The 48,020-nt window shown below is 65.5% G+C and carries 41 protein-coding genes; 21 read left to right on the top strand and 20 right to left on the bottom strand.

The window, feature by feature from the left end; genetic code table 11:
- Positions 1–256 precede the first annotated feature (256 nt).
- Positions 257–703, top strand: coding sequence for a cupin domain-containing protein (locus tag AC3WJD_RS13790; RefSeq protein ID WP_492747254.1), 447 nt, complete (start codon positions 257–259; stop codon positions 701–703).
- A gap of 56 nt (positions 704–759) precedes the next feature.
- Here the strand turns inward: AC3WJD_RS13790 and AC3WJD_RS13785 are convergent, their stop codons facing one another.
- The 5 genes from AC3WJD_RS13785 to AC3WJD_RS13765 all read right to left on the bottom strand — a co-directional run bounded on the left by AC3WJD_RS13785 (position 760) and on the right by AC3WJD_RS13765 (position 6,760).
- Complete coding sequence (locus tag AC3WJD_RS13785) at positions 760–1,512, bottom strand: class I SAM-dependent methyltransferase (RefSeq protein ID WP_492747253.1); 753 nt, start codon at positions 1,510–1,512, stop codon at positions 760–762.
- 79 nt (positions 1,513–1,591) lie between these two features.
- A complete protein-coding gene (locus AC3WJD_RS13780; protein WP_492747252.1) occupies positions 1,592–2,446 on the bottom strand; it encodes a bestrophin-like domain in 855 nt (284 codons plus the stop codon).
- 84 nt (positions 2,447–2,530) lie between these two features.
- Positions 2,531–3,409 carry a hypothetical protein gene (locus AC3WJD_RS13775; protein WP_492747251.1) on the bottom strand — a complete coding sequence of 293 codons (879 nt, stop codon included), beginning with the start codon at positions 3,407–3,409 and terminating at the stop codon, positions 2,531–2,533.
- 92 nt (positions 3,410–3,501) lie between these two features.
- Entirely contained in the window at positions 3,502–5,874 is a 2,373-nt protein-coding gene (locus AC3WJD_RS13770) for an arylsulfatase (protein WP_492747250.1), read from the bottom strand.
- Between the two features lie 166 nt (positions 5,875–6,040).
- Complete coding sequence (locus AC3WJD_RS13765; RefSeq protein ID WP_492747249.1) at positions 6,041–6,760, bottom strand: SDR family oxidoreductase; 720 nt, start codon at positions 6,758–6,760, stop codon at positions 6,041–6,043.
- Between the two features lie 183 nt (positions 6,761–6,943).
- Here AC3WJD_RS13765 and AC3WJD_RS13760 point away from each other — a divergent pair, with 183 nt between their 5' ends.
- Positions 6,944–7,228, top strand: coding sequence for a hypothetical protein (locus AC3WJD_RS13760; protein ID WP_492747248.1), 285 nt, complete (start codon positions 6,944–6,946; stop codon positions 7,226–7,228).
- An 84-nt stretch (positions 7,229–7,312) separates the two neighbouring features.
- A complete protein-coding gene (uvrC, locus tag AC3WJD_RS13755) occupies positions 7,313–9,232 on the top strand; it encodes an excinuclease ABC subunit UvrC (RefSeq protein WP_492747246.1) in 1,920 nt (639 codons plus the stop codon).
- A 21-nt stretch (positions 9,233–9,253) separates the two neighbouring features.
- Here the strand turns inward: uvrC and AC3WJD_RS13750 are convergent, their stop codons facing one another.
- From AC3WJD_RS13750 to AC3WJD_RS13740, 3 genes are read right to left on the bottom strand one after another with little or no spacing between them, the layout of a single operon-like run.
- Positions 9,254–10,105 (bottom strand): cupin-like domain-containing protein, encoded by an 852-nt coding sequence (locus AC3WJD_RS13750; RefSeq protein ID WP_492747245.1) that lies wholly within the window; start codon positions 10,103–10,105, stop codon positions 9,254–9,256.
- Between the two features lie 4 nt (positions 10,106–10,109).
- A complete protein-coding gene (locus tag AC3WJD_RS13745; RefSeq protein WP_492747244.1) occupies positions 10,110–11,324 on the bottom strand; it encodes a GNAT family N-acetyltransferase in 1,215 nt (404 codons plus the stop codon).
- Positions 11,321–12,307, bottom strand: coding sequence for a polysaccharide deacetylase family protein (locus tag AC3WJD_RS13740; RefSeq protein WP_492747243.1), 987 nt, complete (start codon positions 12,305–12,307; stop codon positions 11,321–11,323). Before AC3WJD_RS13740 ends, AC3WJD_RS13745 begins: the two co-directional genes overlap by 4 nt.
- A gap of 82 nt (positions 12,308–12,389) precedes the next feature.
- Between AC3WJD_RS13740 and recO the strand changes: the two genes are divergently transcribed.
- From recO to AC3WJD_RS13705, 7 genes are read left to right on the top strand one after another with little or no spacing between them, the layout of a single operon-like run.
- Positions 12,390–13,121: a DNA repair protein RecO gene (recO, locus tag AC3WJD_RS13735; RefSeq protein WP_492747242.1), complete on the top strand. Its 732-nt coding sequence runs from the start codon at positions 12,390–12,392 to the stop codon at positions 13,119–13,121.
- 48 nt (positions 13,122–13,169) lie between these two features.
- Complete coding sequence (gene leuB, locus AC3WJD_RS13730; protein ID WP_492747241.1) at positions 13,170–14,216, top strand: 3-isopropylmalate dehydrogenase; 1,047 nt, start codon at positions 13,170–13,172, stop codon at positions 14,214–14,216.
- Between the two features lie 26 nt (positions 14,217–14,242).
- Complete coding sequence (locus AC3WJD_RS13725) at positions 14,243–15,451, top strand: trans-sulfuration enzyme family protein (protein ID WP_492747240.1); 1,209 nt, start codon at positions 14,243–14,245, stop codon at positions 15,449–15,451.
- 10 nt (positions 15,452–15,461) lie between these two features.
- Entirely contained in the window at positions 15,462–15,860 is a 399-nt protein-coding gene (apaG, locus tag AC3WJD_RS13720) for a Co2+/Mg2+ efflux protein ApaG (protein ID WP_492747239.1), read from the top strand.
- A 16-nt stretch (positions 15,861–15,876) separates the two neighbouring features.
- A complete protein-coding gene (locus tag AC3WJD_RS13715) occupies positions 15,877–16,668 on the top strand; it encodes a LysR family transcriptional regulator (RefSeq protein ID WP_492747238.1) in 792 nt (263 codons plus the stop codon).
- The gene (locus tag AC3WJD_RS13710; RefSeq protein WP_492747237.1) at positions 16,668–17,186 is read left to right on the top strand and encodes a GNAT family N-acetyltransferase; all 519 of its coding nucleotides are present in this window, start codon (positions 16,668–16,670) and stop codon (positions 17,184–17,186) included. Before AC3WJD_RS13715 ends, AC3WJD_RS13710 begins: the two co-directional genes overlap by 1 nt.
- On the top strand, positions 17,183–17,437 hold the full coding sequence (locus AC3WJD_RS13705) for a hypothetical protein (RefSeq protein WP_492747236.1): 255 nt from the start codon (positions 17,183–17,185) through the stop codon (positions 17,435–17,437). The genes AC3WJD_RS13710 and AC3WJD_RS13705 overlap by 4 nt, the downstream gene beginning before the upstream one ends.
- Positions 17,438–17,440: 3 nt before the next feature.
- On the opposite strand, the gene AC3WJD_RS13700 is transcribed toward AC3WJD_RS13705, so the two are convergent.
- Both AC3WJD_RS13700 and parE read right to left on the bottom strand, forming a co-directional pair.
- Positions 17,441–17,839, bottom strand: coding sequence for a c-type cytochrome (locus AC3WJD_RS13700; RefSeq protein ID WP_492747235.1), 399 nt, complete (start codon positions 17,837–17,839; stop codon positions 17,441–17,443).
- Positions 17,836–19,812, bottom strand: a complete 1,977-nt coding sequence (gene parE, locus AC3WJD_RS13695; RefSeq protein WP_492747233.1) for a DNA topoisomerase IV subunit B — start codon at positions 19,810–19,812, stop codon at positions 17,836–17,838. The genes AC3WJD_RS13700 and parE overlap by 4 nt, the downstream gene beginning before the upstream one ends.
- A gap of 143 nt (positions 19,813–19,955) precedes the next feature.
- Between parE and AC3WJD_RS13690 the strand changes: the two genes are divergently transcribed.
- Both AC3WJD_RS13690 and AC3WJD_RS13685 read left to right on the top strand, forming a co-directional pair.
- On the top strand, positions 19,956–20,693 hold the full coding sequence (locus tag AC3WJD_RS13690) for a hypothetical protein (protein WP_492747232.1): 738 nt from the start codon (positions 19,956–19,958) through the stop codon (positions 20,691–20,693).
- Positions 20,694–20,704: 11 nt separating this feature from the next.
- Complete coding sequence (locus AC3WJD_RS13685; protein WP_492747231.1) at positions 20,705–21,415, top strand: ComEC/Rec2 family competence protein; 711 nt, start codon at positions 20,705–20,707, stop codon at positions 21,413–21,415.
- 27 nt (positions 21,416–21,442) lie between these two features.
- Here the strand turns inward: AC3WJD_RS13685 and AC3WJD_RS13680 are convergent, their stop codons facing one another.
- On the bottom strand, positions 21,443–22,117 hold the full coding sequence (locus AC3WJD_RS13680; RefSeq protein WP_492747230.1) for a GcrA family cell cycle regulator: 675 nt from the start codon (positions 22,115–22,117) through the stop codon (positions 21,443–21,445).
- Positions 22,118–22,196: 79 nt separating this feature from the next.
- Between AC3WJD_RS13680 and AC3WJD_RS13675 the strand changes: the two genes are divergently transcribed.
- Positions 22,197–23,024, top strand: coding sequence for an ABC transporter permease (locus AC3WJD_RS13675; RefSeq protein WP_492747229.1), 828 nt, complete (start codon positions 22,197–22,199; stop codon positions 23,022–23,024).
- A gap of 99 nt (positions 23,025–23,123) precedes the next feature.
- On the opposite strand, the gene AC3WJD_RS13670 is transcribed toward AC3WJD_RS13675, so the two are convergent.
- Positions 23,124–24,041, bottom strand: a complete 918-nt coding sequence (locus AC3WJD_RS13670; protein ID WP_492747228.1) for a DMT family transporter — start codon at positions 24,039–24,041, stop codon at positions 23,124–23,126.
- A 119-nt stretch (positions 24,042–24,160) separates the two neighbouring features.
- On the opposite strand from AC3WJD_RS13670, the gene proS reads away from it, so the two are divergent.
- Positions 24,161–25,699, top strand: a complete 1,539-nt coding sequence (proS, locus tag AC3WJD_RS13665; RefSeq protein WP_492747227.1) for a proline--tRNA ligase — start codon at positions 24,161–24,163, stop codon at positions 25,697–25,699.
- On the opposite strand, the gene glpD is transcribed toward proS, so the two are convergent.
- Complete coding sequence (glpD, locus tag AC3WJD_RS13660; RefSeq protein ID WP_492747226.1) at positions 25,650–27,140, bottom strand: glycerol-3-phosphate dehydrogenase; 1,491 nt, start codon at positions 27,138–27,140, stop codon at positions 25,650–25,652. The genes proS and glpD overlap by 50 nt on opposite strands.
- A gap of 51 nt (positions 27,141–27,191) precedes the next feature.
- On the opposite strand from glpD, the gene rnr reads away from it, so the two are divergent.
- A complete protein-coding gene (gene rnr, locus AC3WJD_RS13655) occupies positions 27,192–29,489 on the top strand; it encodes a ribonuclease R (RefSeq protein ID WP_492747255.1) in 2,298 nt (765 codons plus the stop codon).
- On the opposite strand, the gene AC3WJD_RS13650 is transcribed toward rnr, so the two are convergent.
- Positions 29,486–30,007, bottom strand: a complete 522-nt coding sequence (locus tag AC3WJD_RS13650; RefSeq protein WP_492747225.1) for a phosphoribosyltransferase — start codon at positions 30,005–30,007, stop codon at positions 29,486–29,488. The genes rnr and AC3WJD_RS13650 overlap by 4 nt on opposite strands.
- A gap of 165 nt (positions 30,008–30,172) precedes the next feature.
- Between AC3WJD_RS13650 and AC3WJD_RS13645 the strand changes: the two genes are divergently transcribed.
- A complete protein-coding gene (locus tag AC3WJD_RS13645; RefSeq protein ID WP_492747224.1) occupies positions 30,173–31,756 on the top strand; it encodes an ABC-F family ATP-binding cassette domain-containing protein in 1,584 nt (527 codons plus the stop codon).
- Here AC3WJD_RS13645 and AC3WJD_RS13640 read toward each other — a convergent pair.
- Positions 31,753–32,757 (bottom strand): LLM class flavin-dependent oxidoreductase, encoded by a 1,005-nt coding sequence (locus AC3WJD_RS13640; RefSeq protein WP_492747223.1) that lies wholly within the window; start codon positions 32,755–32,757, stop codon positions 31,753–31,755. The genes AC3WJD_RS13645 and AC3WJD_RS13640 overlap by 4 nt on opposite strands.
- A gap of 218 nt (positions 32,758–32,975) precedes the next feature.
- Positions 32,976–35,081, bottom strand: coding sequence for a malate synthase G (locus AC3WJD_RS13635; protein ID WP_492747222.1), 2,106 nt, complete (start codon positions 35,079–35,081; stop codon positions 32,976–32,978).
- Positions 35,082–35,177: 96 nt separating this feature from the next.
- Here AC3WJD_RS13635 and AC3WJD_RS13630 point away from each other — a divergent pair, with 96 nt between their 5' ends.
- From AC3WJD_RS13630 to AC3WJD_RS13615, 4 genes are all read left to right on the top strand, one after another.
- Positions 35,178–37,199, top strand: a complete 2,022-nt coding sequence (locus AC3WJD_RS13630; protein WP_492747221.1) for a CoA transferase — start codon at positions 35,178–35,180, stop codon at positions 37,197–37,199.
- A gap of 56 nt (positions 37,200–37,255) precedes the next feature.
- Positions 37,256–38,395, top strand: a complete 1,140-nt coding sequence (locus AC3WJD_RS13625; RefSeq protein WP_492747220.1) for a pyridoxal phosphate-dependent aminotransferase — start codon at positions 37,256–37,258, stop codon at positions 38,393–38,395.
- Positions 38,396–38,551: 156 nt separating this feature from the next.
- Positions 38,552–38,752: a hypothetical protein gene (locus AC3WJD_RS13620; RefSeq protein WP_492747219.1), complete on the top strand. Its 201-nt coding sequence runs from the start codon at positions 38,552–38,554 to the stop codon at positions 38,750–38,752.
- Entirely contained in the window at positions 38,752–40,167 is a 1,416-nt protein-coding gene (locus AC3WJD_RS13615) for an FAD/NAD(P)-binding protein (protein ID WP_492747218.1), read from the top strand. The genes AC3WJD_RS13620 and AC3WJD_RS13615 overlap by 1 nt, the downstream gene beginning before the upstream one ends.
- Before the next feature lie 8 nt (positions 40,168–40,175).
- On the opposite strand, the gene AC3WJD_RS13610 is transcribed toward AC3WJD_RS13615, so the two are convergent.
- On the bottom strand, positions 40,176–40,877 hold the full coding sequence (locus AC3WJD_RS13610) for a glutamine amidotransferase (RefSeq protein WP_492747217.1): 702 nt from the start codon (positions 40,875–40,877) through the stop codon (positions 40,176–40,178).
- Between the two features lie 151 nt (positions 40,878–41,028).
- On the opposite strand from AC3WJD_RS13610, the gene epsC reads away from it, so the two are divergent.
- On the top strand, positions 41,029–41,991 hold the full coding sequence (epsC, locus tag AC3WJD_RS13605; protein WP_492747216.1) for a serine O-acetyltransferase EpsC: 963 nt from the start codon (positions 41,029–41,031) through the stop codon (positions 41,989–41,991).
- Here the strand turns inward: epsC and AC3WJD_RS13600 are convergent.
- The 3 genes from AC3WJD_RS13600 to AC3WJD_RS13590 all read right to left on the bottom strand — a co-directional run bounded on the left by AC3WJD_RS13600 (position 41,988) and on the right by AC3WJD_RS13590 (position 47,583).
- On the bottom strand, positions 41,988–42,965 hold the full coding sequence (locus AC3WJD_RS13600; RefSeq protein ID WP_492747215.1) for an alpha/beta hydrolase: 978 nt from the start codon (positions 42,963–42,965) through the stop codon (positions 41,988–41,990). The genes epsC and AC3WJD_RS13600 overlap by 4 nt on opposite strands.
- Positions 42,962–44,599, bottom strand: a complete 1,638-nt coding sequence (locus AC3WJD_RS13595) for a family 43 glycosylhydrolase (RefSeq protein WP_492747214.1) — start codon at positions 44,597–44,599, stop codon at positions 42,962–42,964. The genes AC3WJD_RS13600 and AC3WJD_RS13595 overlap by 4 nt, the downstream gene beginning before the upstream one ends.
- Before the next feature lie 83 nt (positions 44,600–44,682).
- A complete protein-coding gene (locus tag AC3WJD_RS13590; RefSeq protein WP_492747213.1) occupies positions 44,683–47,583 on the bottom strand; it encodes a TonB-dependent receptor in 2,901 nt (966 codons plus the stop codon).
- Between the last annotated feature and the right edge of the window lie 437 nt (positions 47,584–48,020).

Raw genomic sequence — 48,020 nt, 5'->3', positions numbered from 1 at the left:
GGCTCCCATGGCTCGTGGTCGCTTTGATAGCTTCCACACTTTGGCACCTAGATGCCGGGAGCGGGAGCCATCCACATCATCTGAGATGGAGATCATCGGCGTGCCGGCGCAGGCATCAGGCTAGACCATCGTCCAGGATCGACGATACCATGCGACGCCCCTGACGGGCACTTTGTCTGATCAAATCACGCTCTCCGATTGGACACAACGCAAGCGTGCGAAGTGAACGCTCCCGATTGAACGGAAGGAGAAATCAATGAAGACAGTATTAGGCGCAGCTACGCTCGTCGCGCTGCTGGTCCCGGCGCACGCCAAGGCGCATGACGCCACGCAAGAGCCGGCCACGCAACTCCCTGGCGCCAAAAACGCCAAGGTGACGCAGGTCTACCAGCACGCTTTGCCCGGCGTGCCGGGGAAAAGCATGAAGGGCGTGCTCGTGGAATATGGGCCCGGCGGCTATTCGCCATCCCACAGGCACGCCAAGTCGGCGATCATCTACGCAACCGTCCTGGAGGGCGAGGTCCGCTGCCAGCTCAATAACGGCCCGGTCAAGACATATCGCACCGGCGAGAACTGGACGGAACTGCCCGGCGACCATCATGGGGTGAGCGCAAACGCCAGCGACACTCAGTCCGCCAAGGTCCTTGCGGTTTTCGTTGTCGACGATGCCGACACGGTGCTTACCATTCCCGACGGCAAGTAAACCGGGATGAAGCGGAGCGCGATGACCTTTGCTCTGGTTTCCGTCCGCTTTCGCCCTCACCCCGGCTTGCGGAAGCGATAGACGAACTGGTCGGTCTTGCCCTTGATCGCGGGATCGAAGACGTTTGCGGTGTGCGGGTCAGCCGGGTTGCGCAGCAGATCGAGTTCGCCGTCGAACTTGAAGCCGGCCTTCTCGATTTCGGCGCGTACCGCGGCGGGGTCGATGCGGTGGAGTTTGTCGGGCACCTTGAACTCCGGGTCGGTCGTGGCGACGTGATCGATCACGAGCAGCACACCGCCCGGCTTTAGCGCGGCATGGAGTCGCCTGGCGACGCTCTCGGCGAAGCCGGGAGGGGCATAGGACAGGTGAAGGTCGTGCCAGTTCTGGACGGTCACCACCGCGTCGAGCGGCTCGGGGAAGCTGAAGCTCGCGAGTGAATCGTTGCTCGGCGTGACATTGGCATAGCCCGCCACCGCGGCCTTCTGCTCCTCGGCATAGGCGGGACGAAAGTCGATGAACTGCTTCGCCTGATAGCCATAGACATGGCCCTTTTCGCCAACTGCCTTGGCGAGGATGCGCGTCCAATAGCCGCCGCCCATCAGGAAATCGGCAACCTTGTCGCCCGGCTTGATGTCCGCGAAGGCGAGTATCTCGCCCGGATGGCGCGCCGCATCGCGCGCCTTGTCGGCCGCCGGGCGGTCCTTGTCTGCCAGCGCCGCCTGGATCGTCGGCGGCACGCCCTGCGCGCTCGCGGTGACGGGGTTGGCAAGCGCGAGGGCGGCGATGACGGGAACGATCATGAGCTTCATGGCGAATCCTCCCTGAACTGCGCGCCAAGATAGCCGGCAATGCGGACTTTCCCAAATTCATCTGCGGGCTCATCGGCCACTACCGCCGCTCGGGGGGCGGCACTTCGGAGGCTTTCCGCGCAGCATCTGCATCAAGCGTCGCGACCAGATCCTCCAGTGCGGTCTGCGGCACCCTGATCGTACCGGCTTGCGGCCGGTCGAGATCGAGGATCACGGTGATCACGATCGTGAACAATATGAGCAGCACGGCAGAAGCCTGCCGCCTGCCGCCTTTCCGGCCCTTCAGAAGATAGCCGAGGACCGCCGAGGACACGAGCAGATACACGAGCAGCACATCGAGAATGCGCGTGGGAACATGCGCGCGCCCGGCAAGCTGGCGGCGCGTACCGACATTGAGCGTCTCGTTCATGGCGTCGACGAAATAGGAAGCCAGCTCGGTCTCGCGTACCGGATACACGGCGGCGTGCGTCTCGTCCCAAAGCCGTTTCCGGAGCGCGAGACTGCGCTGCAGCTGCGCATCCATGCGTTCATCCCACAGACCCCCGGGTGCGATACGGCCGCGTGCATATTCGCGAAGCGTCGACTGGAGCCGCGACTTGTACGGCTCGTCGAACAGGCTGGCGCGCAGCCAGGTGGTGCTGATCGCATTGGCCTCCTCCGCCACCCATCCGCGGCGCGCGTCATAGCGGTCGAGCGCGATCGAGAAGGTAAGGCCGACAACGAAGGCGAGCAGACCGAAGATCGCTCCGATGATATGCGATTCAGCGTCCGAATGCTCCTCCGCGGCGTCCTTGGGCCTCCGCGCGGCCATCCGTCGATAGATGTACGACCCCAATTCGCGCGCCAGCAGGCATGCCACGATGATGAGGATGGCGACCAGCCACAACGGAAGCAGATTCAGTATCGGATCCAGCAGGCCCAGTTGACTTAGCATAGCTGCCCCTTTTTCACTTGTGATGCAGTCGCATGGCACCGGCCCGAGGCCGCGCCGGCGTTGATCCGGCTATTCTGTCGGGCATCAGAAACGGTAACTGACCCCGACAATCGGCCCGCCCATGGAGACGTCGTAGATGAAGCCGTCATTCTCGTAATCGATCGCATATTGCCGCCACCCCGCGGACAGCCACCAGCTTTGTCCCAGCTGATACTGGATCGTGCCGAGCAGCTGCCAGGTCAGGTCCGAGCTGACACCGAAGCCGCCGATGTCGCCATAGAGGGCGAGCGCCCATTTCTCGCCGAGCGGGGCGTTGAACCGCGCTCCCACGACCGGGTCCACCCAGGTCTTCGAACTGTCGCCCACGATCGTGCGGTTCGGGCCCGCCAGCTCGAGGCGCGTGTCGCTTGCGGTGATGCGTGCCCCGCCCAGGATGTCAAAGGACATCGCTCCCCGATCGACCGCTCGATAGCCGCCGGCGATGGTCCCACTGAAGGTTTCGACGTCGAGGTCGGCCGCGACGAACTCGGGATCACGAATGCCGATATCCTTGGCGGTGCCGAGGTGGATGTACTCGATATCGGCCAGGGCGACGAACCGGTCCTTCCTTGCCTGAAGCATGACCATTCCGGCAAATTTGAGATTGTCCCATATGTCGCCGAACGACATGTCGACGTCGACGGGCTGGAGTGCCGGAAACACGCCGACATCTCCGTCCAGCCCGCTCGTCCAGAAATAGGGCGTAACGGAAAACTCCCATGACGTGCCGGAAGGTTTTGCACTGGCAGGCGCCGCTGCTTCGGCCGGCGGCTGGGTTGACGCCCCCGCCGCCCCTGGCGCGTTCGTTTCGGCTGCGCCTACAGTATCTGCGGCGGCCGCGGCGGAGGCGCCACCCGCGAACGAGAGAATCGCGGCCAGACCGGAGAGGCTGCAAATAAGGCGGCGTGTGGTTCGCGCATTCATGGGCGTTCTCCGTGGCCATATCCTTGCGACATGGGTGGCCTTTGCCGTGCCAGGAGGGCGCCGCTCCGTGGCGTGCGCCCTCCTGCCGCGCGCTATTGCCGCGCCATCGCGACGCGGAGCGCCTCCTCGGGCTCGACCAGATGGTCCGCTTCCTCGGCAGCCTTGTTGAGCGCGATTTCGACGCCCAGCACCTTGCCGGTGAAGGCATTGCCATGGGGGCCATAGTCCTCGGCCACCGGAGCGCCGGTGTCCCTGCCGACATCGAGCCCGTCATCAGCCGAGAACACCATCGGCGCGGTGGCGTCGACACGGCCCGCGCCGACCTTTTTGCCGTCGACATAGAGGGTGACGTCGCCACCCTTGGCGAGCCCGCCCCCGTCATAGGCGAACTCCATGCGGATCTGATGCTTGCCCTCGGGAAGCGTGCTGTCGGCCTCGGCGTAGAAATACTTCACGCCCAGCAGATTGTAGCAGTATTTGAGCTTGCCGCCCTTCGCGTAAAGCGCCCAGCCGCCGATATTGCCGCCCTGCACGACGATCACGCCCTCGGCGCCAGAGGGGGGGATTTCGAGCTCCGCGGTCACCGCGTGTGACTTGTTCTTGACGTTCAGGACCGAATTCTCGGACAGCCTGCCCATGCTGCCAAACAGGATCTGCCGCTCACCCTTGATCAGGACGGGGCGACCCGCGAGGTCAGAATTGAGCCGCCGGGCAACATCGTCGTCGAGCGGCAGGACATTGTAGCGCATCGCTTCGAGCAGCCAGAGGCGCTGAAGTTCATGCAGTTTCTCGGGCATCTTCTTCGACAGGTCGTTGGCCTGGCTCCAGTCCTTGCTGGTGTCGTAGAGCTCCCAGACGTCATCGTCGAACGCCGGGACGGTTTCACCGACGAGAATCCATGGCGTCTTGTGGCGCGTCACCGCGGTCCAGCCCTTGTGATAGATGCCGCGATTGCCGAACATCTCGAAATACTGCGTTTCGTGCTGATCGGGCGCCTTCGCGTCGTTGAACGAGTAGAGCATGCTGACGCCCTCGATCGGGGACTGTTGCACGCCATCAACCGACATCGGCTCGGGCAATCCCGCCGCCTCCAGGATCGTCGGTGCGATGTCGATCACATGGTGAAACTGGTCGCGGATTCCGCCCTTCTCCTTGATCCCGCCGGGCCAGTGGACGACCGTGCCGTTGCGAGTCCCTCCGAAATGCGAGGCGACCTGTTTGGTCCATTGGTAGGGCGTGTTCATCGCGTGTGCCCAGCCGACGGCATAATGGTTGTAGGATTCGGGTCCACCAAGCTTGTCGAGCCGTTCCATGAGGAATTCGGGAGTCTCCAGCGCGGCCATGCCATTGAAGTTGATCATCTCGTTATAGGTGCCGTTGAGCGTCCCTTCCGCCGATGCGCCATTGTCGCCAAGAATGTAGTAGATCAGCGTGTCGTCGAGGATATTGAGCTTTTCCAGCGTGTCGATCAGCCGCCCGATATGATGGTCGGTATATTCGAAGAAGCCCGCATAGACCTCCATCTGCCGGCGGAGCACGGGCTTCAGATCCTCGGGCATCTCGTCCCAGGCCGGGATTTCCTTGTGGCGCCTGGTCAGTTCGGCATCCGACGGGATCACGCCCAGCTTCTTCTGCCGTTCAAAGGTTTCCTCGCGGAGCTTATCCCAGCCCGCGTCGAACTTGCCCGCATATTTGTCCGCCCATTCCTTGGGCACATGATGCGGGGCGTGCGTCGCCCCGGGCGCGAAGTAGATGAAGAAGGGCTTGTCGGCGGCGAGCGCCTTTTGCTGGCCGATCCAGTCGATCGCCCTGTCGGTCATGTCCTCCATGAAGTGATAGCCCTCCTCGGGGGTCTTCTCCACCTCGATCGGGGTCGTGCCCTCGTAGAGCGAGGGATACCATTGGTGCGCCTCGCCACCGATGAAGCCGTAGAAATGCTCGAATCCCCCGCCGCCCGTCGGCCACTGGTCGAACGGCCCGACGGGGCTCGTCTGCCAGACGGGCACCTCGTGGCACTTGCCGAACTGCGCGGTGGAGTAGCCGTTGAGCTTGAGCGTCTTGGCGAGCGGCGCCGCGGTGTTGCGCAGCACCGAGCAATATCCGGGTGCGCCCGTCGCAATCTCGGTAATTCCCCCCATGCCGACCGAATGATGGTTGCGGCCGGTGAGCAGCGCCTGGCGCGTCGGCGAGCACAAAGCCGTCGTATGGAAGCGGCGATATCTCAGCCCGCTCTTTGCGAGCCGTTCCCCCGTGGGCGTCTGGCACGGGCCGCCAAAGGCGCTGGAAGCCCCGTAACCGACATCATCGATCAGGATGACCAGCACGTTCGGCGCGCCCTTGGGCGGGCGTAGCTGCCTGATCGGAGGGTATTTCGTGTCCGGATCCTTGGCATCGTAAGTGACGAGGCCCGTGCGGGACTTGTCCGGAATCGGAAGTACGGTGCGCGGCTCGGACGTATCGACCATGATGCTCTCCTCGGCGGAAACGAAAGACGCGTGCACTGAACAGCGACGATGTGCGCTGCGTCAGGGGCGGCGAGCATCCTTACGTAAGCGGCCAGGGCGCGCCATCGGGTGAAATCCGGAGGAGCGGGCGATAAAAGCCTGACGTCCGCGAGCCGGACGCGGGGGGTCAGAACCGCAGCATGATCCTGCGCGCGAGTGCGGGTGACATCGAGTGGATGAGCTTCAGCACCTTGGTCTGGCCGATGCAGACTTCTTCCTGCCCGCGCGCGATCGCGGTGACGATCGCCTGTCCGCATTCCTGCGCGCTCATCTTGTTGCCGCCGCGCCCCGCGGTCATCGCGGTGTCGACCAGCGGGGGCAGCGCCTCGATCACGGTCACCCTGCTGTTGCGCATCTGATAGCGCAGCGCCTGGGTGAAGCTCCTCAGGCCCGCCTTGGTCGCGCAATAAAAGGGACCGTCGCCACGCGGGGCGATCGCCAGCCCCGATGTCACGTTGACGATGGTCGCCTCGGGTCGTGCGCGCAGCCCGTCGAGAAGCATCAGGATCAGGTGCACCGGCGCATGCATGTTGAGGAAGAAGGTGCGATCGACCGAGTCGAGATCGACGCCCGTGGCGATGTCGGATACTTCGGATGCGCCGGCATTGTTGACGAGGATGTCGATCGGGCGATCGCCCAGCGCCGTCACCAGCGCCCTGCAGCCCTCGGCCGAGGACAGGTCGGCCTTGATCGCCTCTAGCCCTTCGCCGCGTGCTGCCGCGAGCCTTTCCTCGTTGCGTCCGCAAATGATGACGGTGGCGTCCTTGGCCTTGAGCAATCGCGCGGTCCACAGACCGATCCCGTCGGTGCCTCCCGTCACCAGCGCCGTCTTGCCCCCGATATCCATCCGCCCCTCCTGTTTTTGCAGCAATACTGCGCGGATCGACGAGAATGTCCATCGAAACCGCTTTCTCGGCCGTGCGATTTGGAAAGGGGCAGGATGGAGCGGCACGCAGACCGGAACCCCTCCCGGCTTCGAATGTTGGTCGAATTGCGTCGGCGGACCGGCGTCCATTCACGGAGGTTGCTCATGCGCAAGCTGATCCTGTCGGGGCTGACCATCGCCCCGCTGCTTATCGCCACACCCGTTCTCGCCCAGGCGCAATCCGCGCCGGAGCCTGCGACGCAGGGCGCCGCGCAGCGCCTCTCGCTTGCTGGCGCGCAGCCGCGCAGCGGCGCACGCCTGGCGGCGGCGAGCAATGCGAGCAATGGAAATTGGGGCTGGATCATCGGTGCGGTCGGCCTGATCGGGGGTGTCGCCTATGCCCTGATCGAGGTCGAGGGCGATGATGACGACCTGCCGGCCAGCCCGTGAAATGATGCGCCGGGCGGCGGCAGCCTGACAGCATCGATACCGACACGGCTGGCGCAAGGGCGCGTTCATGCCTAAATCGCGGCCATGTCCACGCCTTCCGCGCCTGACCGTTTCAACGAGGAAAAAGCCACTTTCGCCGTAAAGGGCGCCGACAGGCCCGATCTTGACTCGGGCGTGGCGGCGATCCGCAACGTCCTGAAGACGCTGCCGACGCGCCCGGGTGTTTACCGGATGCAGGATGCCCGCGGCGATGTGCTCTATGTCGGCAAGGCGCGGTCGCTGAGGAATCGCGTTACCAACTATACCCAGGTCAACCGGCTCCCCAAGCGGCTGCAGCGGATGGTCGCGCTCACGCGGTCGATGACGATCGTCACGACCAACAACGAGGCGGAGGCGCTGCTGCTCGAGGCGCAGCTCATCAAGCGCTATCGGCCCGCCTACAATGTGCTGCTGCGCGACGACAAGAGCTTCCCCTTCATCCTGCTGCGCCTCGACCACGAATTTCCGCGGATCCAGAAGCATCGCGGCGCGCGTAAGTTCAAGGGCGACTATTTTGGGCCCTTCGCCAGCGCGGGGGAAGTGGGGCGGACGCTTAACGCGCTGCAGAAACTGTTCCTGCTCAGGAGCTGCACCGACAGCTTCTTCAACAATCGCGACCGGCCGTGCCTGCTCTACCAGATCAAGCGCTGCTCGGCGCCTTGTGTCGACCGCATCAGCGCGGCCGATTATGGCGAGCTCGTCGCCGACGCGAAGGACTTCCTCACGGGCAAATCGACACGCGTCCAGGCCAAGCTCGGCAAGGCGATGGAGCAGGCCAGCGAGAATCTCGATTTCGAGATGGCCGCGGTCTATCGCGACCGGCTCAAGGCGTTGACCTTCATCCAGGGCAGCCAGGCGGTGAATGCCGAAGGCGTGGGCGATGCCGATATCTTCGCGCTCGCCTCAAAGTCCGGCGTGATGTGCATCCAGGCATTTTTCATCCGCGCCGGCCAGAACTGGGGCCATCGCAGCTTCTTCCCCGCGCACACCGCCGAGGTGCCCGAGGATGAGGTGCTGGCGAGCTTCCTGATGCAGTTCTACGAGGAGGTGCCGCCACCCAGGACGATCCTTGTTGATCGCGCCCCTGCAGAGGCGGATCTGCTCGCCGAGGCGCTGACCGAACGCGCAGGGAGCAAGGTGACGCTGTCAGTGCCGCAGCGCGGCGATCGCGTTCGGCTGGTCAAGCAGGCGAAGCGTAATGCCGAGGAAGCGCTCGACCGCCACATGGCCGAGAGCACGACGCAGGCGAAGATCTTCCGCGAGATGGCCGACCTGTTCGAGCTCGACGGGCCGCCCGACCGCATCGAGATCTACGATAACAGCCATATTCAGGGCACCAATGCCGTGGGGGCGATGGTGGTCGCGGGACCCGAAGGTTTCCGCAAGGGTGCCTATCGCAAGTTCAACATTAAGCGCACCGAAACCGTGCCTGGTGACGATTTCGCGATGATGCGCGAGGTGATGGAACGGCGCTTCGGCCGGGTGCAGCGTGAGGACCCCGACCGCGACGGCAAGGAGTGGCCCGACCTCGTGCTGATCGACGGCGGCAGGGGGCAGGTGAGCGCGGTCCGCGAGACGCTCGAGGAAATGGGGATCGAGGACGTCGCATTCATCGGCGTGTCCAAGGGCCCCGATCGCAATGCCGGGCGCGAGATCTTCCACTTTCCCGACGGGCGCGAGATCACGATGTCGCTCAACTCGCCGCTGCTCTTTCACCTCCAGCGGTTGCGCGATGAGGCGCACCGTTTCGCGATTGGCGCGCATCGCCAGAAGCGGGCGAAGGCGATCGGCGTCAGCTCGCTCGACGAGGTGCCGGGCATCGGCCCCGCGCGCAAGAAGGCCCTGCTGATGCACTTCGGCACCGCGCGCGCGGTGAAGAACGCCGCGCTCGAGGATCTGCAAAAGGCGCCCGGCGTCTCGAGGGCGATGGCGCAGAGCATCTACGACTATTTCCACGGCGGCTGACGCGCCGCCGCATCGTCTGCCTCAGGACTTCCCGGTGATCCTGCGGACCGCGCGATAGGTCAGTGACTTGCCATGGTTGAGGTCCGGAAATGGACGGGGACGGGCTGGGTTGATCCCCATCCGGCGCAGCAGCCGGTTCATGCCGTGCGCATCGGCCTCCTGATAGCTCCACAGTGAGCGCCAGGTGATCGAGAAGGAGATCGACAGTCCCGGACCGTTCTGCACCCAGTGCGGCGCCTTGACGGGGACGTAAATCGCCTTGCCCGGGGTGAGGCGGAGGGCTTGGCCCTTGACAGCGAAGCTGTCGTCCCAAGGCAGGTTGCGATGCCCGCCCAGATGGAAGGTTTCGTGCAGCGAACCCGGCGCGACTTGCTCGTCATGTGCCGGGAAGACCGTCATCACCTTCTCGCCGCGGATCTGGAGCAGGATGTTGTGCTCGGGATCGAAGTGGAAGGGCGTCACCGCGCCGGGCGAGGAGACGAAGATGAAGCCTTCCTGCTTGAGCATCGGTCCGGTCGTCGCCGCGACCACGGGCTCGAGTTCGGCGAGCGTTTCTGCGAGCAGCGCCTTGTAGGCGTGATCGCGCTCGACAAACTTGAGCACCATCCACGACCCGTTCTCCTCGATTGAGCGGATCGTTTCCTCAATACCGAGGCCATTGGCGGGCACGGCGGCGGGATCGATCCCGATGGGCAGATCGGCCCGGTTATACTCGACATCCTCCGGGGGCATCCGGCGCGCGAGGTCAACCAGCGCATCGATCCGGAGCAACGGGTGATCGACCAGTCCGTGCGTCAATTTTGCGGGCGCATTGGGATAGGCGCTGCCGAAGGCGGAAAGCGCGGTGGCATCGAAGGCGGTTGTGGCGGTCATGTCTCTACTCGTCATCTGTCTGAGCGGCGGTTGGGACGCTGCGGGGGCTGCGCAGCCAGGCCGAACCACGTTCGGCGGTGCGGCAGACATGGAACAGGGCGCGGCGCTTCCACCCGGCGAGCGGGACGGTGACGCGTACGATCGCGCGGCGTTCCGCCCACAGGCTGTTGATCATCGGGTGGTTCTCGACCGCGCAGCTGTCCATCCAGCGCACGGTCTCGTGCTCGAGGACGCGCAGATTCTCGATCTGGAGCAGCACGCCTGGCGAGAAGCGCGCGAACTCTTCGTCAAAGGCGATCTTGAACGAGAAGGAGCCCGGCGGCGTCATGAAATTGACGAGCTTAGCGATCGGACGGCCGTCGAGATCGAGGCGCAGGAAATCGAGTTTGCCCGCTGAAAAGGCGCCCGCGACCACCTCGCGGAAGAAATGTTCGGTCTCGGGCGTGCAGCCCAGCGCCGATCCCGCGCGGCCCTTCCAGCCCGATGCCTCGAGCGCGAGGAAGGCGTCGCACCAAGGTGCAATCTCGACCGCATCGCGCAGCGTCGCGGTCGAGACCGTGCCCAGTTCGGCCAATCGCGCCGAAAGCCGGTTGATTTCCTTGCGCTTCTTCTTGCGAACCGTTGCCTCGTAATAGGCGCGCGGATCGAGCGGGCTTTCGAGCAGCGCGCGTTCGGCCCTGTGGACGATGTCGCAGCGCCGTCCGGCAAGGCTGGCGGCGGCGCGCAGCCCGCGATGGACCGGGCCGTCGGGGACGAGTCCGTTGATATGCATGAATCCCGGCGCCCAGTCGGCACCGTCGAGCGCGGCGAGTATCGCGCTCCAGAACGCCTGTTCATGCCCCGCGCGGATCAGTGGCGTGCCAAGGAAGCTGTGGAAATGCAGCCAGTTGCGCACATGTCTGATCGGCATCCGCGCATAACGTTGGCCGATCTCGACGGGGAGGAGCCCGATCAGCCGACGCGCACCTTCGTTCTGGCCCCAGACCCCGATCATGCGGGCGGTGCCGGTGGCGGCGAGGTGGCACGCGCCGGCGCGAACGAACCACCGCTCGCCAAAGGCATTGGGTTCGCTGGCAGAGTGCGCAAGCGCGTCCCATTCAGCATCCCAGCTTTCGGGGATATTGCTGAGAGGAACCGTCGTCGCGGTGCATGCCGACACGTCGAAGCATTGCGCCTCGCGTCGCACGACCGCCTGCGCCGGATCCAGTCGCCGTGTCACGGGCGGTCCACCGCGGCCAGTATCTCGTACGGCCGCACCGGCGTGACGCCGTGCCGCTCGAACAGCGCGAACACCGCATCCCACCAGTGCCAGAAAACCTTCAGGTCCGCCTGGTCGCGGACATAGGGCGTATGCCCCGGCACAACGCTCGGCGTGTGGAAGGACAGGCTGAACAGCTGGTGGTCGCTGTCGATCAGAATCCGAATCGCCTCCATCGCGTCTTGGGCGGGCATGCCCTCGGGGGTCAGCGCAATGCGGCTCAACAGTCCAAGGCGCGACATTGGCCCACGCAGTGCTGCGACGCGATCGAGTTGCGGCAGGCCGCGCAACGTGCCCGTCCACGCGGCGGTCAACGGCACTTCGAGCAGGCGGGACCGCAACCACCAGGGCCAGATCGGGTGCGCCGAGAAGTCGGGGCCGTCTTCGGCGCGATAATCGAACAGAGCACGCACCGAGACGTCCATGCTGTAACCGGCCTCGGCGAGCAGTTCGGCGGTATCCGCGCCGATCCCGTAGCGCCCGGCGCGATAGATGGTCGGACGTTGCCCTGTGGCTTCTGCCACCTTGCCGGTCAGCGCAAGGAGCTTGGCGCGCTGGAGCTCGCGCGGCAGGTTGCCCGTAAAGCTGTTATATCCCGAGACCTCTTCATCGAAGGGTGGGTTGACCCAGGGATGAAGTTGCGTGCCGATGTCGCAGGCGCCGCTGTCGAGCATCATACGCATCGTCGCCGCGCTCGCAGGGTTGTTCACCACGGGATAGTCAACAAGATAGGTCGGCACCGCGCCGTGATCGGTGAAGCGGCGATTGGCCTCGGGGAGGCTGGCGATCGCGGTGGTCGAGGTCGCGTCGCGCCTGAGTGGGCGCGTCCAGTCGAACTCTTCCTCCGCATCACCGAAGATGATGAAGCGCCGGCCGAAATCGGGCGCGAAGTGCGCACGAGCCGTCGCTGGCGGGGGACGGTCGAGCCGTCCGGCGAATTCCATTTCAAGCCTCTTAACTAGCACGGGAAATCGGGTGTAGCGCGCTATGGTTGACAAAAGCTGACGCCCGGTGCCCTTGGCGGCGATGCACATTCAGGCGGAAGCGATCATCTGTTCGGTACGCGCGCATGGCGAGCATGGCGCGATCGCGCGCGCGATGACCGCGGAACATGGTCTGCTTGCGGGCTATGTGCGCGGCGGGCATTCGCGGCGGCTGCGGCCGGTCCTGATCCCGGCCAATGTCGTCATGGCGGAGTTCCGTGCGCGCACCGAGGAGCAGCTCGCCGGGCTGACGGTCGAGCTTGTCCACAGCCGCGCGCCGCTGATGGGCGAGGCGCTGGCAGCCGCTGCGCTCGACTGGACGACCGCGCTGACCGCCGCGACGCTGCCCGAGGCGCAGCCTTACCCCCACCTTCATGCAGCGCTCGATGGCGTGCTCGGCGCGATCGAGGCGGCGCCCGCGGCGCGCGGCTGGGCGGTGGCGCTAGTGCGCTACGAACTGCTGCTGCTCGCCGAGATGGGTTTCGGGCTCGATCTCGAACGCTGCGCGGTCACGGACAGCAGCGAGGAACTGATCTGGGTCAGCCCCAAGAGCGGGCGCGCGGTGAGCGCGGTCGCGGGGCAGGACTATGCCGATAAGCTGCTCCGTTTCCCGCGTTTCCTGAGCAAAGGGGGCGAAGCGGACTGGGCCGATATCTTCGACGGACTGAAGCTCACCGGCCATTTTCTGTCGCGCGACGTGTTGATCGATCGCCGCGCCGATGTGGCGGCGGCGCGCGAGCGGCTGGTCGAAAGGCTGAAAAGGGCGGTTGCGTGACTCGTCACCACCGGGCAAGGGCATTTCGTTTCAAGAAAGGGAGACCCAATGCTCGTTGCCTTGCTGCCCGGAGACGGAATCGGTCCTGAAATTATCGCGGCGACCATGCGGGTGCTCGAGGCGGCGGACATTTCGGGGCTCACATTCGAGGAAGCGCCCGTCGGCGGCGCGGCGTACAAGGCGGCGGGCCACCCGCTTCCGCCCGAAACCCTCGATCTCGCCAAGCGCGCCGACGCGATCCTCTTCGGCGCGGTGGGCGATGCGGCCTTCGACACGCTGGAGCGTCATCTGCGCCCCGAACAGGCGATCCTCGGGCTCCGCAAGGAGCTTGCGCTCTTCGCCAATCTGCGTCCCGCAAAATTCTATCCCGCGCTTGCCGGCGCCTCGGCGCTTCGCCCGGAAATCGCCAGCCAGATCGACCTCGTGATCGTCCGCGAAGTGAATGGCGACGTCTATTTCGGGGAGAAGGGCCATCGCAAGACCAGCGACGGACTGCGCGAGGGCTATGACATCATGTCGTACAACGAGGCAGAAGTGACACGCATTGCGCGCGTCGGCTTCGAGACCGCGCGCGCGCGGCGCGGCAAGCTCTGCTCGATCGACAAGGCCAATGTCCTTGAAACCTCGCAGCTCTGGCGCGATGTGGTGATCGAGGTTTCGGCCGATTATCCCGATGTCGCACTCAGCCATATGTATGTCGACAACGCCGCAATGCAGCTCGTGAGCAATCCCGGCCAGTTCGACGTGATCCTGACGGGCAACCTGTTCGGCGATATCCTTTCCGATCAGGCCTCGATGAGCACGGGCTCGATCGGCATGCTGCCCTCGGCGACGCTTAGCGGCTCGGGCAAGGGGCTGTACGAGCCGATCCATGGCAGTGCGCCCGATATAGCCGGGCAGGGCAAGGCCAATCCGCTCGCAACGGTCCTGTCCGCGGCGATGATGCTGCGCTATTCGCTGGACCGCGCGCAGGATGCCGATCGCATCGAGGCGGCGGTGGCAAAGGCACTCGCGAGCGGCGCGCGCAGCCCCGATCTGGGCGGCCGAATGTCCACCGGCGAGATGGCCGACGCCGTCATCGCCGCGCTGAACTGACCCCCGGAATCAAAGAGAAACACGCAATGAAGAAAAAGACCGGCCAGGACCGCTCGATCACCCGGAACTGGCGCCCCGCGACGCAGGCGATCCGCGGCGGCACCGCGCGCTCCGAATATGGCGAGACCTCGGAGGCGATCTTCCTCACCTCGGGCTATGCCTATGACTGCGCGGGTGACGCCGCCGCGCGCTTTGCGGGCGAGCAGCAGGGCATGACCTATAGCCGGCTGCAGAACCCGACGGTCGAGATGCTCGAACAGCGTATCGCGCTGCTCGAGGGCGCCGAGGCGGCGCGCTGCCAGGCGTCGGGCATGGCAGCGATGACCGCGGCCCTGCTCTGTCAGCTGTCGCAGGGCGACCATGTCGTCGCCGGCCGCGCCGCATTCGGTTCGTGCCGCTGGCTGACCGATACGCTGATGCCGCGCTTCGGGATCACCACGACGATCATCGATGCGCGCGAAACCGATGCGTGGAAGGACGCAATCCGGCCCAATACGAAGGTCTTCTTCTTCGAGACGCCCGCCAATCCGACGATGGATATCGTCGACCTCAAGGCGGTGTGCGGCATCGCGAAGAATGCAGGGATCACCAGCGTGGTCGACAATGCCTTCGCCACGCCAGCGCTCCAGCGACCGATGGATTTCGGCGCTGATGTCGTCGCCTATTCGGCGACCAAGATGATGGACGGGCAGGGACGCGTGCTGGCGGGCGCGGTGTGCGGGTCGGAGGATTTCATCAACAACACGCTGCTGCCCTTTACGCGCAACACCGGGCCGACGCTTTCCCCGTTCAACGCTTGGGTAGTGCTCAAGGGGATCGAGACGCTCGACCTGCGCATCCGCCGTCAGAGCGAGAATGCGCTGACGGTCGCGCGCTTCCTCGAACAGCGCGTGCCGCGCGTGCTCTACCCGGCGCTCGAAAGCCATCCGCAGCACAATCTGGCAATGTCCCAGATGGAGGCGGCGGGCCCGATCTTCTCGATCTATCTCGACGGCGGGCGCAAGCAGGCGCATGCTCTGCTCGACGCGCTCGAGCTCGTCGACATATCGAACAATATCGGGGACAGCCGCTCGCTGATGACGCACCCTGCATCCACCACGCACGCCGGACTTTCTGAAGCGGTGCGGCTCGACATGGGCGTTACCGAAGGGATGCTGCGCCTCAATGTCGGGCTCGAGGATTCGCAGGACCTGATCGAGGATTTCGACCAGGCGCTGCGGGCCGCGGGGCTCTAGGCGGCGCGCGATGAAGGGCCTGTTCCCCTATGCCGAGACGACGCGCGACATCACCGTGCGCGTCTCGGTCAGCTATCTGCCCGAACAGTCGGAGCCGGATCGGGGACGCTGGTTCTGGGCCTATCACATCCGCATCGAGAATGGCGGGCCGATGACGATCCAGCTGCTCACGCGCCACTGGGTGATCACCGACGCACGGGGCGCGCGCCACTCGGTCGAAGGCGAGGGCGTGGTCGGTGAACAGCCGATGATCGCGGCGGGCGAGTCCTATGACTATGTCTCGGGCTGCCCACTTTCGACGCCCACCGGGCAGATGCAGGGCAACTATCACATGGTGGGCGAGGACGGCTCGGCATTCGATGTCAAGATCCCGCGCTTCCCGCTGGTCGCGCCCGTCAACGCGCAATGAGGGTAGAGGAACAGGAATGAAGCGTACGCATCTTCCCCTGAATGGCCTGCGTGTGCTCGATGCTGCCGCGCGGCATCTGAGCTTCACCCGCGCGGCTGACGAACTGGCGGTGACGCCCGCCGCGGTCGGCCAGCAGATCCGCGCGCTCGAGGATACGCTGGGCGTCGTGCTCTTCCGCCGCACCGCCAAGGGGCTCGAGCTGACGCCCGAGGGCGAGGCGGGGCTCGACGCGCTGCGTGCGGGCTTCCTGCAGTTCGAGGAATCGGTGCGCGCGATGCAGGCGGGCCAGTCGTCCAAATCGCTGACGATCGCCGCGCCGCGCGACTTCACCGCCAAATGGCTGGCGAACCGGCTTGCTGGCTATGGCCGGACCGATCCCGAAATTCGCTTTACGCTCATTGCGAGCGAGGGCGATCTCGATTTCACCGAGGCCAATCTCGACCTCGCGATCCGGCTCGCCGAAGGGCCGGGCGAGAATGAGGGCGTCAAGCTGGCCGATGGCGCGTTCGTGACCCTCGCCGCGCCCGAGGGCGCCGCGGACACGCGCATCGCCTGGCCCGGCTGCCCTTCGGATGAGGACAGTCCGGCGCTGCGCGTCGCCGATGCGGGGCTCGCGATCGACGCCGCGATCAACGGTTTCGGGCGGACCAGCGTACCTCAGCTGCTTGCCGCCGCCGATGTCGCGAGCGGCCGTGTCGCGATGGTCGGCGAGGCGCGGCCGTCGCCGCTCGCCTATTGGCTGATCGCGCCGCTACCGCAATGGCGTCAGAAAAAGGTCAAGGCGCTCGTCGAAGCGCTGACGCGCTGATGCTGCCGACGCTCAGGACCGACAGGCTCGTCCTGAGACCGCTGGTCGAGGACGATGCCGCGGCGATCCACGTCGCCATGTCGGACGTCGAACTGATGCACTGGTGGTCGAGCGCCCCCCATACATCGCTGGACCAGACACGCGCCTATGTGGCGGGCAACGCCGCGCAGGACCGCTGGCTGAGCTGGGCGATCACCGAGGATGGCGGCGCGGCGCTTGGCTGGGTGGTGCTGGGTGAGAAGCGGGAAGGCGTGCGCGAGATCGGCTATATCCTCAGGCGCGACCGCTGGGGGCGCGGCTATGCGCGCGAGGCCGTGAGCGCGGTGCTCGACCATGGCTTCGGCGCGATGGGGCTTCGCCGCGTCTTCGCCGATGTCGATCCCGAAAACGCAGCGTCGGTGGACCTGCTGAAGCGGCTGGGTTTCCGGCAGGAGGGCCATCTGCGCGGCGAATGGGAAACGCATATCGGCATTCGCGACAGTCTGATCTTCGGATTGCTCAAGGACGAATGGCGATGAACGAACAGGGCCATTTCAAGCTTCACGCCATCGTCGGACGGGCACGCCGGCTGGGGTTTATCCTCGCAATGGCGGGCTTTGCGCTCGCTATCGCCGGCAAGCGCAATCCCGACATGCCAGCGCTCAAATGGGTCGCACTGGGGGTGATTCTGGTCGGGGTTACGTTGCTGCTTGCGGCGCTCACGCACCGCATGGCGTTCCAGAAGCTCGACCTGCTCGCCGAAGAGGAAAAGCGGCGCGACGCAGAATAACGCTCAGCGCAGCTTTTCCAGATAGTCGATTATCTCCGCGCGGCGGGCGGCGTCCTTCACACCGTAGAAATACATGCGGTTGCCTGGAACCACCCGGGCGGGATCCTCGAGCCATGCGTCGAGTCTGGCGCGGTCCCATTTGAACTTCGCCCCGCGCATCGCGCTCGAATAGGCATAGCCGGGGCGGTGGGTGCCAGCCGTGGAGCCGACCACGCCGAACAGGTTCGGTCCGGTCCAGTCGCGCGCGTCCTTCTGATCGCTGTGGCAGACCGCGCATTGCTGGAAGGCGGCGGGGCGGACGGGCGCGGCACTCGCAGTGTCGCCCGCATTGCTTTCGCCGCCCGGACTGTCGCAGCCCGCGAGCAGCGCCAGCGCGGCGAAGGCGGATATGGGACGCATCATGCGTCGATAACTTCCTCGTCGACGCGCGCCGCGTTTTCCTGGATGAACTGGAAGCGGTGCTCGGGATTCTTGCCCATCAGCCGCTCGACAAGATCGCGGACCACCATGCGCTCTTCATATTCCTGCGGCAGGATGATGCGGATCATGCTGCGCGTTTTGGGATCCATCGTCGTTTCGCGTAACTGCTGCGGGTTCATCTCGCCCAGGCCCTTGAAGCGGCTGACCTCGACCTTCTTGCCCTTGAACTCGGTCGCCTCGAGCGCGGCACGGTGCGCGTCGTCGCGGGCATAGGCGCTCTTGCCCCCAGAAACGAGGCGGTAGAGCGGCGGTTGCGCCAGATACAGGTGCCCGCGCCGGACGAGCTCGGGCATCTCCTGAAAGAAGAAGGTCATCAGCAAGGTCGCGATATGCGCGCCGTCGACATCGGCATCGGTCATGATGACGATGCGCTCGTAGCGCAGATTGTCGGGCACGCACTTGTCGCGCGTGCCGCAGCCGATCGCCTGAATCAGGTCCGCGATTTCCTGATTGGCGAGGATCTTCGCACTGTTGGCCGAGGCGACGTTGAGGATCTTGCCGCGGATCGGCAGGATCGCCTGCGTCTTGCGGTCACGCGCCTGCTTGGCGCTGCCGCCCGCGCTGTCGCCCTCGACGATAAAGATCTCGGTACCTGCGGGATCATCCGCCGAACAGTCGGTGAGCTTGCCGGGCAGGCGCAGCTTGCGGCCCGAGGTCGCGGTCTTGCGTTTGACCTCGCGCTCGGCCCTGCGGCGCAGGCGCTCGTCCATGCGGTCGAGCACGAAGCCGAGCAGCGCCTTGCCGCGATCCATATGGTCGGCGAGGAAATGGTCGAAATGGTCCTTGACCGCATTCTCGACGAGCCGCGCCGCCTCCGGGCTGGTCAGCCGATCCTTCGTCTGGCTCTGGAACTGCGGATCGCGGATGAAGACCGAGAGCATCAGCTCCGATCCGGTCATGATGTCTTCGGCCGAGATGTCCTTGGCCTTTTTCTGCCCCACCAGTTCACCGAAGGCGCGAATGCCCCTGACCAGCGCGGTGCGTAACCCTGCCTCGTGCGTGCCGCCATCGGGGGTCGGAATGGTGTTGCAGTAATAGCTGTAGCTGCCCTCGGACCAGAGCGGCCAGCCGACCGCCCACTCGACCGAGCCCTGTCGCTCGGGGAAGTCCTGCCGCCCGGCGAAGAATTCGGCGGTCGCGCATTCGCGCGTGCCAACCTGCTCCTTCAGGTGATCGGCAAGACCCCCCGGGAACTGGAACACGGCCTCGGCGGGCGTGTCGTCGGTGATGAGCTCGGGCGCGCATTTCCAGCGGATCTCCACGCCCGCGAAGAGATAGGCCTTGGAGCGCGCGAGCTTGTAGAGCCGTTGCGGCTTGAAATGCATCTCGCCGAAGATCTCGGTATCGGGCACGAAGCTGACTGTTGTCCCGCGCCGATTCTGCGTCTGGCCCAGCCGTTCAAGCCCCGTCACGGCATGACCGCGGGAGAAGATCTGGCGGAACACTTCCTTGTTGCGCGCGACCTCGACCACGGTTTCCGACGACAGTGCGTTGACCACGCTCACGCCCACGCCATGAAGGCCGCCCGACGTGGCATAGGCCTTGCCAGCGAATTTTCCGCCCGAATGTAGCGTGGTCATGATGACCTCAAGCGCCGATTTGTCGGGGAATTTGGGGTGCGGATCGACGGGGATGCCGCGGCCATTGTCCGTGATCGTAAGCCGGTTGCCCGGCTCCAGCGTCACCTCGATCCGCGTGGCATGCCCTGCAACCGCTTCGTCCATCGCATTGTCGAGCACCTCGGCGGCAAGGTGATGAAAGGCGCGCTCGTCGGTGCCGCCGATATACATGCCGGGCCTGCGCCGGACAGGCTCGAGACCCTCGAGAACCTCGATGGCCGATGCGTCATAGGTGCCGGAAGTCTGGGGCGCGGAAGCGAACAGGTCGTCGGACATTACGAAGCTATAGAGTGCGGTGAGTCAGGGTGACAAGCGGCAAACACCTATTCCGGCCAGCGATATTTATCGATGCGAAGACGTAACAAATCAGCTATAGGAACAGGCCGTCGGCAAGGAGCGCAGCATGATGCAGTATCTTGATGACGACATCGTCGTGCTTCGGCGCGCGGATGGCACGACCCGTCAATATTATTGGGGTGACAAATGCGACGTTCTGGGTACCGGCCGCGAACGGCGTCCACGTCAAGATTCATGGCAAGTTTGGAGTCGTTGACGAGGGCTTGGTCAGCACCGAGACGCAATTCCGCGACACCGGGCTTCTTCGCCTCTCGATGATCGACGTCCAGCAGGGTGACGGGCTGATCCTCGAAACGCCGAGCGAGAAAGTTGTCTTCATCGACGGCGGCGACAACCAGCTCTTCGCACGCCACGCCGCGGCGCGCTTTTCGGGGAGTTCCGAAGGCAATCCGCTCATCGTGGATGCCATCGTCGTCACGCATGGTGACGCTGATCATTTCGATGGTCTGTCCGAACTGCTGGTCTCTGAGACCCATAAGGAGCCGCGCAAGCGCATTTTCGTTGCGCCCAGGCGCGTCTATCACAACGGCATCGTCAAGCGGCCGGAAAAGATTGCGGGCAGCACCAAGAAGCGCAAGGAGACCGAAATGCTCGGTTCCACCACCGACGTTGGCGGCGTGCCCTTCACACCGGGCTGGTGGACGACCCCTCGGCGGTCCCTTCCACCGAACGAAATGGACCGTTCAATCGCTGGGTGGACACGCTGGCAAAATGGGCGCCACGGGTCACAGCCAATACCGGAAAGCCGGTCGAGTTCCGCCGGCTGGACCATCTTGCCGCGAACGCATTTGACTTCCTGAACGAGGACGGCGTGGCCGTCGAGATGCTTGGCCCGATCGTAGCGAACACGGCTGGCGGTCCCAGCCTTCAGTTCCTTCGCAAGCCGCCCGACGATGCCAAGCTGATGCTGGGCACTGCGCCCGCAGGCCACAAGGGATCATTTTCGGCCAGCCACACGATCAACGGCCATTCGCTCAATTTCCGGCTGCGCTTTGGCAATGTGCGCTTGATGTTCACCGGGGACATGAATCAGGAATCGATGCAAAGGCTGCGGACGGCCATGCCGGGCGCCGCGCTCCGCTCGGAAATCCTGAAAGCGCCGCACCACGGCTCGGCGGATTTCGACATGGAGTTCCTGAAGGAGGTCGGCGCCGTCGTCTCGCTGATCTCGTCGGGCGACGAGAGCAGTGCCAAGGAATATATCCATCCGCGCGCGACGCTGATGGCAGCGCTTGGCCGGGCCTCGCGCTCGACGCCGGCGGTGATATTCTGCACCGAACTGACCGCTTTCTTCGCGGTCAAGGGCTATGCCGTCGACCCCAAAAATCCCGCGAGGAAATTCTTCGCCTTTGAGCGGACCAATTTCGGCATCGCGCACATTCGCACCGACGGCAGCCGGGTGCTTGCCTTCACGCATTCGGGCAAGGAAGGAATGAACGAGGCCTATCGCTTCACGGTTTCACCGACAGGCGAAATCGCGTTCGCGCCCGCCGCAATCAAGCGGAGCGCGCCGAAAGCGTGAATCAGGCGCTCTTCAAACGATCGAGGCCTAGCGTACCCGCGGGCCGCCAAAGGGCATCGGCGGGGGCGGGCGCCGGTCGCGGCGCGGCAGCTGCGCCTGATAGGCGTGGCCGCAATGCGCGACGCAATAGGGAAAGCCCGGATTCACCGGATCGCCGCAGAAATGGAAGTCAGGCTCGCCCGGATGGCCAAGCGGCCATTTGCAGATGCGGTCGTTGAGGTCGAGCAGCGTCGTCTTGCCCGCGATCTCCGCGCTGGGCTTTGCGGGCACCAGCCGGCGTGGCGGCGCGGGCGGGATGGGCGCCTGCTGATCGCCGGGGCCCTGACGCAGAAAGCCGCCGGGGCCGATCGAACGCAGCACGGGCTCCGAGGGATCGCGCGGTGCGACCGGGGCCGTTCCCGCCGGGGCGGGGGCAGCCTTGGGCGCGGCCTGCGGCGCGGGCGCGGCGGGCTTGGGCGCGTGCTGCACCGGCGCGGGTGCGGGTTCGGCGCGCTTGGGTGCGGGCGCGGGCTTCTTGGGCGCGGGCGCCTTGCCTTCCTTGTCCTTCACGGGCGACGGGCGCGACTGCAGGCCAAGGCGGTGCGCCTTGCCGATCACGGCGTTGCGGCTGACGCCGCCGAGCTCGTCGGCGATCTGGCTTGCGGTCATGCCTTTTTCCCACATCGTTTTCAGCTGATCGATGCGTTCGTCGGTCCAGGCCATTTAAGCTCCCTTGACTTCAATCTCGTGACGCAAACTCATCGCTTGCGGCTTAAGCCGACAGCCGATAGGCGATCGGGTGATGAACAGCCAGCCTGAATCAGCGATCGTCAACGAACCGGGCGTACCGGTGATCCGCAATGTCAACTGGGGCGGGCTTCGTGCCCTCTATATCAAGGAGGTGCGCCGTTTCTTCAAGGTGCAGCTCCAGACTATCTGGGCGCCCGCGATAACTACCCTGCTTTTCCTCGTGATTTTCACGGTGGCGCTGGGTGGCAGCGGCCGTACGGTGCTTGGGGTGCCCTTTGCGGACTTTATCGCGCCCGGCCTGATCGTAATGGGCATGATGCAGAATGCCTTTGCGAATTCGAGCTTTTCGCTGCTCGTCGGCAAGATCCAGGGCACGATCGTCGACTATCTGATGCCGCCGCTGTCGACCGCCGAGCTTCTCGCGGCGCTCGCGGGCGGTGCAGTGACACGCGCGGTGCTCGTCGGGTGCACCGTCTGGCTGGCGATGGCGCTGTGGCCCGGCGTCCATGTGACGCCCAAACATCCCTGGGCGATCCTCTGGTTCGGGCTGATGGGATCGCTGTTCCTCAGTTTTCTCGGTGTGATGACCTCGATCTGGGCGGAGAAGTTCGATCACGCCGCGGCGGTGACCAACTTCGTCGTTGCGCCGCTGTCGCTGCTGTCGGGTACCTTCTATTCGGTGGACAAGCTCGCGCCGCTCTTCCAGACAATCAGCCACGCCAATCCCTTTTTCTACATCATTTCGGGCTTCCGATACGGCTTTCTGAGTGAGGCCGATTCGCCGATCCTGTTCGGCGCAGTGCTGCTTCTGGCGCTCAATATGGCGCTGGGCAGCGTCTGCTACCTGCTGCTGCGCAAGGGCTGGAAGATCAGGAATTAGAGCATCGCGCGGAAAAGTGGGAACCGGTTTTCCGCATAGAGCGATGCGAAAACAAAAAACTAGAGCGCGCGACGAGCGTCTGGTTTCACGCAGCGCGCTCTAATCAGCCGCCGTCGTCGCGGTATCGGTATTCAGCCGGCTGAGCCGGTGCTCGCGCCAGACGATGTAGAGCCCGCTCGCGACGATGATCGGCGCACCGATCCACGTCGCGGCGGTCGGCAGCGCACCGAAGAGCAGCCAGCCATAGAGCGTCGCCCAGATCAGGCTCGAATAATCCATCGGCACGACGAGCGAGACGGGCCCCCAGCGCAGCGCGCCCGTCAGCGCCATCTGCCCGAGCCCGCCCGCGATCCCGATCCCCGCGAGCAACAGCCAGCCGGTCAGGTCGTGCGGTTGCGCGAAGAAGATATAGACCAGCCCGAGCGGGATACAGGACAGCAACGAGAACCAGAACACCGTTGTCGGCGCAGTTTCAGTGCGCCCGATCTGGCGCAGCAATATGCTGACCACCGCGATCATGAAGGCGGAGGACAGGCCGACAATGGCACCGATCAACGGAAAATGGTCGCTACCCGGCCGGACGACGATCAGCACGCCGATGAAACCCGCGAACACCGCGCTCCAGCGATGGATACCCGCCTTTTCGCCGAGAAAGACGACCGACAAAATGGTCGCGAAGATCGGCACGGTGAAGCCGAGCGTGGTCTGCTCGGCGAGCGGCAGCAGGATGATTGCGCCGAAGGTGGCGACCATGCCCAGCAGTCCCGCCGCGGTGCGCGACACATGCGCGCCGATGCGCTGCGTCCTGAGCGAGGCAAGGCCGGGCCCCGCGATCACCCAGGCGATCACGACGGGCAGCGCGAAGAACTGGCGGAAGAACATCGTCTCGGCGAGGTTGATCCCCCGCGTCGAGGCCAGCTTGATCAGCGCGCTCATGCTCGCGAGGAAGAAAACCGCGGTAAGGCGCAGGCCGAGCGCATAGAGCGGGTGGTGGAGATGCGCTTGCGGTTCGGCCATGCGAAGGGCTCTAGGGCGGGATGCCGCGCAATCAACCGCAAATTCGCGCGTTGTTTCTTGCATCACACGGCGCTTCTCCCCTAAGCGGCACGCTCAACCCGAACAGCGAGATTATCCCCGTGGCCGTCAAACACGCGCTCAATGTCACCCGCGAACAGGACTTCGCCGCCTGGTATCAGGCCGTCATCGCCGAGGGCGACATGGCGGAGGAATCGGGGGTGCGCGGCTGCATGGTGATCCGGCCTTGGGGCTATGGCATCTGGGAGCGCATCCAGAAGCTTCTCGATGCCGAGATCAAGCGGACGGGACACGAGAATTGCTATTTCCCGATCTTCATCCCGCTCAGCTACTTTGCGAAGGAAGCCGAGCATGTCGATGGTTTTGCAAAGGAAATGGCGGTTGTCACGCATCACCGGCTGGTCGCGGACGGCAAGGGCGGGCTGGTCCCCGATCCCGAAGCCAAACTGGAAGAGCCGCTGGTCGTGCGTCCCACCTCCGAGACGGTGATCGGCACCGCCTTCGCGCGCTGGGTGCAGAGCTGGCGCGACCTGCCCGTGCTGATCAACCAGTGGGCGAATGTCGTCCGCTGGGAAATGCGCACGCGCATGTTCCTCCGGACTAGCGAGTTCCTCTGGCAGGAAGGCCATACCGCGCACGCATCGGAGGCCGAGGCGCGCGAGGAAACTCTGAAGATGCTCGAAGTCTATCGCGCCTTTGCGGAGGATTGCGTCGCGATGCCTGTCGTCGCGGGTGAAAAGCCCGAGCATGAGCGCTTCCCGGGCGCGGTCGCGACCTATTCGATCGAGGCGATGATGCAGGACGGCAAGGCGCTCCAGGCGGGCACCAGCCACTTCCTCGGCACCAACTTCTCGGCCGCGCAGAACATCCGCTTCCAGAACAGGGACGGCGAACTCGAGCTGGCGCAGACGACGAGCTGGGGCATGTCGACGCGCATGATCGGCGGGCTGATCATGACGCACGGCGATGACGATGGGCTGCGTGTGCCGCCGCGCGTCGCGCCGCACCAGATCGTGATCGTGCCGATGCTGCGCGACAATGACGAGGACGAGGCGGTACTCGATTACTGCAAGGCCCTGGTGAGGGAACTCAACGCATTGACCGCCTTTGGCGAACCGGCGCGCGCGCTGCTTGACGGACGGTCTCAGAAGGCCTCGAACAAGCGTTGGGCCTGGGTCAAGAAGGGTGCGCCGCTGATCGTCGAGATCGGGCCGCGCGATGTTGCCGCGGGCAATGTCTCGGTGCTGCGCCGCGATCGGCTTTACGACCAGGGCGGCAAGCTGGCGTCCGAGATCCGCCCGCGCGACGAGTTCGTCGGCGCGGCGGCATCGGCGCTCGAGGATATCCAGTCTTCGCTGTTCGCGGAGGCCAAGGCGCGCACTGATGGCAACATCGCACGCGATGTAACTGATTTTGCTGGGCTTAAGGCCTTTTACGAAAAGGCAGGCAAGTTTGCCGGCTGGGTCGAGGTGCAGTGGTGCAAGCCGACGGGCGGTGAACTCGAGGACATCGTCGAAAAGCTCAAGGGGCTGAAGCTTACGATGCGCAACGTCCCCAACGACGCGGCGCCCACCGATGACGCATGCTTCTTTACGGGAGCGCCGGCTGTCGAGCGGATACTGATCGGGCGCGCTTACTGAGCCATTCGGTCACGCGCCGTTCCATTGAGGGGTCGGCGCAGAGCCCCAGCTTGCTGCGCCGCCAGAGCACGTCTTCGGCGGTCTTGGCCCATTCGCGTGTGACCATCCAGCCGAGCTCGATCTCGGTCAGCCCGTGGCCAAGATCGGCGCCCATATCGGCTTCCGAAGCGACGTCGCTCAGCATTGCGCGCAGCAGCGTGCCATAGGCGCGCGCCATGCGCTCGGAGCGCGCCTGGCCGAGGAAAGGCCAGCGTGTGCGGACCTCGGTGAGGAAACCGGCGAAGCTCGGCATGTCCCCGCCCGGAAAGGGCCTGTCGCGGGTCACGGGCCGGACGGCCACGCCCAGCGCGGGGCCCAGCTTGCCCAGCGCCTCTTCCGCCAGATGCCGCGCGGTGGTGATCTTGCCCCCGAAGACGGAGAGCAGCGGTGCGTCGTCGGTATCGAGTTCGAGCACATAGTCGCGCGTCACCGCCTTCGCATCCGACGTGCCGTCGTCATAGAGCGGGCGCACCCCCGCATAGGTCGAGACGATGTCGGCGGGCGTGATCTGCCGCTGGAAATAGCGATTGGCGGCCTCGCAGAGATAGACCTTCTCATCCTCCGTGATGCGCGCCTCTTCGGGCGTCTCCACCGCGATATCGGTGGTGCCGATCAGCGTGTGGCCGCGATAGGGAATCGCGAAGACAATGCGTCGGTCGGGTTGCTGGAGCATATAGGCGTGCTCGCCCGCGAACAGCTGCGGGACGATGATATGGCTGCCGCGGACGAGCTTGACGCGGTTGCGGCGATCGGCACCGATACTGTGGAGCAATTGTTCGACCCAGGGACCGGCGGCGTTGACCAGCGCGCGTGCGTCGACGGTGCGCCCGTCGGACAATGTGGCGCGCCACAGGCCGTCATCGCGTTGCGCCCCCGTCAGCGCGGTGCGCGTGACGATCTCTGCGCCGTTCGCGGCCGCGTCCATCGCATTGAACAGGGTGAAGCGCGCGTCGTCGACCGCGCAATCCCAGTAGAAGAAGTGGTGGCCCAGCGGATTCTTGAGCTGTGCGGTGAGTATCTTGGCGTCGATTGGGCCGTCTCCTCGCGAACGCGGCAAGCTGCTGCGACCGCCGATCGTATCGTAGAGCAGCAGCCCGAGCCGCACGAGCCACCAGGGGCGCACCGCGTGCGCATGGGGCAGCACGAACTGCATGGGTCGAATGATATGCGGCGCAGCGTGGAGCAGAAGCTCGCGCTCTTTCAACGCCTCTCGGACCAGCCTGAACTCGTAATATTCGAGATAGCGCAGGCCGCCATGAATCAGCTTGGTCGACGCCGACGAGGTGTGCGCGGCAAGGTCGTCCTTCTCGACGAGCAGCACCGAAAGGCCGTTGAGCGCCGCCTCGCGGGCGATCGCGGTGCCGTTGATGCCGCCGCCGATGATGAGAAGGTCGTGGACCATTTGCTCCTCTTATCCGTTGGACGGGCGGGCGCGAAAGCCTATGTGAGTGCGATGGCGAAACAAAAGCAACAGGCCGGGCTGCCGAGCCGCCAGCAGATCCTGGACTTCATCACCGAATCCGATCAGCCCGCGGGCAAGCGTGAGATCGCCAAGGCGTTCGGGCTGAAGGGGCAGGAGAAGATCCAGCTCAAGGCGCTGCTCAAGGACATGGCGGATGAGGGCCTGATCGACAGCGCCCCGGGTCGCGCCTTTCACAAGATGGGCGGCATCCCCAAGGTAACGGTACTGCGTGTCACCGATGTCGATGAGGACGGTCAGGCCTGGGCGGTGCCCGAGCGCTGGGAGGCAGAAGGGCCCGAGCCGCGGCTGCGCCTCAAGGAAAAGAGCCGCAAGGGCGCGCTGGGCGTCGGCGACCGCGTGCTCGCGCGCACCGAGGAGGCGGGCAAGGGCTGGATCGCGCATCCGCTCAAGCAACTCGCGCGCGGGTCCGAGCTGATGATGGGTGTGATCCACGACGAAGGCGGCAAATTCTGGCTCAAGGGGCTCGACAAGAAGGAGCGCCGCGACTTCGCCGTCTCTGACCTTGGCGGCGCGGAGGCGGGCGACCTCGTGCTCGCCGAGAAGACCGGGCGCCCGCCGCGGATCACTGCGCGCGTGACGCAGAAGCTCGGCGACCCGTTCGAACCACGCAGCTTCTCGCTGATCGCGATCCACAAGCTCGGTATCCCGCATGTCTTTCCCGAGGAGGTGCTGGAGGAGGCGCAGAAGGTTGCGAAGCTCGATCTCGGCAAGGATCGCGAGGATCTGCGCCACCTGCCGATCGTCGCGATCGATCCCGCCGATGCGCGCGACCATGACGACGCGGTCTGGGCCGCGCCCGATGACGATGCGGGCAACTCCGGCGGCTGGAAGGCGATCGTCGCGATCGCCGATGTGAGCTTCTATGTGCGCCCGGGCTCGGCGCTCGACCGCGAGGCGAAGAAGCGCGGCAACAGCGTCTATTTTCCCGATCGCGTCGTGCCGATGCTGCCCGAGATACTCTCGGCCGATGTCTGCTCGCTGAAGGCGGGGCAGGACCGCGCCGCGATGGCGTGCCATCTGACGATTTCGAAGGATGGCCAGATCAAGGCCTGGCGCTTCACGCGCGCGGTGGTGCGGCTGTCGGGGAACATCGCTTACGAGAATGCGCAGGCCGCGATCGATGCCGCGGGCGAAGCGCGCGTCGATCTGGCGTCCTCGCCCTGCGCGCTGGATCCCGCCGATCTCGCCACCCATGGCGTCGATCCTGCGCTCGTCGAAAATGCGCTCAAGCCGCTATGGGCGTGCTGGCGCGCGCTTTACAAGGCGCGCGAGGCGCGCGAGCCGCTCGACCTCGACCTGCCCGAGCGCCAGATCGCGCTGGACGAGAAGGGGCGCATCCTCTCGGTGGCACCGCGCGAGCGGCTCGATGCACACAAGCTGATCGAGGATTGCATGATCGCCGCCAACGTCGCGGCGGCTAAGGCGCTCGAGGCGAAGAAGGCGCCCGTGATGTACCGCGTCCACGAGCCGCCCGCGCGCGAGAAGCTGGTGGCGCTCAAGGAATATCTCAAGACCTTCGGACTTGAGCTCGCGCTGGGGCAGGTGATCAGCCCCAAGACCTTCAATCGCGTGATCGAGCGTGTCGGCGAGGCCGATCACAAGCCGCAGGTGATGGAGCAGGTGCTGCGGACGCAGACCCAGGCCTATTACGCACCCGAGAATCACGGGCATTTCGGGCTGGCGCTGGGCAGCTACGCACACTTCACCTCGCCGATCCGCCGCTATGCGGACCTTGTCGTCCACCGCGCGCTGACCGCTGCATACAGGCTGGGCGAAGGTGGCCTGACTCCCGACGAAGCCGTATCGATGCCGCGTATCGGCGAAGCGATCAGCCAGCTCGAACGCCGGGCAATGGAGGCCGAGCGCGATACCGTCGACCGCTATGTCGCGGCCTATCTCAGCGAAAAGGTGGGCGAGATACTCGACGTGCGCATCACTGGTGTCCAGAATTTCGGCTTCTTCGCGACGGTCGAGGGGCTGGGCGGCGACGGGCTGGTGCCCGTGCGCGACCTTGGCGGCGAATATTTCCGCTATGATGAGGCCACGCACAGCCTGACGGGCGAGGACAGCGAGACGATCTATACGATCGGGCAACGGCTCCAGCTACGGCTCGCCGAGGCCAATCCCGTCAACGGCGCGCTGCGCTTCGAGCTTCCCGAAGGCCGAGGTGCCGCGCCGCCGCCCCGGAACAGCCGCGACAAGCGCGGGCGCCCGATCATCCGGCGGGGCAGGCCCGCCAATATCCGGCACCAGGGGAAGCGGCGCTAGGCGATCCGCTCCGGAACCTCGGCCGCATCGCGCAACACGCTTTCGCGGTCGGCCACGGCTTCCCAGGGAAAGACGAACCAGTCCTTGGTGACGGTGCGATCGATGCTGCGCGCGCGGTAATCGACGCGTTCGGTCGAGACGATGTTGTCGATCAGCACCGCATAGCGGATATGCCCTGCAACGCCGCCGGCCGCCCGGATCGCATTGCGAATATGGGCGATCGTGCGGCCGCTGTCGTTGATGTCGTCGACCACGAGCAGTTTCATGCCGTCTCTTGTCTTGCCAGCAAGATCGCCAATCAACCGGTCGCCGAAACCGTCAATGCCGGTCGAATGGTCCACCGAGAGCAGCGGGATGTCGCATGCGTGCGACAGATAGGTGGCGGGCACGAGTCCTCCGCGACCTATCCCGACGATGAAGCGGGGCTGCCATTCGCTGGCGGCAAGCGCAGTGGCAAGCGTGCGAACGTCGGCCAGGAATGCGTCATATGTGACGGGCGTGAGGACGGGATCGGCCATGGCGCCCGATGATAACGTCAAGCCGCTTGGCCGCAATCGCGAGGTCATTGAATTGAGATGGCACGCGCTATATCTCCACTGCCCAACAGCAAGCGAAGGAAAGTTCGATGCGGATCCAGCGACTGACAGTCATTCCTGCCAGCCAGATTCGATCGGATTCCGCGCATGTCTTCGTTTGTTACCTTCCGCAATGTGAGCTTTTCGACCGCTGACGGTCGATCGCTTTTCACCGACATAACGACCGGCTTCGGGCGCGAACGCGCGGGGCTGATCGGTCGCAACGGCACGGGCAAGTCGACGCTGCTGCGGCTCGCCGCGGGCGAATGCGCGCCGGGCTCGGGCGAGGTCGTACGGACGGGCGTGGTCGGCACGTTGCGCCAGATAGTGCAGGTTGTGCCGCATGAAAGCGTGGCGGACCTATTCGGCGTACGCGCGGCGCTCGACGCAACCGCGCGGACCGAGGTGGGCACAGGCTCGGCAGAGGATCTGGCGCACGCCGACTGGACGATCACGCCGCGGATCGAGGAAGCACTTGAGCAGGTCGGGCTCGCCGGCGTCACCGTAGACCGGCCGCTCGCCACACTCAGCGGCGGGCAGCGGACGCGCGCCGCGCTGGCCGCGCTCATTTTCGCGGAACCCGACCTGATCCTGCTCGACGAGCCGACCAATAATCTCGATGCCGAGGGACGCACGGCGGTGGCGCGCGTGCTGCGCGACTGGCGCGGCGGCGCGATCGTCGTCAGCCATGATCGCGCGCTGCTCCGCCAAATGGACCGGATCGTCGAACTGACGACGCTCGGGCTGAAATCCTATGGCGGGAGCTGGGATCACTATGCCGCGCAGAAGGCGGAGGAACTCGCGGCCGCCGAGCGCCAGCTCGACAACGCCGAGAAGGAGACGAAGCGCGTCGAGCGCGAAGTGCAGCTCGCGCGCGAACACAAGGCGCGTCGCGATGCTGCGGGCCGGCGGAGCGCCGCCAAGGGCGGCATGCCGAAGATCCTTCTCGGCGCACGCGAGGATCGCGCAGAACAGAGCGGGGGCAGCGCAAACCGGCTCGCCGACCGGCTGCGCGGCGATGCGGCCGAGGCTCTGGCCGATGCGCGCGCGGGCGTGGAGCAATTGCGCGCGCTGCGCTTCGAGATCGCGCCGAGCGGGCTGCCCGCGGTGCGAACGGTACTCGCCTTCGATCATGTGACGGGCGGCCCCGCGCCCGATTGTGCGGTGCTGCACGATCTGAGCTTCGCGATTGTCGGACCCGAGCGCGTGGCGCTGACGGGGCCAAACGGGTCCGGTAAATCGACGTTGCTGCAATTGGCGAGTGGCAGCCTTGCGCCCTTTTCCGGACAGGTACGGCGCGGCCGCGTGGCGCTGCTCGACCAGCAGGTTGCGCTGCTCGATCCGGCCCGGACAGTCGTCGACAATTATCGCGGACTCAATCCCGGCGAGAGCGAGAATGGCTGTCGCGCGGCGCTCGCGCGCTTCCTGTTTCGGGCCGATGCGGCGCTGCGTCGGGTGGGCGAGCTGAGCGGCGGCGAGATGCTGCGCGCAGGGCTAGCCTGTGTGCTGGGTGGAAGCCGGCCGCCCGAACTGCTGATGCTGGACGAGCCGACCAACCATCTCGACATCGCCTCGACGGAGGCGGTGGAGGCGGCGCTCAACGCGTTCGACGGCGCGTTGCTCGTGGTCAGCCACGATGGCGACTTCCTCGACGCGATCGGAATCACACGGCGGATCGCCCTGGCGAGCTAGGCGGCGACGGTGTCCGAGAGCGCGTTGTGGACATCCATCGTGATCGCATAGGAACGCTTGCGGGCCTGATGGTCGAACATCTGGCACGCGATGATCAGCTCGTCCGCCTGTGTGCGTTCGATGAATGTTGCGACCTTGCGGCGGACGGTTTCGAACGATCCGACCGCCGAGGCCTGCAAGACATGATCGAGCATCGCGACTGCATTGGGGGGCAGCGTGTCGCGATAGCGGGGAACGGGCGGGGGCAACTGGCGCGGATTGCCCGTACGCAGCGCGACGAAGGCCTGCTGCATCGAGCTGGCGAGCAGTTCGGCTTCGGCATCGGTGTCGGCCGCGAAGATGTTGTAGCCGGCAATCACATAAGGTCTGTCGAGCTGCGTTGAGGGCTGGAAGCTGCGGCGATAGAGCGCGATCGCCTCGTCCAGGTCGCCCGGCGCGAAATGCGAGGCGAAGGCGTAGGGCAGGCCAAGGATCGCGGCGAGCTGGGCGCCGAACAGGCTGGAGCCGAGGATGTAGAGCGGCACATTCTCGCCCGCGCCCGGCACAGCCATGATGCCCAGCTGCGGATCCCCCGCCAGATAGGCCTGAAGCTCGACGACATCGCGCGGAAACTGATTGGGATCGGTGTCAAGGTTGCGCCGGAGCGCCCGCGCCACCGTCATGTCCGAGCCCGGTGCGCGGCCGAGGCCAAGATCGATGCGTCCGGGATGAAGCGCGTTCAATGTGCCGAACTGCTCGGCGATCACGAGCGGTGAATGGTTGGGCAGCATGATCCCGCCCGCGCCGATACGGATCGTCGAGGTGCCGCCCGCGACATGCGCCAGCGCGACCGATGTCGCGGCGCTCGCGATCCCCGCCATGCCGTGATGCTCGGCCATCCAGAAGCGCTTGTAGCCAAGCGCCTCCGCATGGCGGGCGAGGTCGAGCGAGTTGGCGAGCGCCTGCCCCGCATTGCTGCCTTCGACGATCGAGGAGAGGTCGAGAACCGAGAACGCTGTCATGCGCCCGAATATGGGGCGGTGTTCGGGAAGGGCAATGATCGGATATCTGTTGCTGCAGAGAGCAGAGCTTGTGGCCAAGCCGTAAACCGCATCCTCGTCGTCATCCCGGACTTGATCCGGGTTCCATGAACACGATTCTGATCGTCATTCCCGGAGGTCGGTGTTCATGGATGCTGAAACAAGTTCAGCGTGACGGCTGATGCGTGCGCTGTGCCACACTAACCCTGCGCCTTCACCTCCGCGCGGTAGCGATGGAGTAGCGGCTCAGTATAGCCATTGGGCTGAGACACGCCCTCGAACACCAGCGCATGCGCGGCCTGAAAGGCGAGGCTTTCGTCCTCGCGTCCCGACATCGGTCGGTAGAACGGGTCGCCTTCATTCTGGCCATCGACCTTTTCCGCCATGCGACGCAGTGCCGCCTCGGCCTGATCGGTGGTCGCGACGCCGTGGAGCAGCCAGTTGGCCATGTGCTGCGACGAGATGCGCAGCGTCGCGCGGTCCTCCATCAGCCCGATATCGTTTATGTCGGGCACCTTGGAGCAGCCGACGCCCTGATCGACCCAGCGCACGACATAGCCGAGTATGCCCTGTGCGTTGTTGTCGAGTTCGCGCGTGACCTCCTCCTCGGTCCAGTTGCGGCCGAGCGCGAGCGGGACTGTCAGCAGCGCGTCGAGCGAGGGGACGGGGTCGTTCCTGAGCCTGTCCTGCACCGCAAAGACGTCGACCTGATGGTAATGGAGCGCGTGCAGCGTCGCAGCTGTCGGCGAGGGGACCCAGGCGGTATTGGCCCCGGCCTTCGGGTGCCCGATCTTCTGCTCGACCATGTCGCCCATGCGGTCGGGCGCGGCCCACATGCCCTTGCCGATCTGCGCGCGGCCCGACAGGCCGTGTTTCAACCCGATGCGGACGTTGCGGTCCTCATAGGCCTGGATCCAGGTCGAACTTTTCATCTCGGCTTTCGGGATCATCGGCCCCGCCTGCATCGAGGTATGGATTTCGTCGCCCGTGCGGTCGAGGAAGCCCGTGTTGATGAAGCAAATACGGTCTTTCACCGCATGGATGCACGCGGCGAGATTGGCGGAGGTGCGGCGTTCCTCGTCCATCACGCCGACCTTGAGCGTGTGGCGCGCCATGCCGAGAAGATCCTCGATCGCGTCGAACAGCCGGTTGGTGAAACCCGCCTCGTCGGGGCCGTGCATCTTGGGCTTCACGATATAGACCGCGCCCGCCTTGCTGTTGCGGAAACGGCCTGCGCCTTTCAGGTCGTGGAGCGCGATCAGGCTGGTGACGATGCCATCCAATATGCCCTCGGGGGCTTCGCCGCCATCGGGCAGGCGCAGCGCGGGGCTCGTCATCAAGTGGCCGACATTACGCACGAAGAGCAGGCTGCGTCCGGCCAGCGTGACCGTCGATCCGTCGGGCGCGCTATAACTGCGATCGGCATTGAGCCGCCGCGTCATCATCGCGCCGTTTTTCTCGAACGTGTCTTCGAGGTCGCCCTTCATCAGCCCCAGCCAGTTGGCATAGGCGGCGACCTTGTCCTCGGCATCGACAGCAGCGACCGAGTCCTCGAGGTCGCAGATCGTGGTCAGCGCGGATTCGAGGATGACGTCGGCGATACCCGCAGGGTCGTCGCGGCCGATCGGGTGATCGCGATCTAAGATCACCTCGATATGGAGGCCATTGTGGCGGAACAGCCGGCCCCGTTCGGACTTGCCGACATATTGCCCGGGGTCGCGGATGGCGATGCCCTGTTCGGGGTTGGTAAGGTCGGCCCAGCTTCCCTCCGCCAGCGGCACCGCCTCGTCGAGAAAGGCCCTGGCGCGCGCGATCACCTGCGCGCCGCGCGCGGGATCATAGCCCTTGCCTGCGGGCGTGCCGGGGATCGCATCGGTGCCGTAGAAGGCGTCGTAGAGGCTGCCCCAGCGCGCATTGGCAGCGTTGAGCAGGAAGCGCGCATTGAGGATCGGGACGACGAGTTGCGGGCCCGCGAGCGTCGCTACCTCGGGATCGACATTGGCGGTGCCGATCGCGAAGGGCGCGGGCTCGGGCGCGAGATAGCCGATCTCCTTGAGGAAGGCCTGATAGGCCGTCGCATCGATCGGCTGGCCGAGGCGATCGGCGTGCCACGCGTCGATCTTTGCCTGCAGCGCGTCGCGGTGTGCGAGGAGGGCGCGATTCTCGGGCGCGAAGTTCGCGAAGATGGCGGCGGCGCCCGTCCAGAACGCGTCAGCGGTGATGCCCGTGCCTGGCAGCGCCTGCGCCTCGATGAAGTCGGCGAGGGTCCCGGCAACCTGCAGACCCGCGCGATCGACCATGCTCATAGCGAATCTCCGTAAATGCGTGCGTCCCCACTAGCAGTCGCGCCATTCGATCGGTAGACGATCAAAAGACAAAGCTATTTTAACCAGAGTGAAAAGATGGATCAGGACTATCCGCTCTTCGTCCGCATCGTCGAAAGTGGCAGCATCTCAGCGGCAGCGCGCGCGCTGCGGCTTTCGCCCGCAATGGTCTCGAAGCGGCTTGCCCGGCTCGAGGCGCGGCTCGGCACAAGACTGGCGCACCGGACGACGCGACGGCTGGTGACGACCGAGGCGGGGCAGCGCTTCTATGACGATATCGTCCGCATCCTCGCCGCCGCGAGCGAGGCCGAGGCGCGCGTCGCGGGGCACGGCGCCCCCGCCGGAAGGCTGCGCGTGACCGCTCCGACCTCGTTCGGGCGCCTGCACATCGCGCCCTACATCAAGGCCTTCCTCGACGCGCATCCGCGCATCGCGCTCGAGCTTGAGCTCAGCGACGGCTTCACGGACCTGATCGGCGGCCGCTTCGACATGGCGATCCGGATCGGCGCCGCGACCGAGGGCAATCTGGTCGCGCACCGGCTTGCCGCCAACCGCCGAATCCTGTGCGCTGCGCCCGCCTATCTGGCCGAGGCGGGCACGCCGCTGACGCTTGCCGATCTCGCGCATCACCGCCTGCTCGCGGCGGAAAACCAGCTGCCATGGCGCATCGAGGGCCCCGATGGGCTGAGCGTGATCGGCGGCGACAGCGCCGTGCGCACCAATTCGAGCGAAGTCGTGCGCGAGCTCGCGATCAGCGGGTTTGGCATCGCGCTGCGCTCAACCTGGGACATCGCGGAAGAACTGCGCAGCGGGCGGCTGCTACGCGTGCTCCCCGCGCACGAGGGCGCGAGCGACGTCAGTATCCAGGCGGTCTATCCGCGCGCCGAACTGACCCCCGCACCGGTGCTGCTGTTCGCCCAATGGCTCGAGGGCGTCTTTGCGCCCGTGCCGCCGTGGGAACAGGTGGCATCGAAATCGCTTCAGTCAGGGGAAGGGGCATCGTCCGGGTTTATGGGGAAGCTCTCGGGCATAAAGGTCGTCGACCTGTCGCAGTTCCTGCCGGGGCCCATGCTGTCGGTGATGATGGCCGATCACGGCGCCGAGGTGGTCAAGGTCGAGCCGCCGGGCGGAGACCCCGCGCGCGACCAGGCGCCGTTCGAGGCGGGACAGTCGATCTGGTTCCGAAACCTCAACCGCGGCAAGAAGAGCGTCGTGCTCGATCTCAAGAGCGATGCGGGGCGCGACGCGCTATGGGCGCTGATCGACGACGCGGACGTGTTCCTCGAGGGCTTTCGTCCGGGTGTCATGGCGCGGCTGGGCTTCGGCTACGATGCGGTGGCCGCGCGCAATCCGCGCATCGTCTATTGCTCGATCTCGGCATTCGGTCAGACCGGCGCGCTGGCGCATCACGCCGCACACGACATGGCTGTGCAGGCGATGGCCGGCTTTCTCTCGGTCAATGACGGTCCTGATGGCACGCCCGTAGTGCCTGGCGCAGCCGCTGCCGATATGGCGGCAGGGCTGACCGGTCTGTCGGCGGTGCTGATGGCGCTGATCGGTCGCGAGAAGACCGGGAAGGGCGACTATGTCGATATCGCCATGTTCGATTCGCTGCTGCCCTGGTGCGTGCACACCGCAGGCGCCGCCATCGGCGGCGGGGAGCCGCCGCGATCGGCGAGCCAGCGTTCGCTGGGGGGCGCCGCCTTTTACAACGTCTATGAAACCGCTGACCGCCGGCATGTCGTGCTGGGCGGCCGCGAGCTGAAGTTCGTCGCCAACCTGCTCGACGCGCTCGGACGGCCCGATCTCGCGCCGCTGGGGGTCGACGCGCCGGGCGACGCGCAGGCACCGCTGATTGCCTTCCTGCGCGAGACCTTTCGGACGCGTACGCGCGACGCATGGGTTGAATGGTTCGCCGACAAGGACGTCGCCTTCTCCCCCGTCCTCGATTTTCGCGAGGCGTTCGCGGCGCCGCACATTGCCGAGCGGGGGCTGGTCGTCGAGGTCGACGGTGCGCACCAGATCGCGCCGCCGATCCGCTTTGCGGGCGAGAGCCGCTGGAAACCGCAAGCCGCGCCGGAGCTTGGCGCCGATGGATGAATGGCGCGTTTTCCACACCATAGGCACGGGGAGGGCGAAGCTGTAAGGGCAGGGGCATGACAGCCCAGATCGATCCCTTCCACGCCATCGCCATCAGCCGCCTCGCACACCAGCTGGGCGTCGAGGGGCGTTCGGTCATCCACATGGAATTCGGCCAACCTTCTACAGGGGCGCCGGCGGCGGCGATCGCGGCGGCACACCATGTGCTGGACACCGACGGCATGGGCTATTGGGAAAGTCCTGGCCTCAAGCAGCGCATCGCGCGGCACTATCAGGAGAGCTACGGCGTCGATATCGACCCCGAACAGCTGATCCTCACCTGCGGTGCGTCGCCCGCCTTCGTGCTCGCGCTGTCGTGCCTGTTTGCGCCCGGTGCGCGCGTCGCGCTCGCGCGGCCGGGCTATGTCGCCTATCGCAACACGCTGAAAGCGCTTTACATGCAGCCCGTCGAGCTCGATTGCGGCGAGGCCGAGCGTTTCCAGATCACCGCGCGCGCGATCGAGGCGCTCGAGCCCGCGCCCGATGGGCTGATCCTCGCGAGCCCGGCCAATCCGACGGGAACGATCATAGAGCCCGATGAAATGCGCGCGATTGTCGCGGTCTGCCGCCGGCGCGGAATCAGGATCATTTCCGACGAGATCTATCACGGTCTCAGCTATGTCTGGCCTGCGCGCTCGGCGCTCCAGGACGCGCCCGATGCGCTCGTCGTGAACAGCTTCTCCAAATATTTCAGCATGGCGGGCTGGCGGCTCGGCTGGCTGGTGGTTCCGCCCGATCTGATTGACGCTGCGCGCGCGCGGATGGGCAACATGCTGCTGACGCCGCCCTCACTCGCACAGCATGCGGGCCTCGTCGCCTTTGACTGCCGCGAGGAGCTGGAAGGGCATGTCGCGACCTATGCGCGCAACCGCGAGTTGCTGCTTGCCGCGTTGCCCGCAATGGGACTGCGGCGGATCGCGCCCCCCGACGGTGCCTTCTACATCTATGCCGATATCGGTCATCTGACGGACGATAGCCTCGACTTCTGCACGCGGCTGCTGCGCGATACGGGGGTGGCGACCGCGCCGGGTATCGATTTCGATCCGGTCGACGGGCACCATTTCATGCGCTTCAGCTTCGCGGTTTCGACCGACCGGGTCGAGGACGCGATCGCGCGAATGAAACCCTGGTTCGCACGGCAACCCTCTATCGCCTGACCGCGTTCAACCGGGCATCGGCGGGTCAACCGGAGGCAAATACGCGGCCAAGGGGCTGGCGATGTTTTTTCGACTCAATTAACTTGACTGAACCAGTAGAGAATCGAGTCGCTCGATTTGTGCTGGTGGGCACGAGGCATCGGAAGGAGGTAATCAATGGGACGCAGGGCCAAGGATTTCCTGATCGCATGCTGGAAGGCCGAACTGCGTGCCGCGGACCGCGCGGTCGATCGCGTCGCTGAACTGGCGCACCGCGCGATGGCCGCACGCTATGCGCGCATGGCGGCACGGGAATATGCGCTGGCCGATCCGCGCCTGTGTCCGCAACGGCTCGTGGCACGGTCCGCCAGGAGCTGATGCTGGCCGAAACTATCTGGCGCGAACCAACTGGTGGCACGCGCCCGTCACCGCCGCGTCCTTGCGAAAGCGTCGCCATTATCGGCGGTGGATTCAGCGGTACGCTGCAGGCGATCAATCTGCTGCGGCATGATGGCCCACGCGCGATCCTGATCGAGCGGCTCGACGCGCAGCTTGCGCGGGGAGTGGCATACAGCGCCGCGCATCCGACGCATCTGCTCAATGTCCGTGCGGGCAATATGAGCGCCTTTCCCGACGATCCGGACCATTTCGCGCGCTGGCTGACACGCGAGGGGCACGGCAATGCGCGCAGCTTCGTGCCGCGCAACCTCTATGGCTGCTATCTTGCCGAACTGCTCGATGCGGCGCAGCGCGCATCCGGCAACCGGCTGACCGTCGTCCGCAACGAGGCTGTCGATGTCATGCCCGGACCGGACGGCGTCGTGATCCGACTGGCCGACGGTACGACGCTGGCCGCCGATGCCGCTGTATTGGCGCAGGGCAACCTTCCGCCACACGCGCCCGAGGGGCTTGATACCGAATGTTTGCCGCCGGGCTGCTATGCCTCGGATCCCTGGGCGGCCGATATCGGCGAAGGCCTGACCGATGAAGATTCGGTGCTGTTGCTCGGCACCGGGCTGACCGCGGTCGACGCGGCGTTGCTGCTGCGCGCACGGGGCTTTGATGGACGCATCCTTGCGCTGTCGCGGCGTGGTCTGTGTCCACGTCCGCATCACGACACGTCGCCCGTCATTCCGCCCCTGTCGAGCCGGCCCCCTGCCGAGCTTTCACAACTGGTCGCTTCGGTGCGCCGACGTGCGCGCACGCATGGCTGGCGCGATGCGGTCGATGCGCTGCGCCCGATGACGCAGATGATGTGGTCCGCGGCACCCGACGATGTGCGTCGGCGTTTCTTGTGGCATCTTCGCCCCTATTGGGATGTCCACCGGCATCGCCTCGCGCCCGAGGTCGCGTCGCGCATTGCCACAATGCAGGCCCAGGGGCGGCTACGCTTCGTTGCGGGCAAGATCGTCTCCGCCGCCGCCGACGGTGCACATGCCGCGATTGACTGGCGTCCACGCGGCGCAGATGTGCCGGTATCGGGCCGCTTCCGTCGTGTCGTCAACTGTACGGGCCCGCAGGGCGATTTGCTGCGCACCGATGAGCCCTTGCTCGTCGCATTGCGTCAGGCCGGACGCATCCGTCCCGATGCGCTCCGGCTCGGGCTCGATATCGACGAGCAATCGCGCGTGATTGCCGCCGACGGAACCCCTTGGGACTCGCTCTATGCAATTGGTCCGATGACACGCGGCGGCCTGTGGGAGATCGTGGCGGTTCCCGATCTCAGGCGGCAGACCTGGAGCCTCGCACGGCGGCTCGCAAACGCGCATTGGGTGGGCGGCGAGGGGCTCTGAGGCGCCCGTCAGTCGAGCTGGGCTAACCAGTCGCCCATGAGGCGCTGCCCCGCGGTGACCGCGCGCGGGCCGATCGCGGCATATTGTGCGCGCAGCTCTTCGGCGCAGATGCCGAGTTCGTCCAGACTATCGCGCGACTGCTCGATCCATGCGTCGATGCGGGGGTCGACGCCCATTTCGGCATGGCACTGCAGCGCGAGCAGCCGGCGGCCGCGCCGAAAGGCCTGATTGGTATATCGCGGCGTCGAGGCCAGCAGTTCGGTTCCCGAGGGGAGGTCGAAGGTGTCGCCGTGCCATTGCAGGATCGCATGGCCGTTCAGGTGCGAAAGGGGCGAATCGCTTCCGCTCATGCTGAGCGACAGCGGGAAAAAGCCGATCTCCTTTTCCGGGCCGCGGTAAACGCGCGAGCCCAGCGCCGCCGCGATCATCTGCGCGCCGAAGCACACGCCGATCGTCGGCCTATCGGCGGCAAGGCGCTCTGTAAGCCTTTCTATCTCGTGCGGGATCCATGGGTGACGATCGGTCTCGTACACGCCCATTGGGCCGCCCATCAGGATCACGAGATCGGGCGAAACGAGGTCTGCTTCGGGAAAACCGGGGTCGGACACGTCGAGCCGGTCGATGACATAACCCGCGGCTTCAACGGGTTCTCGGAAACCGGCAATGCCTTCATAGGGGACGTGACGAATGATCAGGGCGCGCTTGGTCATGGCAGTGCAGTGCATTTATCGTGACGCCGCGCGGACGTGAAAACAGAAGATCTGGCCGCGGTCATATATTTTCTATCATTATAATAGAAAAACTATGTGGCGCGGCAAGGCGCGGCTCGCGCAAAGCATGTGCAGACCGAAAGGACGCATCATGACCGATCCATCGCCTGCGCCGTCACCATTGCCGTTCCCCCGCAATATCAGCGACGTTGCCGAACGGCTGCGCGACGCGCGGCTTTCCTGGCGCTCCGCGCATCGCCGTCATGCCGAGCATGGCGCCTTCGGCTTTCCCGCCAGGCGCGCGCTCGATCGCATCGTCGGTGCGCTCGGTGCCGCTCTGTTTCCGCTGCGGCTCGGCCCGCCCGAACTCAACCCCGCCAATGAGGACAATTTCGTCGAAGCGACGCTCGAATCGGCGCTGTCCCAGCTTGCGGCGCAGATACGGCTCGAGCTGCGCTATACCGATCCCTACGCGGCTGCCGAGGCGATCGAGCGCGACGTGCAGCGCATCATCACCGATTTCTCGGTCGCGCTTCCCGAGGTTCGCGCGCTGATCGACGGCGATATCGAGGCGGCCTACGCCGGCGACCCCGCGGCGCGCAGCGTCGACGAGGTGCTGCTGTGCTATCCCTGCGTGATCGCGGTGATCCATTACCGGCTCGCGCATCGTCTCTATGCGCTGGGCGCACCGCTCGTCGCGCGGATCATCGCGGAGATCGCGCATTCACGCACCGGCATCGACATCCATCCCGGCGCGCGGATCGGGCGCAGCTTCTTTATAGATCACGGCACCGGCGTCGTGGTCGGCGAGACCGCGATCATCGGCGACCGCGTTCGGCTCTATCAGGCGGTCACGCTGGGTGCGCGCAACTTCCCGCACGAGGAGGACGGCAGCCTGGCGCGTGGTGCCGATCGGCATCCGATCGTCGAGGACGATGTCGTGATCTATGCGGGCGCGACGATCCTCGGACGCGTCCGGATCGGCCGTGGCTCGGTGATCGGCGGCAATGTCTGGCTGACGCAGGACGTGCCACCGCTCAGCCACGTCCGCCAGGCGCACCCCAGTCTGACCGTGGTTCGCGCCGAGCCCGAGCTGGCGGAAGAAACGCTCTAGCGCAGGGCGCCGCGCGATCTGGCCCAGTCGAGGAAGAGCTGTGGCCAGATCGCGGCAGGCTTGCCCGCCACGCGACGCAGCCCGAAGCCATGCCCGCCCTCCGCAAACAGGTGCGTCTCCACCGATATGCCGCGCGCCTTGAGCGTGGAGCGGAGCAGGAGCGCGTTCTCGACCGGGACGACGATGTCGTCCTCGGCATGGACGATGAAGCAGGGTGGCGTGTCTGCGGCGATGTTGAGGTGCGGGGCATACGCGCGCTCGAGTACGGGCGTCGCATCGGCGCCGATCAGGTTGGCGCGTGACCCGGGATGCGCCGTCGGCAGGGTCATCGAGATCACCGGATAGATCGGCGCAGCGAGGAAGGGACGCGCCGACAGCGCATCCGCGGCGTCAACGGGTTCATAGGTGGGCGTGGCGAAGCGCGCAGCAAGGTCGGCGCACAGATGCCCTCCCGCCGAAAAGCCGAGCGCCATCACGCGGTCGGGATCGATGCCATAGTGCGCCGCGCGGTGTCTGATGAGGCGCATCGCACGCTGCGCATCCGACAGCGCTGTATTCGGCCCCGCGGCCCAGCCCTCATGCGGCAGGCGATAGAACAGCACGAATGCGCTGACGCCGCGCTCCGCGAGCCAGGCGCCAAGCTCGTAACCCTCCTTGTCGATGACGACGCGGCTATAGCCGCCGCCAGGGGTGATCAGCACCGCCGCGCCGTTGGGGTTGGCGGGCCGGAACACCTCCATCCGCGGCCGCGCGATGCCCAGAATCGCACGATCCCTGATGTCGGGATCGGCGCTGCGTTCCTTCACCGTCTCGACTGGCGGCCTGGCGGGCATGCCGGGCGCGCCGCCGGGCCAGAGCTCGATCGTCTCGGCGGGTGCGTCGGGCGCGGGGGAGGGCGGCATCAGGGCGCCCGCGGGCGCTGCGAGGCCCGCCGCCAGGCTTCCGAGCAACGCCGTGCGACGGTCTATCGTCACGGCAGCGCGCGGTAGCTGAAGTTGGCGAAACGTGCCTCGCCCGTCCCCGCGGCATAGAGCGCGGGGCGAAGGCTGAGGAAGTCATAGGCGACATTGTGGTGATAGCCCGACACCTCCATCTGCACGTCGAACTTCTGCCAGCTCGCGCGCTTGTCGGTGCTGGTATGGATCGTCAGGATGTTGCGGTCATTGGTGAGCCGCAGCCGCAGTGCGCGAACCGGGCCGGTCGCATTGTCGCGCTGCCCCGGCACCGCGCCACGTGGACGCTGCAGCCCGTAGCGGTGCATCACGAGCCCCTTGTCGCCAAGCCCGAGCCCCGCATAGAGCCGGCGGTTGTAGAAGAGCAGCATGCCCGCCTCGGCGCCGGGATTGACTTCGATATCGGCCTCGAAGCGGTAAGCCTGGTCGCCCGCAAGGCAGGTGATTGGCGAACAGTCGCTCGGGGTCTTGCCCTTGCCCTTGACGTGCAGCGCGCCGTTGGCGCGGCGCACGCGTTTCATCTCTTCGGGAGCGGGATCGTAGAAGCTCCACTGGATGCCGAACTTGTCCGCCGAGAAGTCGTCGCTGAGCGGCATACCGTGCGGTTGAGGACCCAGATCGACGGGTTTGGCGATCGGACGCGAAAGATCGCCGCCCAGCGGCTTCACCCACCCGTCCGCGGTCCATTCGATCGGCTCCAGCAGTGTCTGGCGGCCGAGCGTCCAGTAGCCGTTCTCATAACCGTGGTAGATCATCCACCATTTGCCGCCTGGCCCTTCGAAGATCGTCGCATGTCCGCGTGACCACCATTTCTCGGCTGCCGAGCGTGTCTTGATCACGGGGTTGTTGGGCGCGTTCTCCCAAGGGCCGTCGATCGAGCGCGAGCGCGCCATGATGACCATGTGCCCCGTGGGCGGCCCTGCGGTGCCGCCAACCGCGAGGATCATGTAATACCAGCCGCCGCGCTTCAGGATCTTGGGGCCTTCGGGCGCGAAGGTTTCGACCACCCAGTCCTCGGGATACCGCCAGGGGTCATAGACATGCTCGACGGTCCCCGCGGTCGAAAGCCCGTCGGGGGAGAGCTTCACGCGGTCACCTCCCGACAGGAACAGCCAGCGTGTTCCGTCCGCGCCGACGGCGTGCCCCGGGTCGATATGGTCGGACAGGTTGAGGTCGATCGGCTCCGACCACGGCCCCTCGATCCGCTTCGCATGGATGACATAGATCGATTTCCGGTCGGGAAAACGGGCGGGGATATAGCAATAGAAGCGCCCGCCATGCTTCACCAGCTCTGGCGCCCAGACCGACCCGATTGGCGTCTTGAGCGCCGCAGTGACCGGGCGCCAGTTCACCAGGTCACGCGAGTGCCAGATGACGATACCCGGATAGGCATCGAAGCTCGAGAAGGTGACGTAATAGTCGTCGCCGTCACGCAGGATCGTCGGGTCGGGGCGATCCCCGGCGAAGACGGGGTTGAGAAAGGTACCGTCGCCAAGGTCGGCCTTGCGCTGGCCTTCGAAACCCTGCGCCCAGCGCATGTCGGCATACGGGTCGAGCGCGCTCGTCGCGCGCGATCCCTGTGCGTGCACTGCGGGAACAAGCGGAAGCAAACCCGCCGCTGCCATGGCCTTGAGGCTGTCTCTCCGATCGAACATGATACGCTCCAAACAAGAAAGGCCAGCCTCCACACGATGCAGAGGCTGGCCGGATTCACGTCATGCGGCCATTGGCCGGCTGATCACATCTTGTACCGGGCACCGAACAGGATCGTCCGGCCAAAGTGGTTATATTCGTAGTTGCGGTTGGTATCGACGTCGACGAAGCGATCGCGATAGGCATCGGTCAGGTTCGTGCCTTCGAGCGAAAGCTCGATCTGCTCGGTGAGGCGATACCGGATCGAGGCGTCGACATTGGTGATCGAATTATACCCTTCAAAGGCAAGGCCCGCCGCCGAGTTCTGGTCCAGATACCCGCTGCGATAGCTGATCGATGCGCGCGCGCTGAACTTGTCGTCCTCATAATAAAGCGTGGCGTTGTAGGCGCGCTTGGACAGGCCGAACAGCGTCGCATCGCGATCGACCGGCACCACCGCAGCATAGTTGCCGTTCGCCTGGAAACCGGTGAAGGGCGGGGTGATGCGGTAGGTCGCGTTAGAGTCGACGAAGGTGGCGTTCACGATACCGCCGAAATTCGACAGGAAGCCGGGCAGGAAGGTGAACGGCGCCTGGAGCGCGAGTTCGACGCCCTTGAGGCTGGCGCCTGAGCCATTGCCCGTCGTCGAGATCGTCCAGATCGGGTCCGACTGGAGCGAAGGGTTGAGCGCCGCGGGCGATGAGGGGACGAGTACCGACGCCGGCAGGCCGGTCGAGGTGAAGGTCGCGTTGGTCTGGGTGACCGCAACGGGGAAGCTCGACACGTCCTTCTTGAAGAAGGCGACCGAGGCAATCGACTGCGGCGCGAAATACCATTCGAGCGCAAGATCGTAGGCCGTTGCGCGGAACGGGTCGAGATTGGGATTTCCGAAGGTCACGCGATACTGGAACCCGTCGGCGGAACCACCGGGCGTCAAATTCCCCAGCGACGGTCGGGTCATCACGTCGGCGATGGCCGCGCGCAGGATCAGGTCTTTGGTCAGGAATACCGCAAGGTTGGCCGATGGCAGCCAATCCTCATAGGACCGGTCGACCGTGACCACGGTGCCGCTGTTGATGCCGTAGGAACTCTGGTCGGTGCGGACATAGCGGATGCCCGCGTTGACCGCGTAATCGATACCAAAGGCCGTGCCCTTGCCGTCGAACTGCAGATAGCCGCCCTTGGTTTCTTCCTGGACGCCGCGGTTGTTGCCGACGTCGAGCGCGAGCGGACGATCGTAGAGACCCGTAAACGCGGTGGTCGTGTCGAGATTGGGGATCAGCCATTCGTTGCTGTTGCCCGCCGGCTGGCCCGCCTTGCCCAGCCTGAACAGTTCGGCGAGATCGGCGGTGACCGGGAAGCCGTAGATCGCCGAGGGGCCGAATGCCGACGAGGGAGAGCAGGTGATCGTCCCGAGCACGAGGTCCTGGCCGCCATTGCCGCACACGGCGGTATCGCGCGTAAAGGCGACGATGTCATAGTCGTAGCGGCGATAGACGCCACCCGCCTTGATCGTGAGCCCCTCGGCCGCATCCCATTCGGTCCGCAACTGGATTGTGCGGAACTTGTTGGTGACGTTCGACGGACGGTCGCGGATTTCGGCGAGCTGGAAGTTCGCGGGATCGGTGACGCTGGTGCCGAAGCTCAGCAGGGGGCTGCGGCTGTCGCGGTAATCGTAGCGATAGCCCTGCGCGTCGCGGTCGTCGAAAACGACGGTGGTTTCGACGGGGATGTCGGCGTCGGACTTGGAGAAGCCGCCGAGCAGCGTGAATCGGAACTTGTCGGTGACGTCCTGATCCCAGGTCGCGCCGAGCTGATAGAACTCGGTCTTCGATTTGCGCAGATAGTGCTCGGTACGCACCCAGGCATCGTTGAGCGTCGCCGCGATCATATTGTTGTTGTCGTCATAGACGGGGTCGACGACGTCGATCGAACGCTCGTTGCCGCGCAGCAGCACTTCGCCCCATTTCTCCTCGCGATTCTCGCTGAAGCGCGAATAGAGGCCGTCGAGCGAGACCCTGGTTGCGTCGCTCGGTTCCCACTGGACGCTCGCGGTGAGGCCGAGGCGTTCGCGATCGTGGCGGACCTCGCCATAGCGCGGGATGCGCGGGTGGAAGGTCAGCGCCGCCGGATCGCAGGTCGGGTTGGGCCGGTATACGCCGCCACTGTTGGGGCGCGGTGCGGGGTTGGTTGCGCTCTGCGACCAGCAGGCGACGCCGTCGACCGAGTCGAAGCGCGCCTGCGCCCAGCGGACGGTGTTATTGCCCAGTTCGAGCGTGTCGGTCTTCTGGTAGGCTGCCGAGATCGAGGCGCCGAAGGTGCCGTCGGCCGATTTCCAGCCGATCAGGCCGGCAAGACGCGGCCCGACATTGTCGCTGAGATCGTTGTAGCTGCCCTGCGCCGAACCGACGAGCGTGAGGCCTTCCTTGCCGGCAAGGGGGTTGCCCGTATTGAGGTCGACCACCGCGCCGAGCGAGCCTTCGTCGAGCGAGGCCTCAGCGGTCTTGTGCACGACGATCGAGCTGAACAGCTCGGAGGCGAAGACGTTGAAGTCGAAGGCACGGTCCCGATTGGCGCTGGCGCCATCGCTGGAGGTGGCGATCGTCTCGAGACCGTTGACGCGAACGCGCGTGAACTGCGAGCCGAGACCGCGCACCGTGATCGCGCGGCCTTCGCCGCCGTCGCGCTGGATCGAGATGCCGGGGATGCGCTGCAGCGATTCGGCGAGGTTCTGATCGGGGAATTTGGCGATGTCCTCGGCAACGATCGCGTCGACCGCGCTCACCGAATCGCGTTTCACGTCAAGCGCGGCGTCGAGCGAGGCGCGGAAGCCGGTGACGATGATCTCCTCGGCCTCGGCTTCGGGCGTGTCCTCTGCGCCGGGCTGCTCCTGTGCCGTAGCCGCGTCCTGCGCGTGCGCACCACCTGCGGCAAGCACGGCCAGCGAGACAGCTCCCAGCAGCCGCAGCACGGCCTTCTCCCGATAATTGCGATTGTTTACCCGCATTGTTCTTCTCCCCTAGTGCCGCCTGCTTGCGCTGCGGTCCAGCCTCTCCTCACCGGCTATGACACCGGTAGCCATTCGAATCGCGAGGACGCATGCACGTGCGATTTCGCGACGATAAAACGGGGGAATTGAGGCAAATCCGCTGTATTGCGGCTCATCCTCTCCCCATATGCCGCATTTATGCGATCGTTTTTCCGGCCATTTGCGCTGAAGTAACCGGTGTCATAAGGACATTGAGGCGAACCCCCTTCTATGTCAAGAAGGCAATAAGAGGGAGGATGACGTCATGCGTTTCATGTTGTTTTTGGGTCTCACACTGGTCAGCGTCGCGCCTGCGGTCGCGCCTGCGGTCGCGCCTGCGGTCGCGCCTGCGGTCGCGCCTGCGGTCGCGCAGAAGCCTGCCTTTCCCGGTGCGGTCGGGTGGGCGGCCGAGACGC

It is taken from the genome of Sphingobium sp. FW306-1B-F04DB, assembly GCF_058781925.1.
This window is presented reverse-complemented; position numbering and strand designations above follow the sequence as displayed.

What these genes read in the sequence shown, in the direction of transcription:
- AC3WJD_RS13790 (WP_492747254.1), top strand. Translation starts at nt 257, where the DNA reads ATGAAGACAGTATTAGGCGCAGCTACGCTCGTCGCGCTGCTGGTCCCG.
- AC3WJD_RS13785 (WP_492747253.1), bottom strand. Translation starts at nt 1,512, where the DNA reads ATGAAGCTCATGATCGTTCCCGTCATCGCCGCCCTCGCGCTTGCCAAC.
- AC3WJD_RS13780 (WP_492747252.1), bottom strand. Translation starts at nt 2,446, where the DNA reads ATGCTAAGTCAACTGGGCCTGCTGGATCCGATACTGAATCTGCTTCCG.
- AC3WJD_RS13775 (WP_492747251.1), bottom strand. Translation starts at nt 3,409, where the DNA reads ATGAATGCGCGAACCACACGCCGCCTTATTTGCAGCCTCTCCGGTCTG.
- AC3WJD_RS13770 (WP_492747250.1), bottom strand. Translation starts at nt 5,874, where the DNA reads ATGGTCGATACGTCCGAGCCGCGCACCGTACTTCCGATTCCGGACAAG.
- AC3WJD_RS13765 (WP_492747249.1), bottom strand. Translation starts at nt 6,760, where the DNA reads ATGGATATCGGGGGCAAGACGGCGCTGGTGACGGGAGGCACCGACGGG.
- AC3WJD_RS13760 (WP_492747248.1), top strand. Translation starts at nt 6,944, where the DNA reads ATGCGCAAGCTGATCCTGTCGGGGCTGACCATCGCCCCGCTGCTTATC.
- uvrC (WP_492747246.1), top strand. Translation starts at nt 7,313, where the DNA reads ATGTCCACGCCTTCCGCGCCTGACCGTTTCAACGAGGAAAAAGCCACT.
- AC3WJD_RS13750 (WP_492747245.1), bottom strand. Translation starts at nt 10,105, where the DNA reads ATGACCGCCACAACCGCCTTCGATGCCACCGCGCTTTCCGCCTTCGGC.
- AC3WJD_RS13740 (WP_492747243.1), bottom strand. Translation starts at nt 12,307, where the DNA reads ATGGAATTCGCCGGACGGCTCGACCGTCCCCCGCCAGCGACGGCTCGT.
- recO (WP_492747242.1), top strand. Translation starts at nt 12,390, where the DNA reads ATGCACATTCAGGCGGAAGCGATCATCTGTTCGGTACGCGCGCATGGC.
- leuB (WP_492747241.1), top strand. Translation starts at nt 13,170, where the DNA reads ATGCTCGTTGCCTTGCTGCCCGGAGACGGAATCGGTCCTGAAATTATC.
- AC3WJD_RS13725 (WP_492747240.1), top strand. Translation starts at nt 14,243, where the DNA reads ATGAAGAAAAAGACCGGCCAGGACCGCTCGATCACCCGGAACTGGCGC.
- apaG (WP_492747239.1), top strand. Translation starts at nt 15,462, where the DNA reads ATGAAGGGCCTGTTCCCCTATGCCGAGACGACGCGCGACATCACCGTG.
- AC3WJD_RS13715 (WP_492747238.1), top strand. Translation starts at nt 15,877, where the DNA reads ATGAAGCGTACGCATCTTCCCCTGAATGGCCTGCGTGTGCTCGATGCT.
- AC3WJD_RS13710 (WP_492747237.1), top strand. Translation starts at nt 16,668, where the DNA reads ATGCTGCCGACGCTCAGGACCGACAGGCTCGTCCTGAGACCGCTGGTC.
- AC3WJD_RS13705 (WP_492747236.1), top strand. Translation starts at nt 17,183, where the DNA reads ATGAACGAACAGGGCCATTTCAAGCTTCACGCCATCGTCGGACGGGCA.
- AC3WJD_RS13700 (WP_492747235.1), bottom strand. Translation starts at nt 17,839, where the DNA reads ATGATGCGTCCCATATCCGCCTTCGCCGCGCTGGCGCTGCTCGCGGGC.
- parE (WP_492747233.1), bottom strand. Translation starts at nt 19,812, where the DNA reads ATGTCCGACGACCTGTTCGCTTCCGCGCCCCAGACTTCCGGCACCTAT.
- AC3WJD_RS13690 (WP_492747232.1), top strand. Translation starts at nt 19,956, where the DNA reads ATGACGACATCGTCGTGCTTCGGCGCGCGGATGGCACGACCCGTCAAT.
- AC3WJD_RS13680 (WP_492747230.1), bottom strand. Translation starts at nt 22,117, where the DNA reads ATGGCCTGGACCGACGAACGCATCGATCAGCTGAAAACGATGTGGGAA.
- AC3WJD_RS13675 (WP_492747229.1), top strand. Translation starts at nt 22,197, where the DNA reads ATGAACAGCCAGCCTGAATCAGCGATCGTCAACGAACCGGGCGTACCG.
- AC3WJD_RS13670 (WP_492747228.1), bottom strand. Translation starts at nt 24,041, where the DNA reads ATGGCCGAACCGCAAGCGCATCTCCACCACCCGCTCTATGCGCTCGGC.
- glpD (WP_492747226.1), bottom strand. Translation starts at nt 27,140, where the DNA reads ATGGTCCACGACCTTCTCATCATCGGCGGCGGCATCAACGGCACCGCG.
- rnr (WP_492747255.1), top strand. Translation starts at nt 27,192, where the DNA reads ATGGCGAAACAAAAGCAACAGGCCGGGCTGCCGAGCCGCCAGCAGATC.
- AC3WJD_RS13650 (WP_492747225.1), bottom strand. Translation starts at nt 30,007, where the DNA reads ATGGCCGATCCCGTCCTCACGCCCGTCACATATGACGCATTCCTGGCC.
- AC3WJD_RS13645 (WP_492747224.1), top strand. Translation starts at nt 30,173, where the DNA reads ATGTCTTCGTTTGTTACCTTCCGCAATGTGAGCTTTTCGACCGCTGAC.
- AC3WJD_RS13640 (WP_492747223.1), bottom strand. Translation starts at nt 32,757, where the DNA reads ATGACAGCGTTCTCGGTTCTCGACCTCTCCTCGATCGTCGAAGGCAGC.
- AC3WJD_RS13635 (WP_492747222.1), bottom strand. Translation starts at nt 35,081, where the DNA reads ATGAGCATGGTCGATCGCGCGGGTCTGCAGGTTGCCGGGACCCTCGCC.
- AC3WJD_RS13630 (WP_492747221.1), top strand. Translation starts at nt 35,178, where the DNA reads ATGGATCAGGACTATCCGCTCTTCGTCCGCATCGTCGAAAGTGGCAGC.
- AC3WJD_RS13625 (WP_492747220.1), top strand. Translation starts at nt 37,256, where the DNA reads ATGACAGCCCAGATCGATCCCTTCCACGCCATCGCCATCAGCCGCCTC.
- AC3WJD_RS13620 (WP_492747219.1), top strand. Translation starts at nt 38,552, where the DNA reads ATGGGACGCAGGGCCAAGGATTTCCTGATCGCATGCTGGAAGGCCGAA.
- AC3WJD_RS13615 (WP_492747218.1), top strand. Translation starts at nt 38,752, where the DNA reads ATGCTGGCCGAAACTATCTGGCGCGAACCAACTGGTGGCACGCGCCCG.
- AC3WJD_RS13610 (WP_492747217.1), bottom strand. Translation starts at nt 40,877, where the DNA reads ATGACCAAGCGCGCCCTGATCATTCGTCACGTCCCCTATGAAGGCATT.
- epsC (WP_492747216.1), top strand. Translation starts at nt 41,029, where the DNA reads ATGACCGATCCATCGCCTGCGCCGTCACCATTGCCGTTCCCCCGCAAT.
- AC3WJD_RS13595 (WP_492747214.1), bottom strand. Translation starts at nt 44,599, where the DNA reads ATGTTCGATCGGAGAGACAGCCTCAAGGCCATGGCAGCGGCGGGTTTG.
- AC3WJD_RS13590 (WP_492747213.1), bottom strand. Translation starts at nt 47,583, where the DNA reads ATGCGGGTAAACAATCGCAATTATCGGGAGAAGGCCGTGCTGCGGCTG.